This window comes from Citrobacter sp. Cpo089, from assembly GCF_030332695.1.
In the GTDB taxonomy this organism is placed as follows: Bacteria; Pseudomonadota; Gammaproteobacteria; order Enterobacterales; family Enterobacteriaceae; genus Citrobacter; species Citrobacter portucalensis.
In genome coordinates this window covers 1-57,671 of sequence record NZ_JAOWHJ010000020.1, presented here as the reverse complement: position 1 = coordinate 57,671, position 57,671 = coordinate 1, and the positions used below count along the sequence as shown (strand labels likewise).

At 52.6% G+C, this 57,671-nt stretch carries 50 protein-coding genes and 1 pseudogene (1 of these 51 running past the window's edge); 35 read left to right on the top strand and 16 right to left on the bottom strand.

Annotated elements, in window-relative coordinates; all coding sequences use genetic code 11:
• The 4 genes from OGX92_RS02180 to OGX92_RS02165 form a co-directional block, all read left to right on the top strand.
• Nucleotides 1-1,656, top strand: partial view of a type I secretion system permease/ATPase gene (locus tag OGX92_RS02180; protein ID WP_286586192.1) — the 3' portion only. 84 nt of this gene lie to the left of the window's left edge; the window shows 1,656 of its 1,740 coding nt (coding positions 85-1,740); its start codon lies beyond the left edge, outside the window; the stop codon is at nt 1,654-1,656.
• On the top strand, nt 1,656-2,984 hold the full coding sequence (locus tag OGX92_RS02175) for an HlyD family type I secretion periplasmic adaptor subunit (protein WP_185879291.1): 1,329 nt from the start codon (nt 1,656-1,658) through the stop codon (nt 2,982-2,984). Before OGX92_RS02180 ends, OGX92_RS02175 begins: the two co-directional genes overlap by 1 nt.
• A 133-nt stretch (nt 2,985-3,117) precedes the next feature.
• Entirely contained in the window at nt 3,118-3,405 is a 288-nt protein-coding gene (locus OGX92_RS02170; protein WP_032943454.1) for a VF530 family protein, read from the top strand.
• A 12-nt stretch (nt 3,406-3,417) separates the two neighbouring features.
• Nucleotides 3,418-4,785, top strand: coding sequence for a glycoside hydrolase family 10-like protein (locus OGX92_RS02165; protein WP_286586191.1), 1,368 nt, complete (start codon nt 3,418-3,420; stop codon nt 4,783-4,785).
• A 96-nt stretch (nt 4,786-4,881) separates the two neighbouring features.
• Here the strand turns inward: OGX92_RS02165 and OGX92_RS02160 are convergent, their stop codons facing one another.
• From OGX92_RS02160 to hdeB, 4 genes are all read right to left on the bottom strand, one after another.
• Nucleotides 4,882-6,153 carry a type II toxin-antitoxin system HipA family toxin gene (locus OGX92_RS02160; protein WP_286586190.1) on the bottom strand — a complete coding sequence of 424 codons (1,272 nt, stop codon included), beginning with the start codon at nt 6,151-6,153 and terminating at the stop codon, nt 4,882-4,884.
• Nucleotides 6,146-6,460 carry a helix-turn-helix domain-containing protein gene (locus OGX92_RS02155; RefSeq protein ID WP_003832988.1) on the bottom strand — a complete coding sequence of 105 codons (315 nt, stop codon included), beginning with the start codon at nt 6,458-6,460 and terminating at the stop codon, nt 6,146-6,148. Before OGX92_RS02155 ends, OGX92_RS02160 begins: the two co-directional genes overlap by 8 nt.
• Before the next feature lie 179 nt (nt 6,461-6,639).
• Nucleotides 6,640-8,583 carry a methyl-accepting chemotaxis protein gene (locus OGX92_RS02150; protein ID WP_286586189.1) on the bottom strand — a complete coding sequence of 648 codons (1,944 nt, stop codon included), beginning with the start codon at nt 8,581-8,583 and terminating at the stop codon, nt 6,640-6,642.
• A gap of 155 nt (nt 8,584-8,738) precedes the next feature.
• Nucleotides 8,739-9,068: an acid-activated periplasmic chaperone HdeB gene (gene hdeB / locus OGX92_RS02145; protein WP_003019999.1), complete on the bottom strand. Its 330-nt coding sequence runs from the start codon at nt 9,066-9,068 to the stop codon at nt 8,739-8,741.
• 401 nt (nt 9,069-9,469) lie between these two features.
• Between hdeB and OGX92_RS02140 the strand changes: the two genes are divergently transcribed.
• The 7 genes from OGX92_RS02140 to OGX92_RS02110 are packed head-to-tail and all read left to right on the top strand — an operon-like array spanning nt 9,470 to nt 16,387.
• Nucleotides 9,470-10,336 carry a MurR/RpiR family transcriptional regulator gene (locus tag OGX92_RS02140; protein WP_003020002.1) on the top strand — a complete coding sequence of 289 codons (867 nt, stop codon included), beginning with the start codon at nt 9,470-9,472 and terminating at the stop codon, nt 10,334-10,336.
• Between the two features lie 14 nt (nt 10,337-10,350).
• Nucleotides 10,351-10,938, top strand: coding sequence for a D-alanyl-D-alanine dipeptidase (ddpX, locus tag OGX92_RS02135; protein ID WP_003832991.1), 588 nt, complete (start codon nt 10,351-10,353; stop codon nt 10,936-10,938).
• Between the two features lie 15 nt (nt 10,939-10,953).
• Nucleotides 10,954-12,516: an ABC transporter substrate-binding protein gene (locus OGX92_RS02130; RefSeq protein ID WP_003832992.1), complete on the top strand. Its 1,563-nt coding sequence runs from the start codon at nt 10,954-10,956 to the stop codon at nt 12,514-12,516.
• A 44-nt stretch (nt 12,517-12,560) separates the two neighbouring features.
• Nucleotides 12,561-13,583: an ABC transporter permease gene (locus OGX92_RS02125; protein WP_003020008.1), complete on the top strand. Its 1,023-nt coding sequence runs from the start codon at nt 12,561-12,563 to the stop codon at nt 13,581-13,583.
• Nucleotides 13,580-14,476: a D,D-dipeptide ABC transporter permease gene (gene ddpC, locus OGX92_RS02120; protein ID WP_003832993.1), complete on the top strand. Its 897-nt coding sequence runs from the start codon at nt 13,580-13,582 to the stop codon at nt 14,474-14,476. Before OGX92_RS02125 ends, ddpC begins: the two co-directional genes overlap by 4 nt.
• Complete coding sequence (locus OGX92_RS02115) at nt 14,473-15,459, top strand: ABC transporter ATP-binding protein (RefSeq protein WP_286586188.1); 987 nt, start codon at nt 14,473-14,475, stop codon at nt 15,457-15,459. The genes ddpC and OGX92_RS02115 overlap by 4 nt, the downstream gene beginning before the upstream one ends.
• Nucleotides 15,452-16,387 (top strand): ABC transporter ATP-binding protein, encoded by a 936-nt coding sequence (locus OGX92_RS02110; RefSeq protein ID WP_063941978.1) that lies wholly within the window; start codon nt 15,452-15,454, stop codon nt 16,385-16,387. Before OGX92_RS02115 ends, OGX92_RS02110 begins: the two co-directional genes overlap by 8 nt.
• Nucleotides 16,388-16,406: 19 nt before the next feature.
• Here the strand turns inward: OGX92_RS02110 and OGX92_RS02105 are convergent, their stop codons facing one another.
• Nucleotides 16,407-17,297 carry a LysR family transcriptional regulator gene (locus tag OGX92_RS02105; RefSeq protein WP_003020016.1) on the bottom strand — a complete coding sequence of 297 codons (891 nt, stop codon included), beginning with the start codon at nt 17,295-17,297 and terminating at the stop codon, nt 16,407-16,409.
• 142 nt (nt 17,298-17,439) lie between these two features.
• On the opposite strand from OGX92_RS02105, the gene OGX92_RS02100 reads away from it, so the two are divergent.
• Genes OGX92_RS02100 through OGX92_RS02075 form a run of 6 tightly spaced genes read left to right on the top strand, consistent with a single transcriptional unit; the run spans nt 17,440 to nt 23,149 of the window.
• Nucleotides 17,440-18,147, top strand: a complete 708-nt coding sequence (locus OGX92_RS02100; RefSeq protein WP_003020020.1) for a CoA transferase subunit A — start codon at nt 17,440-17,442, stop codon at nt 18,145-18,147.
• A 2-nt stretch (nt 18,148-18,149) separates the two neighbouring features.
• Nucleotides 18,150-18,806, top strand: a complete 657-nt coding sequence (locus OGX92_RS02095) for a CoA transferase subunit B (RefSeq protein ID WP_063941979.1) — start codon at nt 18,150-18,152, stop codon at nt 18,804-18,806.
• A gap of 10 nt (nt 18,807-18,816) precedes the next feature.
• Nucleotides 18,817-20,019 (top strand): acetyl-CoA C-acetyltransferase, encoded by a 1,203-nt coding sequence (locus OGX92_RS02090; protein WP_126957191.1) that lies wholly within the window; start codon nt 18,817-18,819, stop codon nt 20,017-20,019.
• The gene (locus OGX92_RS02085) at nt 20,012-20,935 is read left to right on the top strand and encodes a 3-hydroxyacyl-CoA dehydrogenase family protein (protein WP_286586187.1); all 924 of its coding nucleotides are present in this window, start codon (nt 20,012-20,014) and stop codon (nt 20,933-20,935) included. Before OGX92_RS02090 ends, OGX92_RS02085 begins: the two co-directional genes overlap by 8 nt.
• A 37-nt stretch (nt 20,936-20,972) precedes the next feature.
• The gene (locus OGX92_RS02080; protein ID WP_196776256.1) at nt 20,973-22,367 is read left to right on the top strand and encodes a GntP family permease; all 1,395 of its coding nucleotides are present in this window, start codon (nt 20,973-20,975) and stop codon (nt 22,365-22,367) included.
• A gap of 11 nt (nt 22,368-22,378) precedes the next feature.
• Nucleotides 22,379-23,149, top strand: a complete 771-nt coding sequence (locus OGX92_RS02075) for a 3-hydroxybutyrate dehydrogenase (protein WP_003833005.1) — start codon at nt 22,379-22,381, stop codon at nt 23,147-23,149.
• Between the two features lie 84 nt (nt 23,150-23,233).
• Here OGX92_RS02075 and osmC read toward each other — a convergent pair whose 3' ends face one another.
• Nucleotides 23,234-23,665, bottom strand: coding sequence for a peroxiredoxin OsmC (gene osmC, locus OGX92_RS02070; protein ID WP_003833007.1), 432 nt, complete (start codon nt 23,663-23,665; stop codon nt 23,234-23,236).
• A 227-nt stretch (nt 23,666-23,892) separates the two neighbouring features.
• On the opposite strand from osmC, the gene sra reads away from it, so the two are divergent.
• The 3 genes from sra to OGX92_RS02055 all read left to right on the top strand — a co-directional run bounded on the left by sra (nt 23,893) and on the right by OGX92_RS02055 (nt 27,932).
• Complete coding sequence (sra, locus tag OGX92_RS02065; RefSeq protein ID WP_003833009.1) at nt 23,893-24,033, top strand: stationary-phase-induced ribosome-associated protein; 141 nt, start codon at nt 23,893-23,895, stop codon at nt 24,031-24,033.
• A 179-nt stretch (nt 24,034-24,212) separates the two neighbouring features.
• Nucleotides 24,213-25,910, top strand: a complete 1,698-nt coding sequence (maeA, locus tag OGX92_RS02060) for a malate dehydrogenase (protein ID WP_003833011.1) — start codon at nt 24,213-24,215, stop codon at nt 25,908-25,910.
• A gap of 309 nt (nt 25,911-26,219) precedes the next feature.
• Nucleotides 26,220-27,932 carry an ABC-F family ATP-binding cassette domain-containing protein gene (locus OGX92_RS02055; RefSeq protein ID WP_286586186.1) on the top strand — a complete coding sequence of 571 codons (1,713 nt, stop codon included), beginning with the start codon at nt 26,220-26,222 and terminating at the stop codon, nt 27,930-27,932.
• Nucleotides 27,933-28,012: 80 nt separating this feature from the next.
• Here OGX92_RS02055 and OGX92_RS02050 read toward each other — a convergent pair whose 3' ends face one another.
• From OGX92_RS02050 to fdnG, 4 genes are all read right to left on the bottom strand, one after another.
• A complete protein-coding gene (locus OGX92_RS02050) occupies nt 28,013-28,615 on the bottom strand; it encodes an inorganic diphosphatase (RefSeq protein WP_003833020.1) in 603 nt (200 codons plus the stop codon).
• Nucleotides 28,616-28,744: 129 nt separating this feature from the next.
• The gene (gene fdnI, locus OGX92_RS02045; RefSeq protein WP_003020054.1) at nt 28,745-29,401 is read right to left on the bottom strand and encodes a formate dehydrogenase-N subunit gamma; all 657 of its coding nucleotides are present in this window, start codon (nt 29,399-29,401) and stop codon (nt 28,745-28,747) included.
• Entirely contained in the window at nt 29,394-30,278 is an 885-nt protein-coding gene (gene fdnH, locus OGX92_RS02040; RefSeq protein WP_003833024.1) for a formate dehydrogenase N subunit beta, read from the bottom strand. The genes fdnI and fdnH overlap by 8 nt, the downstream gene beginning before the upstream one ends.
• A 13-nt stretch (nt 30,279-30,291) precedes the next feature.
• Nucleotides 30,292-33,339 (bottom strand): formate dehydrogenase-N subunit alpha, encoded by a 3,048-nt coding sequence (gene fdnG, locus OGX92_RS02035; RefSeq protein WP_286547371.1) that lies wholly within the window; start codon nt 33,337-33,339, stop codon nt 30,292-30,294.
• Nucleotides 33,340-33,627: 288 nt separating this feature from the next.
• Between fdnG and yddG the strand changes: the two genes are divergently transcribed.
• The 3 genes from yddG to OGX92_RS02020 all read left to right on the top strand — a co-directional run bounded on the left by yddG (nt 33,628) and on the right by OGX92_RS02020 (nt 36,575).
• The gene (gene yddG, locus OGX92_RS02030) at nt 33,628-34,509 is read left to right on the top strand and encodes an aromatic amino acid efflux DMT transporter YddG (RefSeq protein ID WP_063941986.1); all 882 of its coding nucleotides are present in this window, start codon (nt 33,628-33,630) and stop codon (nt 34,507-34,509) included.
• 459 nt (nt 34,510-34,968) lie between these two features.
• Nucleotides 34,969-36,051: a porin OmpD gene (gene ompD, locus OGX92_RS02025; RefSeq protein ID WP_008784801.1), complete on the top strand. Its 1,083-nt coding sequence runs from the start codon at nt 34,969-34,971 to the stop codon at nt 36,049-36,051.
• Nucleotides 36,052-36,134: 83 nt separating this feature from the next.
• Nucleotides 36,135-36,575, top strand: coding sequence for a GFA family protein (locus tag OGX92_RS02020; RefSeq protein WP_003833032.1), 441 nt, complete (start codon nt 36,135-36,137; stop codon nt 36,573-36,575).
• 3 nt (nt 36,576-36,578) lie between these two features.
• On the opposite strand, the gene OGX92_RS02015 is transcribed toward OGX92_RS02020, so the two are convergent.
• Nucleotides 36,579-38,063 carry an MFS transporter gene (locus tag OGX92_RS02015; RefSeq protein WP_003833034.1) on the bottom strand — a complete coding sequence of 495 codons (1,485 nt, stop codon included), beginning with the start codon at nt 38,061-38,063 and terminating at the stop codon, nt 36,579-36,581.
• A gap of 117 nt (nt 38,064-38,180) precedes the next feature.
• On the opposite strand from OGX92_RS02015, the gene OGX92_RS02010 reads away from it, so the two are divergent.
• The 7 genes from OGX92_RS02010 (at nt 38,181) to OGX92_RS01980 (ending at nt 48,100) form a co-directional block, all read left to right on the top strand.
• A complete protein-coding gene (locus OGX92_RS02010; protein ID WP_003833036.1) occupies nt 38,181-38,759 on the top strand; it encodes a TetR family transcriptional regulator in 579 nt (192 codons plus the stop codon).
• Between the two features lie 212 nt (nt 38,760-38,971).
• Nucleotides 38,972-40,357 carry a NarK family nitrate/nitrite MFS transporter gene (locus OGX92_RS02005; protein WP_286586185.1) on the top strand — a complete coding sequence of 462 codons (1,386 nt, stop codon included), beginning with the start codon at nt 38,972-38,974 and terminating at the stop codon, nt 40,355-40,357.
• Between the two features lie 96 nt (nt 40,358-40,453).
• A complete protein-coding gene (locus OGX92_RS02000; RefSeq protein WP_267440856.1) occupies nt 40,454-44,194 on the top strand; it encodes a nitrate reductase subunit alpha in 3,741 nt (1,246 codons plus the stop codon).
• On the top strand, nt 44,191-45,735 hold the full coding sequence (gene narH / locus OGX92_RS01995) for a nitrate reductase subunit beta (RefSeq protein WP_008784807.1): 1,545 nt from the start codon (nt 44,191-44,193) through the stop codon (nt 45,733-45,735). Before OGX92_RS02000 ends, narH begins: the two co-directional genes overlap by 4 nt.
• On the top strand, nt 45,735-46,430 hold the full coding sequence (gene narW, locus OGX92_RS01990; RefSeq protein ID WP_003833045.1) for a nitrate reductase molybdenum cofactor assembly chaperone: 696 nt from the start codon (nt 45,735-45,737) through the stop codon (nt 46,428-46,430). The genes narH and narW overlap by 1 nt, the downstream gene beginning before the upstream one ends.
• The gene (gene narI, locus OGX92_RS01985) at nt 46,427-47,107 is read left to right on the top strand and encodes a respiratory nitrate reductase subunit gamma (protein ID WP_003833047.1); all 681 of its coding nucleotides are present in this window, start codon (nt 46,427-46,429) and stop codon (nt 47,105-47,107) included. Before narW ends, narI begins: the two co-directional genes overlap by 4 nt.
• Nucleotides 47,108-47,206: 99 nt before the next feature.
• Nucleotides 47,207-48,100, top strand: a complete 894-nt coding sequence (locus tag OGX92_RS01980) for a PhzF family isomerase (protein WP_286586184.1) — start codon at nt 47,207-47,209, stop codon at nt 48,098-48,100.
• 58 nt (nt 48,101-48,158) lie between these two features.
• On the opposite strand, the gene nhoA is transcribed toward OGX92_RS01980, so the two are convergent.
• Nucleotides 48,159-49,004, bottom strand: a complete 846-nt coding sequence (nhoA, locus tag OGX92_RS01975; protein WP_126318064.1) for an N-hydroxyarylamine O-acetyltransferase — start codon at nt 49,002-49,004, stop codon at nt 48,159-48,161.
• Nucleotides 49,005-49,161: 157 nt separating this feature from the next.
• On the opposite strand from nhoA, the gene OGX92_RS01970 reads away from it, so the two are divergent.
• Entirely contained in the window at nt 49,162-49,734 is a 573-nt protein-coding gene (locus tag OGX92_RS01970; protein WP_003833054.1) for a flavin reductase family protein, read from the top strand.
• Between the two features lie 213 nt (nt 49,735-49,947).
• Nucleotides 49,948-51,924, top strand: coding sequence for an alkyl/aryl-sulfatase (locus tag OGX92_RS01965; RefSeq protein ID WP_286586183.1), 1,977 nt, complete (start codon nt 49,948-49,950; stop codon nt 51,922-51,924).
• Between the two features lie 37 nt (nt 51,925-51,961).
• On the opposite strand, the gene pptA is transcribed toward OGX92_RS01965, so the two are convergent.
• Nucleotides 51,962-52,189, bottom strand: a complete 228-nt coding sequence (gene pptA / locus OGX92_RS01960; protein WP_286586182.1) for a tautomerase PptA — start codon at nt 52,187-52,189, stop codon at nt 51,962-51,964.
• A gap of 34 nt (nt 52,190-52,223) precedes the next feature.
• Complete coding sequence (locus OGX92_RS01955) at nt 52,224-53,228, bottom strand: LacI family DNA-binding transcriptional regulator (RefSeq protein ID WP_286586181.1); 1,005 nt, start codon at nt 53,226-53,228, stop codon at nt 52,224-52,226.
• A gap of 319 nt (nt 53,229-53,547) precedes the next feature.
• On the opposite strand from OGX92_RS01955, the gene OGX92_RS01950 reads away from it, so the two are divergent.
• Nucleotides 53,548-54,744, top strand: coding sequence for an L-talarate/galactarate dehydratase (locus OGX92_RS01950; RefSeq protein ID WP_032943493.1), 1,197 nt, complete (start codon nt 53,548-53,550; stop codon nt 54,742-54,744).
• A gap of 74 nt (nt 54,745-54,818) precedes the next feature.
• The gene (locus OGX92_RS01945; protein WP_286586180.1) at nt 54,819-56,129 is read left to right on the top strand and encodes an MFS transporter; all 1,311 of its coding nucleotides are present in this window, start codon (nt 54,819-54,821) and stop codon (nt 56,127-56,129) included.
• A 69-nt stretch (nt 56,130-56,198) separates the two neighbouring features.
• Here OGX92_RS01945 and OGX92_RS01940 read toward each other — a convergent pair whose 3' ends face one another.
• Nucleotides 56,199-56,816, bottom strand: a complete 618-nt coding sequence (locus OGX92_RS01940; RefSeq protein ID WP_286586179.1) for a glutathione S-transferase family protein — start codon at nt 56,814-56,816, stop codon at nt 56,199-56,201.
• 253 nt (nt 56,817-57,069) lie between these two features.
• Between OGX92_RS01940 and tssD the strand changes: the two are divergent.
• Nucleotides 57,070-57,561, top strand: a pseudogene (tssD, locus tag OGX92_RS01935) (type VI secretion system tube protein TssD).
• Between the two features lie 49 nt (nt 57,562-57,610).
• On the opposite strand, the gene OGX92_RS23420 reads toward tssD, so the two are convergent.
• Nucleotides 57,611-57,671 (bottom strand): IS1 family transposase (locus OGX92_RS23420; protein ID WP_071528444.1); only part of this gene is annotated, 61 nt, incomplete at its 5' end.

Sequence of the window (57,671 nt, the reverse complement as noted above, 5' to 3'; positions counted from 1 at the left end):
TGTGTGATTAATATGCTTATGCTGGCGCCGGCAATTTATATGCTACAGGTTTACGACCGTGTGCTGGTCAGTAAAAATACCACCACGCTGTTAATGTTGACCTTATTGATTGTCGGCTTGTACATCGTTATTGCCATGATTGAATCTGCCCGCGCGCAGGTTATGGTCAGGCTTGGCAACAGGCTGGATATAAAGCTAAGCCAGTTGGTTTTTAACGCAGCCTTTAAAAGAAAGATGGTTACCGGTGATAACAACCCAGCGCAATCTTTAGCCGAATTAGATCAGGTTCGTCAGTTTCTTTCCGGGAATAGCCTGTTCGCCTTACTGGATATTCCCTGGACGCCAATATATCTGTTCATCGCCTTTTTGGTCCATCCCCTGCTGGGATATCTTTCTCTCGGCGGAATAACATTATTATTTATTCTGACGTTGGTATCTGAAATCTCTACCAAGCGCCCGATTCAGCAAGCGCACGCCTTAACCATTAACAATGCCAGCAAACTGAATAAACAGCTGCAAAACGCCGATGCCATTGAAGCGATGGGGATGCTTTCGACCCTGAAGTCCAACTGGCAGGAGCAACATAACAAAGTGCTGGCGCTACAAACGCAGATTGCCGACAAAACGGCCGGGTTAAGCAGTCTCAGCCGCTTTGTGCGGGTGTTGCTGCAATCTATTGCGCTGGGCGCCGGGGCTTTACTGGTGATCGGCGGCCATATTACTCCGGGCCTGATGATCGCCGCCTCGATCATTCTTGGCCGCGTCCTCAACCCGGTAGAACAAGTCATTGGCAGCTGGAAGCAGTTCGTGCAGTTTCGTAGCGCGTGGCATCAGCTCTCAACCTTGCTGAAGGAGTATCCGGCACCGAAAGAGGTACTGACCCTGCCGCGTCCTAACGGCAACATCAGCGTCGAAAGCGTCTTCGCCGCAGCCCCCGGCCAGCCTTCCCCGCTACTGCGTAATATCTCATTCCAGCTGGAGCAAGGTGAAGTTCTGGGGATTATCGGCCCCTCAGCCTCAGGGAAAACCTCGCTGGCAAAGGTTCTGGTTGGCGTCTGGAAACCGCTATCAGGGAAAGTCAGATTAGACGGCGCAGATATTTGTCAGTGGGATAAAGCGCTGCTGGGCCCGTCTATTGGCTATCTGCCGCAGGATGTGGAACTGTTTGACGGTACCATCGCGCAAAACATTGCCCGCTTCGCGCAGAATGACAGTGAGCTTATCGTCGCCGCCGCATTACTGGCAGGCGTTCATGAGATGATCCTGCGCTTGCCACAAGGTCATGACACGCTGTTGGGCGCAGGTGGATATCAGCTCTCCGGCGGGCAGCGGCAGCGCATCGGGCTGGCACGCGCCGTGTATAACAATCCTGCATTCATCGTGCTTGATGAACCGAATGCCAATCTTGACGACGCGGGCGAATTCGCACTCGTTAAAGCCATCAATACCCTGCGTACCCAGGGACAAACCACTGTCATTATCTCACACCGCCCGACGCTGCTCGGCGTGGTCAATAAGGTTTTGCTGCTTAACGATGGCGCTATACAGGAGTTTGGTACCCGCGATCAGGTTTTTGCCCATTTGCGTCAGGCCAACGTACTGAAACCAGTGGCTACGCCTTCTCCATCCACGACTGAACAGCAACGTGAGGCCTGATGATGAAAAAGAAATCTGAGAACGCGGCCTCTGCTGGCGTTGATACTAATATCTGGTCGCCGATTATCCGGGGCGTGATCGTCATTGTGCTTGGTGTCGGTAGTTTTATCCTCTGGGCAGTGCAAGCGCCGTTAGATGCGGGCGTGGTCGCCGATGGTACGGTAACCGTATCGAGTAACCGCAAAACCATTCAGCATCTGAGCGGCGGTCGGGTAACGGATATCTTTATCAAAGAAGGCGACCTGGTGAAGAAAAATCAGGTCCTCGTCCGGTTGGATAAAATGCAGCTTGAAATGCGTTTCAGCGCGTTAAATGCCCAGTATATTTCTGCAAAAAGTATCGAAGATCGCCTGTTGGCAGAACGCGATGGCCTGGATGCGATCGTCTTTAATACGACGCTGACGCAGCAATTATCTGGCAATAAACGGCTGGCAGAAGTCAGAAATCTGCAGGCTAAACTTTTCGATACCCGTCGCAAAACGATTCAGGATGAACTGTCGATGATTCAGGAAACGCTCGATGGTCTGGTAGGACAAACGGATAATCTCAATAAAATAAAAGGCTATCGCGACCACCAGTTTTCTCTGATTAACCGGGAGTTAGGGGCTATTCGCGCGCTGAGCGAAAAAAACTATTATCCCAAAGCGCAATTACTGGTGCTGGAGCGCGAGGCAGCAGAAATATCTGGCAGCGTTTCAGAAGATATTCTTAACATTGCCAAACTGAAATCGCAGCAAAACGAATTAAAAATTAAAGCCTACCAGGTGCGTCATCAATATTTACGTGAAGTTGAGTCTGAACTGACGGAAAACCAAAAAGAAGTGGCAATGCTGGAGGATGAACTGGCGTCCACCCGTCACGAGCTGGATAACACCGAGATTCGCTCACCGATTAACGGTATTGTGCTGGATGTTAAAGTCAGTACCGTGGGCGGCGTCATTCAACCCGGCGAACATCTTATGGATATCGTTGCTGCCGGACAACCGATGCAAATTGATGCCAAAATACCCGTGCATGCCATTGATAAACTGGTCCCCGGCTTAACCGTTGATGTGCTTTTCCCTGCCCTTAACCATGCCCTGTTGCCGTCGGTTCCGGCCCGGGTTCTGACTATCTCGGCGGACCGCTTAATTGATGAAGCCACTCAGCAGCCTTACTACCTTGCGGAAGTACAGGTTTCAGCAGAGGGCGCGCGTTTGCTGGGCGATTACAAAATTAAAGCGGGAATGCCCGCCAGCGTGACGATCAAGACCGGTGAACGAACCCTGATGAGTTACCTGTTTAAACCGTTGATTGCCCGTCTGGAACTGGCTTTTAAAGAGTATTGAGCCATCCATTGCCGGTATGGCGTACGGCTTGTCGCGCCATACCGCTTTCTGCCGTTGCTGGCAGCTTTGCTTTCTTGTAACCTTCTTCCCGTCACACTACTGACAAAACTGGAACCACTGAACTGGACTTCATATGAATGCTCATATTTCTAAAGACCCTTTACATGGCGTAACGCTTGAAATGCAGGTCAATGCCCTGGTTGAACGTTATGGTTGGGCTGAACTGGCGCAACGCATTAATATCAACTGCTTTAAAAATGAACCGAGCGTTAAATCCAGTCTGAAGTTTCTGCGCCGTACGCCGTGGGCGCGGGCAGAAGTTGAAGCGCTGTACCTTGATTCGCTGCATGACCTGGCCTCAAACAACACCCCCGAACCGGCCTTCGATCCCTGGGCTAACAGCCGCAATAAAAAGAAATAAGAGCAAAATCAGATGGCAGCATCCGGTTTCTTTTCAGGAAATCATCAGAAAAAACTGGCGAAGATTCTCGCCCGTTCTCGTGCCAGACTACCGCTGACCAACATGAAATGGTTTGCTGTACTTGTGGGCAGTATGTTGTTACTTGGCAGCTGTTCTTCACAACCACCCGGTTACAAGACCACTCCGCTACCTCCGGTGAGCAAACCCCAGCAGAGCAAGGAGCCAGTGCGCGGGATCTGGCTGGCGACGGTTTCACGTCTTGACTGGCCGCCGATTTCATCCGTGAACATCAGTTCGCCTGCCGTACGCATCAGCCTGCAGCAAAAAGCGCTGACGGATAAGCTGGACAACCTGAAACGGCTTGGTATTAACACCGTTTTTTTCCAGGTTAAGCCCGATGGGACCGCATTGTGGAAGTCAAAAATTCTACCGTGGTCAGATACCCTGACCGGCACGATTGGCCAGGATCCGGGTTACGATCCGCTGCAGTTTATGCTCGATGAAGCGCATAAGCGCGGAATGAAAGTTCATGCCTGGCTTAACCCCTATCGCGTGTCCGTAAACACCAAACCTTCGACGGTTACTGAATTAAACAGCACGCTGTCACAGACGCCGTCCAGCGTATACGTCCTGCATCGGGACTGGATCCGCACTGCGGGCGAGCGTTTTGTGTTAGACCCCGGTATTCCCGACGTGCGCGACTGGATCACCAGCATCGTGGCGGAAGTGGTTGAGAATTACCCGGTTGACGGCGTGCAGTTTGATGATTACTTCTATACCGAGTCTCCCGGCTCTGCGCTCAATGACAGCCAGACCTTCAGAAGATACGGTCAGGGGTTCGCTTCCAAAGCTGACTGGCGGCGCGATAACACGCAAAGGTTGATTGCCCAGGTATCGCGGACCATCAAGAAACTCAAGCCTGAAGTCGAGTTTGGCGTTAGTCCTGCGGGCGTGTGGCGCAACCGTTCGCACGATCCAGCGGGCTCCGACACGCGCGGCGCGGCAGCGTATGATGAGTCGTATGCAGACACGCGCCGTTGGGTGCAACTAGGTTTGCTGGATTACATTGCACCGCAACTCTACTGGCCTTTTGCCCGTGACGCAGCGCGTTACGATGTACTGGCAAAATGGTGGGCAGATGTCGTGAAATCAACCAACACTCGCCTCTACATTGGTGTAGCGCTGTATAAAGTCGGTGAACCATCGAGAAAAGAGCCGGACTGGACGGTAAAAGGCGGTGTGCCGGAACTGAAAAAGCAGCTCGATTTAAACGAATCCGAACCGTACATCAACGGCACGATCCTGTTTCGCGAAGATTATCTTAATCAACCGCAAACGCAGGAAGCTGTGACCTATATTCGCAATCGTTGGGGACGTTAATGGTTGTCCTCTGGTCAGTTTAGCGAGGAAATGTAGCGGGGAAACCTTGCCCCGCTCAGCTTTAATTTTCCGGGAAGTGTTGCGGCCGTATCTGCGTCACCGGGACATTAGCCGGCGGACATTATCATTAATTTGTTTCTGAATCGTCTTCAGCGTGGATTGCGTTATCTGATCGTGGTATTTGTCCCTGGCGATAGCGCTCAATGCCGTGGCAAAGTGACAGACTTTTTCGATTATGCCGTTCACATGGTCAGCAGATAACTCAGCTTCCTGAACGCCAAGCGACTGAAGGTGCTTTCTTTCGATATCCAGCGCCTCTCCCAGCACGTCCATTTGGTGATACCCACCTGGCCCTTCGCACCAGGTGACGTCGTAAGCCGGAGCCAGAGTCCAGTTTCCATCGGCTGACATTAAATAGGCAAAATTCTTCGGATGATCATCGCGGTTGTTAAAAGCCACGTTGAAAACCACGCGTTCGAACGCTTTTGCCTTTTCTCTGACATCATTGGTACAAATCTGCGTGGCGCGCAGAAAATCCCGGTAGTCTAAAGCGCCGGGTATCTGGTAATTTGCCCCGGTAAGTGCAGCCAGGCTCTGCATAGGAATTCGTGTCGACTGGTCACGGTCGAAACGGCGAGTGGCAAATGCCGCCTGTCCGCCGGGTAGATTGAAATATGCCGTATCAGGCGTGGTGATCCCACATTGGCGCAAGCATTCAGCATAAACCGCTTCGATGGCACATACCTCAGCATGCTCATGCCTGGCGGGAAATTTAATCAGCCAGCTTTCGCTCCCGGGTTGCGGCACCGTGGTGAATTTAGACGTGACAGTGTCACGATAAAGTAGCGCCTTAGGCCTTGCTCCTTGTGGCGAACCGCCCATCTGGAGCAGTTTGTGCAAAAATTCCCCGCCTTCGCCGCTCAGGACTTCCTGAACCTCAGCGGCCAGTTGTTCGAGAGGAACATTCTCTTTTGACAGCATCTCGACATCTGACTGAACGGGCTGGAATGTCATGGCGCCCATCGCGTTGTTGCCGACCCAGGTTAAACGCTCTAATGGACCTATGCGTGCTGCGTTGAGTCCGCGGCGTTTAAATAGTCGGTCCATCAACAGCATGCCCCAGCCGTCAGGTAGCGAATCATAAACCGGTCCGGGTAATCCCAACTGATGAGCCGGGAAATCCCTGCGCAAACGGGGACCGTTCAGCGGTAACATCAGACGGGACAGCTCCAGGCCCCTACGTAAGGCGTCTTCACTGTACTCAAAGGCGATCAACGGACGTCCGGTCAGGGCTGTGGAAGACACCAGTTTTCCCCACAGCCATTTTTCACCCCAACCTTCATAGAAGACATCAACTTGTTCAGGCATCAGGTTTTTTCCTTTTGATCCGCTGGCGCGTTGCGCTCTTTTCGTAACGCAAAATATCATCCAGACTATCAATCCTGGGTTTGAATAACCCCTCCAGTGCATCGCCATAGCCTAACACCATTGCGACTTTGACCAGATTCTCAAATCCTACATTCTTACCTGTTTCCAGATTTGAAACGGTATTCACACCGACCCCTGAACGCGCGGCAACATCAGCCTGCGTCATTTGCCGGGCGAGTCGTTCTTTACGCAATCTGTCGCAAAGTAGTTTGACGATATCGGCTGCAGTATTTAGCGTTAAATCCATAATATTGGCTCTTATTGGGATAAAAACGACTTTACACCCAATATTATAGAGTTAAGTGGGGAATGATTCAAAGTCTTATAAGACACAATAAAAAGGAGTTAAACCGGAAAATCTTGCTTAAGGGACATTATACTGGAGTTATCCGGGCACAAGGTCTGCACCCGGAAATGATGCCGTTATCAGGCAACGGAAGGCTCAGGTAGTCTGAATGACGAAACCAGCATTGCCAGTTGTTCCGCCTCCTCTTTCAGCGCCTGCGTCCGTGCTGCGGCATCATCAATTAATGAGGCGTTTTGCTGAACGGTGCTGTCCATCTCGGTAACGGCCAGCGTAACTTCGGAAACGCCCTTACGTTGTTCTTCACCCGCAACGCGTATTTCCCCCATCAACTGGCGCACCTGACGCACATTGCTGACCAGTTCTCCCAGACGTTCGCCGGCAGTGTGGATTTGCTGACTTCCGCTACCTACATGAGAAACAGATTCATCAATCAACGTTTTAATTTCCTGGGCGGCGGTGGCACTGCGCTGAGCCAGCGTGCGCACTTCGGAGGCCACGACGGCAAACCCTCTGCCAGCATCCCCCGCTCTGGCGGCTTCAACCGCGGCATTCAGGGCGAGAATATTGGTCTGGAATGCAATGCTGTCGATGACCGCGACAATTTCCACCATTCTGCCGGATGAGGCGCTGACGTTATCCATTGTTGAGATCACGCCCTGCATCACATCGCCGCAGCGGTTGGCCGTTTGCGCGGTGCTATCGGATAGCTCATCCGCCAGTTGTGTATTACTGGCGTTTTGATGAACGGTCGCATTTAACTGTTCCATCGCCGCCGAACTCTCTTCCAGCGCAGCGGCCTGCTGCGTGACGCGAGATGAAAGCTCCATATTACTGTCAGCCAGGCTAACGGCGTTATTCGCTACCACTGTGCTACTGCTTCTGACGGTGATCAGGATGGCCGAGATTTTATCGACGAACAGGTTAAACGCCTCGGCGATAGCTGAAATCTCGTCTTTGCCACGAACATCCAGACGACGGGTAAGATCGCCTTCGCCCTGCGCAATATCATCAAGTGCCTGGCGAGTATCATCGAGACGCGAAATCAGTCGGCGAACCACCAGCCATGATCCCACCAGCAACAGCGTCATGACAGGGATCAATACTTCCAGAACATCCTGCATCATCACTTTGGCGAGACCGACGATGCGTGATTCAGGTGTCACCAGCCCCACGACCCAGCCGGTATCCGCCATCGGGAACAGCATTACCCGGGATGGCGTATTCAACACGTTGTCGTTCGCAAGCGTAATCGTCTTCACTCCATCCGCCGGGCGCAAGGATTTCAGACCGTTTTGCACCGGGATAAGCCACTGCGCGCTTTGCGCCAAATCGTTAATGGTTTTATATTTTGCCAGGTCGGCCTGCGGGAAATAGAGAATTTGTCCCTGCTTGTCTACCACAAACGCGTAACCACCGGTGCTGTTTCCCTGCTGCTGCATAAAAGTGGCGACGTTATCCAGACGGATATCGGTGGTAGCGACACCGGCAAACTTGCCCGCCTGTTGATAAGGCACGCTGCATGTCACCATGTTGACGCCTGAACTGGCATCCTGGTAAACGTCAGACCATAAACAGCTGTTTTGTGAATGGCCTTTGGCCAGTTGATACCAGCTTTCATTGTGGTATCCACTCGATCCTTCGACGTTATAATCATTGGAATACACCAGCTTTCCTTCAGCATTACGCGCCCAGAAAAAGCTTCTTTTCTCCACACCTGCGGTGAAGGCGTCTGGTTCTGGCCAGATGCCGCCGCCGGTAATAATCGAGTCTTTACCTTCACCAATAAGATGCGGAACAACGCTTTGGTACAGTGATTCATCGTTAGGCAACACTTCAGCCAGTCGCGACAGGCTGACGGTCTCACCTTCAATTCGGGACAATACGGTACTCAACTGACGGGTTAAACCTTGCCCTGTTTCTTCGATCAGAGCGGTGTTGATTTCAACGACGCGCGGCTGACCGCGCCAGAGCATAATCACCACGATAACAAGGCTCGTTACTGCAAGCAGCAGAATGCCGCCGATGGTTAAACGCGTTGAAATACGAGTAGGATACCAGGCCATACAAACTCCTTCTGCAAAAGGCTAACTTTTATCCAGTATCGGCACAGGCGTTTATATCTTTATAAAGTTTTCTTAAGTATTGCAAAACAAATTAGTGACAGTGTCACAAATAACAAAACCCAGCACTTTGGCTGGGCTTTAATAACAGTTAAATCTTATTTGGATAATTCTTTTTTGATTTCGTCTTTTATTTTACTTAATTCACTCTGCGGATGTTTCTTGCAAAGTTCAACGGTCAGAGGAACTGCAGTCGTAACGGTTTCGTTATAGTCGACGTAGTCACCACCTTTGAAGTCTTCGTCTTCATTGAGCACCCAGAAGGCCACTGGAGCCATAGTTTGTGGGTTTAAATCAATAAACTCCTGGCAGTTCATGCCTTTTGGAGTCACTTCAGTTTTAGCGTTATCTGTTGCTGCATTGACGCTGACACTGGTTAACAGCGCTGCGACCAGAATACCTGCTGTAGAAAGGGAGAATTTATTCATTGTAGTACTCCATTTATAATATAAATAATATCTACACTTGCGCTTAACACCGTTAATGTAGCTCGCGAAAAATAATACCCCTACCATCATAAGAATAAAGATTACTGTTATTGATATGGCTGAAATTTATATTTCCCATTACTGATTCTTATGTCTGAGGGGTAAATGTTGCCCACAATGTGATCGTTCCGACGAAATCAGCAGATTCATACCCCTCTTCCTCTGCCGTTGCACCAAAACTGAACTACGCTGCACAAATGTTGATCATTGGTTAATGAATATCGGTTTATTTTTAACAAAAACAGCCGACGTGCCGCTGTTACGCACATGGCATGCGTCCTGCATTGTTAATTCGCTAACAGGAATACGGTATCTGACAGGCAACTAACAGCGAGAAGGTAATGACAGCCAAACCAGAGTTATTTACCCGCATAGAGCAAACCTTTAGCCAGCTGACGCCCAGCGAAAAGCGCGTGGCCGGGTGGCTGTTAGCCCATGCTGTGCAGATCCCATTTGAAACCGCAGATGGCATCGCCAAAGCAACCGGCACCAGCGGCATTACCGTCGGACGTTATCTGCGTAAACTGGGCTTTCGTAACCTGGAGGATGCAAAAGCCAGTCTGCGTGAGCTTCCCGTTGTTCCCTATCAGCCCTGGGGAATGAACGAACGACTGGACTCCTGGCACCAGCAACAAAGCCTGCCGGATCGGGCGCATCAGTCGCTGTTGCTGGAGATCGACGCTATTACCCACGTCTACCAGCTCGCACAAGGCGAAACGTTTTTACGCATTGCACAGCAACTGGCGCATGCGGAAGCCGTGTACATCCTCGGGATCCAGTCCACCCGCGGGATCGCCAACGCCTTTTTTAGTCACCTGGAATACCTGCGACCTAAAGTCAGCTACTCCGAAGGCCTTTCCGGCAGTTGGGTAGAGTCGCTGAACTCGGGATTCAGCCAGCCTTACGTGGTTATTACCGATATGCGCGCCTACTCCGCTATTTCGCGACAATATTGCCGTGTCGCCACAGAGCGCTGCATTCCGCTGGCGCTAATTACCGATGTGTGGTGCCCATGGGCCAGGGATTATTCCATTGATTTACTACAGGTAAAAACTGACACCGGGCATTTCTGGGACTCACTGGCACCGGTGAGCTGTCTGTTCAACTTATTACTTTCTGCGGTGGTGGCGCAACTGGGTGACGCCCTCGCAGGACGCCTGCAAACCAATCGCCAGTTACAACAACAATTTGGTCAATTCGAACAATAAACAGGAAACGTGCTATGTCAGAACTCCCAGAACTGGTCGATCTGTCGGTGATATTTCCGTCGCTGCATATCGATCTTAAATACGCTACTGCCGACAACATTACCGGCGCACCTATCTACCGGGAAGCGCGTTGTCTGTTGCACACTGAGGCGGTAACCGCGCTGGCTAAAAGCATCAGCATTGCGCAACTGGCCGGCCTGCAGCTTGTGGTGTACGACGCGTATCGCCCCCAGCAGGCGCAGGCGATACTGTGGAATGCCTGTCCCGACCCGCAGTATGTTGTCGATGTCGCAATTGGTTCCAATCACAGTCGCGGAACGGCCATTGACGTCACGTTGATGGACGATCGCGGCCATCTCCTTGATATGGGGGCCGGTTTTGATGAAATGCACGACCGTTCCCATGCCTGGCATCCGTCTGTACCTCCGGCAGCGCAGCGTAACCGCCTGCTGCTCAATGCCATTATGTTTGGCGGTGGTTTTGTCGGTATTAACAGTGAATGGTGGCATTTTGAATTACCTGATGCCGCTCGCTATCCGCTGCTTGACGATCAAATAGATTGTTACACTGTCACGCCTATAACAACACAACATCCCCTTTAATTCTGGAGCCTGGTTATGAAGACTACACCTGCGTTAAACGCGTTTTTCCGCCCCGCTCTGATAGCCGTTGCGTTAGCATTTGCCCTGCCCGCCGCTCAGGCTGCCGTTCCCAAAGATATGTTAGTGATTGGTAAAGCCGCCGATCCGCAGACGCTCGACCCCGCCGTGACCATCGATAACAATGACTGGACAGTCACCTATCCCTCCTACCAGCGGTTGGTTCAATACAAAACCGATGGTGGCAAAGGCTCCACGGAAGTTGAAGGTGATTTAGCCAGCGGCTGGAAAGCCTCTGACGATCAGAAAGAGTGGACGTTTACCCTGAAAAACGATGCCAAATTCGCCGACGGAACGCCGGTAACGGCAGATGCGGTAAAGCAATCCTTTGAACGTTTGCTCAAAATTGGTCAGGGACCTGCGGAGGCTTTCCCAAAAGATCTGAAGGTCGACGTCATTGATAACAATACGGTGAAATTTACCCTCAGCCAGCCGTTTGCCCCGTTTCTGTATACGCTGGCAAATGACGGTGCCTCAATCATTAACCCGGCCATCTTAAAAGAGCATGCCGCAGACGATGCCCGCGGATTCCTCGCGCAGAACACGGCAGGCTCTGGTCCCTTTATGCTGAAGAGCTGGCAAAAGGGACAACAACTGGTACTGGTGCCGAATCCGCATTATGCTGGGGCGAAACCGACATTTAAGCGTGTCTCAGTCAAAATCATTGGTGAAAGCGCCTCCCGTCGCCTGCAACTGTCACGTGGCGATATCGACATTGCCGATGCGCTTCCTGTTGACCAGCTTGCCGCTTTAAAACAGGAAGGCAAAGTGAACGTGGCGGATTATCCCTCATTGCGCGTGACCTATCTGTATCTCAACAACAGTAAGGCCCCGCTTAATCAGGTGGATTTACGCCGCGCCATCTCGTGGGCCACCGATTATAAGGGCATGGTCAACGGGATCCTGAGCGGCAACGGAAAGCAAATGCGTGGCCCGATCCCTGAAGGCATGTGGGGTTTTGACGATAAAGCCATGCAGTACAGTTTCGATGAAGCCAAAGCCAAAGCCGCGTGGGACAAAGTTGCCACCAAACCTGAAAGCCTGAGCTTCCTGTACTCCGATAATGACCCTAACTGGGAACCTATCGCGCTCGCCACCCAGGCAAGCCTTGGCAAACTGGGTATTAAGGTGAAACTGGAAAAACTGGCAAACGCCACCATGCGTGACCGCGTGGGCAAAGGCGATTACGACATTGCCATTGGCAACTGGAGTCCGGATTTTGCCGACCCGTACATGTTTATGAACTACTGGTTTGAGTCAGATAAGAAAGGCTTGCCGGGTAACCGTTCGTTCTATGAAAACGGTGAGGTCGATAAACTGCTGCGCAGCGCGCTGGCCACGACCGATCAGGTGGCCAGAACCAATGACTACCAGCAGGCTCAAACCATCGTGATTGATGAAGCAGCCTACGTCTATTTATTCCAGAAAAACTATCAGCTGGCGATGAACAAAGACGTCAAAGGATTTGTATTCAACCCCATGCTGGAACAGGTCTTCAATATCTCCACCATGAGTAAATAAGCCACGTTTATGCGGAGCCGTTCTGGCTCCGCAAGGGGAAGCTAATGACGTTCTGGAGTATTTTACGCCAGCGATGCTGGGGACTTATTCTGGTGGTTATCGGTGTTTGCGTAATCACCTTTATTATTTCACACCTGATACCTGGCGACCCCGCGCGGCTGCTGGCGGGTGACCGTGCCAGCGATGAAATTGTCGAAAATATTCGCCAACAGCTGGGGCTGAATCAACCGCTGTATGTCCAGTTTTTTCGCTATGTCAGCGATATTTTTCACGGCGATTTAGGCACCTCCATTCGCACCGGGCGTCCGGTACTGGATGAGCTGCGCATTTTCTTCCCCGCGACCCTTGAATTGGCTTTCTGTTCTTTGTTGCTGGCGCTGGTGATAGGTATCCCGCTGGGTATTTTATCTGCGGTCTGGCGTAACCGCTGGCTTGATCACCTTGTTCGGCTAATGGCAATTACCGGTATCTCCACGCCTGCATTCTGGCTGGGGCTGGGGGTTATCGTGCTGTTTTACGGTCATCTGCAAATTTTACCAGGCGGTGGGCGTTTAGACGACTGGCTGGATCCACCTGCTCACGTCACCGGTTTCTACCTGATTGATGCTCTGCTGGAAGGCAACGGCGAAGTCTTTTTCAATGCGCTTCAGCACCTGATTTTGCCATCACTGACATTGGCTTTTGTACATCTTGGGATCGTTGCCCGTCAGATTCGTTCCGCCATGCTGGAGCAACTGAGTGAAGATTACATACGTACCGCCCGCGCCAGCGGGCTCCCGGGCTGGTACATCGTGCTGTGCTATGCATTGCCTAACGCACTTATCCCATCAATCACCGTCCTCGGCCTGGCGCTAGGCGATCTGCTCTACGGTGCGGTATTGACCGAAACGGTCTTTGCCTGGCCTGGCATGGGCGCCTGGGTGGTGACCTCAATTCAGGCACTCGACTTCCCGGCGGTAATGGGATTTGCGGTGGTGGTCTCGTTTGCCTATGTGCTGGTCAACCTGGTGGTGGATTTACTCTATCTGTGGGTAGACCCTCGAATTGGACGTGGAGGTGCTGAATGATGCTCACTCAAGAAACACCGACCGCCCCTCAGACTGCACGCCGCCGCACGGACTGGGCCAAACTGTTCTGGATGATGAAAAGTAGCCCGCTGACGCTGGTTGGCGGGGTCATTATCGTATTGATACTGCTGCTGATGGTGCTGTCGCCGTGGATAACACCCCACGATCCGAATGCCATCAATTTGAGTGCGCGCCTGCTGCCCCCGTCAGCCGCTCACTGGTTTGGAACCGATGAAGTCGGTCGCGATCTGTTCAGCCGCGTCCTGGTAGGAAGTCAGCAATCTGTCGTTGCGGGTCTGGTGGTAGTGGGTATCGCCGGGGGATTGGGCTCACTGCTGGGTTGCTTATCGGGTGTCATGGGCGGACGTGCCGACGCGATAATTATGCGGATGATGGACATTATGCTGTCCATCCCTTCGCTGGTGCTGACGATGGCGTTGGCCGCCGCGCTGGGCCCCAGCCTGTTTAACGCCATGCTGGCGATTGCAATCGTCCGTATCCCTTTCTATGTACGCCTCGCCCGTGGCCAGACGTTAGTGGTGCGCCAGTTTACTTATGTACAGGCTGCCCGGACCTACGGCGCTTCACGCTGGCATCTGATTAGCTGGCACATTTTACGCAATTCTCTGCCGCCGCTCATTGTGCAGGCATCACTGGATATCGGCAGTGCGATCCTGATGGCCGCCACGCTCGGGTTTATCGGTCTGGGCGCACAGCAGCCCAGCGCTGAATGGGGTGCGATGGTCGCAATTGGCCGCAATTACGTGCTTGATCAGTGGTGGTATTGTGCTTTTCCCGGCGCCGCCATTCTGATTACCGCCGTGGGCTTTAATCTCTTTGGCGATGGTATTCGCGATCTGCTGGATCCGAAAGCCGGAGGAAAACAGTCATGACACAACCCGTACTGGAAATCGAAGATTTGCATCTGAGTTTCCCCGGCTATAAAGCTGACGTGCATGCGCTGAACCATGTATCACTGCACATCAACCGCGGAGAAATTGTTGGTGTGGTGGGTGAATCCGGTTCCGGTAAGTCCGTGACCGCCATGCTCACCATGCGTCTGCTACCGGAGGGAAGCTATCGTATTCGCCAGGGACGCGTTTCGCTGCTGGGTGAAGATGTGCTCAACGCCAGTGAGAAACAAATGCGCCAATGGCGCGGCGCACGCGTCGCGATGATCTTTCAGGAGCCCATGACGGCACTGAATCCGACCCGCCGTATCGGCCAGCAAATGGTGGAGGTGATCCGCCATCATCAGGCGTTAAGCCGAACGGATGCCCGCCAGAAAGCTGTTGCTCTACTCGAAGAGATGCAAATCCCGGACGCGCCGGAGGTCATGAAACGATTTCCGTTTGAGCTTTCCGGCGGTATGCGCCAACGCGTGATGATTGCGCTGGCCTTTTCGTGCGAGCCGGAGCTTATCATTGCCGATGAACCGACCACTGCTCTGGACGTCACGGTGCAACTGCAGGTGCTGCGTTTGCTGAAGTTAAAAGCGCGCGCCAGCGGAACAGCGGTGTTATTTATCAGCCATGATATGGCGGTGGTTTCACAGTTATGCGACCGGTTGTATGTCATGTATGCCGGGAGCGTGATTGAGAGTGGCCCGACGCAAACCGTTATTCAACGTCCGACGCACCCCTATTCCATTGGCTTGCTGAAATGTGCACCGGAACACGGCGAACCGCGCGCATTGCTGCCCGCCATTCCCGGCACCGTGCCGAACCTAACCTGCTTACCTGCCGGATGCGCGTTTCGCGAACGCTGCTTTGCCGCTGGTCCTCGTTGTGAAGAGATGCCTGCGTTAAGTAGTCAGGGAGGCGCGGATCAACAATCTGCCTGCTGGTATCCGCAACTGGAGACAACACATGTCTGATTTTTTACTGACGCTGCAGGATGTTCATGTCAACTTTCCTGCGCGTAAAAACTGGCTTGGCAAGGTTACGGAACGGGTGCATGCGCTCAACGGTCTGGATTTACAGATTCGCCAGGGTGAAACGCTGGGGATTGTTGGCGAATCCGGCTGTGGAAAAAGTACGCTGGCGCAACTGCTGATGGGCATGTTGAAACCCAGCCAGGGAAGCTATTCTCGCCGTGGTGAAAAACAGCATAACGGTATGCAAATGGTCTTTCAGGACCCTCTTTCATCGCTGGATCCGCGCTTACCGGTGTGGCGGATAATTACCGAACCGGTGTGGATCCAAAAACGGAGCCCGGAGCGTGAACGACGCATGCTTGCCGAGGATTTGGCACGGCAGGTGGGGATTCGTCCTGAATATCTCGACCGCTTGCCGCACGCGTTTTCCGGTGGACAGCGCCAACGTATTGCTATTGCCCGGGCGCTATCGTCAGAGCCGGATGTTATCGTCCTTGATGAGCCAACTTCAGCACTGGATATCTCCGTGCAGGCGCAAATTCTCAACCTGCTGGTGTCGCTACAGGCGCGTAGAAACCTGACCTACGTATTGATATCGCATAACGTGTCGGTGGTCCGCCATATGAGCGACCGTGTGGCGGTGATGTATCTCGGGCAAATTGTTGAGCTGGGCGATGCCCAACAGGTTCTCACTCACCCCGCCCATCCGTACACACGATTATTGCTGGACTCGGTCCCTAAAACGGGCGCACCGCTGGCGGAAGATTTGGTGTTACGTAAGACTGAGCTACCGGGAAACCGAACGTTGCCCCAGGGCTGCTTTTTCCGTGACAGATGTCCATTGGCAACCCACGGTTGTGAGAAAAAACAGGCATTGCTGAAGAGTGATACCGGCTGTGACGTTCGCTGCTGGCGGGCGGTTACATGACCAGAGCCGTTGAGAAAAGTCAGGTGCGATACGCCTTTTTCAGTGAATCCACCAGCACCTCGGAAGCGGTAGATAATTTATGATGCGCCGAACGCAAAACCCCGATCCGACGCTGGATCACCGGCGTATCCAGATCGATACAGGTTGCGCCTAACTCTGTCATTTGCGTGCGGCATAGTGCAGGTACGGCGCTACCGCCCAGACCGTTAGCCACCAGGCGGCCAACGGTCACCAGCTGATGGCTCTCCAGCGCTACTTCCAGAGTATGTCCGCTTTGCACCAATTGTTCTTCCAGCATCAGCCGCACGGCGGACGGGCGTTGCAGGGTGATAAAATCCAGCGTCAGCAGTTCGCGCCACGCAATACGATCCCTGTCTGCCAGTCGACAGGTTGGCGGCACAATCGCGATAAAACGATCCACACCGAGCGGCGTGAAATGCAGATGTCCCGAATAGTCCGGCTCGAAGGCTATGCCCATCTCGACCCGCCCTTCACTGACCATTTCAATCACGTGTTCATTGATCACATCATGAACCGTTACGTTGATACCGGAATAAGAATCACGAAATGTTTTCAGTACCGATGGCAGGACGTTAGCGGCAAATGAGGGCATGGCGGCGATCGATATTTTACCGCGCTGCAGCGTAAAGCGCTGGCGCATGGCTTCTTCCGTATTCTCCCAGTCCGCCAGCAGCTGTCGCCCCATATTCAGCAGCGTTTCTCCCTCCTGCGTCAGGGTCACTTTGCGGGTCGTTCTTAACAGTAACGCCCCACCCAGCGAATCCTCCAGTCCTTTAATCGCCAGGCTTAACGCGGGTTGCGACATATTCAGTCTTTCGCTGGCATGAGCAAAATTCAGAGTGTGAGCTACCGCTAAAAACGCGCGTAACTGTTTGATGCTCATTCCCATTTCGCATTCCTTTAACTTGTTGAATACCTTTAATTAACATTAAATTGATAAAAAAACCCAATGAGTGAGTCACAAATTTAAAATTAACAAATCATTTTTCACCCCCAATGATGTCGGCAAGGACAACTTGGGAGGCAAGTGTATGGCTGGACTGGATAAACGTGTTGCCACTTATCAAGAGGCGCTGGAAGGACTGACCGACAACATGACGCTGCTGGCGGGCGGTTTTGGTTTATGTGGGATCCCTGAAAACCTGATTACCGAAGTCCGCCGTCGGGAGGTTCAGGGACTTACCGTTGTGTCTAACAACTGTGGTGTGGATGGCTTTGGTCTTGGCGTGCTGCTGGAAACGCGTCAGGTGCGCAAAGTGGTCGCGTCCTATGTAGGGGAAAACGCCCTGTTTGAGAAACAGGTGCTTAGCGGCGAACTGGAAGCCATCCTGACGCCGCAGGGTACGCTGGCAGAGCAGTTGCGCGCGGGCGGCGCGGGGATCCCTGCATTTTTTACCGCGACCGGATATGGAACTCCCGTGGCGGAAGGTAAAGAGGTTCGCGAGTTTGCCGGACGCCCTTACATTCTTGAGCAGGCGATAACCGGCGATTTTGCATTGGTTAAAGGCTGGAAAGCCGACTGGTACGGCAACGTCATCTATCGCCACACCGCACAGAACTTTAATCCGCTGATGGCCGCCGCCGGGCGCATTACCGTCGTGGAAGTTGAAGAGATTGTCCCTCCCGGAGAACTGGACCCTGCGGCGATTCACACTCCCGGAATTTTCGTTAACCGCATTATTCAGGGGCAGTTTGAAAAACGTATTGAACAACGCACCCTGCGCCAGAAAGGAGCCTGACCATGTTAACGCGTGAACAAATGGCGATGCGCGTCGCCCGCGAGCTGCGCGACGGTTATTACGTCAACCTTGGGATCGGTATTCCCACGCTGGTGGCAAATTACATCCCTGATGGCATGGACGTGATGCTGCAATCAGAAAACGGTTTGCTGGGTATGGGCCCGTTTCCCACAGAAGACGAAATTGATGCCGACATGATCAACGCCGGGAAACAGACCGTGACGGCGCGCAAAGGCGCGGCGATTTTCGACTCAGCGCAATCCTTCGCCATGATCCGCGGCGGCCACGTTGATCTGACGGTGCTCGGTGCGTTTGAAGTCGATGTTAACGGCAATATCGCCTCTTGGATGATCCCCGGAAAAATGGTGAAAGGCATGGGCGGCGCGATGGACCTGGTTGCCGGAGCCGACAATATCATCGTGGTAATGACCCATGCTTCCAAAAGCGGTGAGTCGAAACTGCTTCCCGCCTGCACCCTGCCGCTGACCGGCGTGGCCTGCATCAAACGCGTGCTTACCGACCTGGCTCTGCTGGAAATTGCCAACGGTGCATTCATTCTGCGTGAACGTGCACCGGGCATCAGCGTGGATGAGATTGTCGCCAGAACCGCCGGTAATCTCATCGTTCCCGAAAATGTCCCAGAAATGCAATTTAGCTGAGGAGCTGACCATGCAGGATGTTGTCATTGTCGCGGCAACGCGCACCCCGATTGGCAGTTTTCATGGCGCGCTGGCACCACTTTCCGCGGTTGAGCTTGGTTCAGTGGTGATCCGTTCGCTGCTGGAAAAAACGGCTGTGGAACCCGAGCAAATTGATGAGGTGATCTTAGGTCAGGTTCTGGCCGCGGGCTGCGGTCAGAATCCGGCCAGACAAACGGCGTTACGCGCAGGTCTGCCAGTCACCACGCCCGCGCTAACCATTAATCTGGTGTGTGGTTCGGGTCTGAAGGCGGTGCATCAGGCGGTACAGGCGATTCGCTGTGGCGATGCGCAAATCGTGATTGCCGGAGGCCAGGAGAGCATGAGTAATGCGCCCTATTTTCTCGACGGGGCGCGGGCCGGTCTGCGGTTGGGTCATGCCAGCATGAAAGACAGCGTGGTGCATGACGGTCTGTGGGATGCGTTCAACGACTATCACATGGGAATTACTGCCGAAAATCTGGCGGATAAGTTTGTTATCAGCCGTGAGCAGCAGGATGCTTTTGCCCTGCGCTCCCAGCAAAAAGCCGCCGCCGCCATTGAAGCGGGTCGTTTTAGCGCGGAAATCACGCCGGTTAGCGTCCCGCAGGGCAAAAAACCGCCACGTGTGGTGGATCGTGACGAACAGCCTCGCCCGGATACTCAGGCCGACAAGCTGGCGCAACTTAAACCAGCATTTCGTCCAGGTAACGGTACGGTGACCGCCGGAAATGCCTCATCCATCAATGATGGTGCCGCCGCGGTGATGTTGATGAGCGCAGCCAAAGCCGCAGAACTCAATTTGCCGGTGCTTGCCCGGGTGGCAGGCTACGCGGTTTCTGGCGTCGATCCCGCCATTATGGGGATTGGGCCGGTAGAAGCATCACTCCAGTGCCTGAAACGTGCTGGCTGGACGCTGAATGACGTGGATCTTATCGAAGCCAACGAAGCATTTGCCGCACAAGCGCTGGCGGTTGGCGAATCCCTGAACTGGGACAGCAACCGGGTGAACGTGAACGGCGGCGCAATTGCTCTAGGGCACCCGATTGGCGCATCAGGTTGCCGGATTCTGGTAACACTGCTGCACGAAATGGCTCGCAGCAACGCCGCAAAAGGGCTGGCTACGTTGTGCGTGGGCGGCGGTCAAGGTGTGGCGCTGGCAGTAGAGCGTTCACAGGAGGTATCTCATGCATAGTAAACCTATCTGCGTCCTGGGGGCGGGTTTAATGGGCGTCGGCATTGCTACCCACTTCGCCCGTTATGGTCACGATGTCTGGTTATACGATACCGATAGCAGCCGAATTGCAGAAATAAGCGGAGTTGCCGGCGGTATCCTGGATGAGCTGATAGCCACCGACCAATTTGCCATTGGTGAAAAAACGACGGTCGTGTCTCGCCTGCACGGCACGACCTCGCTACAGGATATTGCCGCATGCCGGTTACTGATTGAAGCGATCCCGGAGCGGCTCGAACTCAAATATGCACTGTATGCCCAACTGGAAGAGCTGATCGCGCCGGAGGCCGTTATTGCCAGTAACACCAGCGGCCTGCCGCCGGATGCACTGGCGGAAAAGCTCGCCCATCCTGAACGGTTGCTGATAGCCCATTTCTGGCACCCGCCTCATTTTATTCCGCTGGTCGAAATTGTACCTGGCACCGCAACGAAGCCGAAATATCTCCATGAATTACAACAAATGCTGATCGCGATGCAACTTGAGGCGGTGGTGCTCGACCGCGCTGCCCCAGGGTTTGTCGGCAACCGACTACAGTTTGCCCTGCTACGCGAAGCGCTACATATCGTTAAAAGCGGCATCGCCAGCGCAGAAGTGGTTGATCAGGTGATGCGCGCCTCGCTCGGACGTCGCTATGCAATGGTCGGTCCGCTGGAGGCTGCTGATATGACCGGGCTTTCTACGGTGCAGGACATTTGTCGGCATCTGCTTCCGGAACTGGCAACCGGCAGCGACATGATGTCGCTGGTCGCTGACAAGGTTGCCAACGGTGATACCGGTTTACGCAGCGGTCAGGGATTTTATCGCTGGGATGGTTCGCGCAAGGAGTACATCCAGCAACGCAGAGAGCATCAGCTGCGTTTTGCCCTGAAACCATAACGTCTCTTTCTGTACCCCAATATAATAATAAGGAGTCATGATGAGTGTATTAATCGCCCTGGCAGCGCTGGGTCTGCTGATGCTGGCAGCCTATCGCGGATACAGCGTCATTCTGTTTGCCCCCATCGCGGCATTAGGTGCTGTATTGCTTACCGAACCCAGCGCCGTCGGCCCTGCCTTCACCGGCCTGTTTATGGAAAAAATGGTCGGTTTTGTGAAGCTGTACTTCCCGGTGTTCCTGCTGGGGGCAGTGTTTGGCAAGTTAATCGAGTTATCTGGATTTTCACGTTCCATTGTTGCCGCCGCTATCAACATCCTCGGTCGTCGTCATGCCATCCCGGTGATTGTGCTGGTATGTGCGCTGTTGACCTACGGCGGCGTATCGCTGTTTGTGGTGGCCTTTGCGGTGTATCCGTTCGCGGCTGAACTGTTCCGTCAGAGCAATATTCCTAAACGCCTGATCCCGGCAACCGTTGCGCTGGGTGCCTTCTCCTTCACCATGGATGCCCTGCCAGGCACACCGCAGATCCAGAACATTATTCCGACCAGTTTCTTCGGTACCAACGCCTGGGCCGCGCCGTGGCTGGGTTTGATAGGTTCCGTATTTATCATCGTTGTTGGTCTGGTTTATCTCGAACGTCAGCGTCGTAAAGCACAGGCTAAGAATGAGGGTTATGGCACTGAACTGTTAAACGAGCCGGAAACGCCGGATAACATTAATCTGCCGAACCCGATCATCGCGATCTCTCCGCTGATCCTGGTTGGGGTATTTAACCTGCTGTTTACTCGCTGGATCCCACAATGGTATGGCGCCACGCATCAGCTTGAACTTCCGGGCCTTGCCAAGCCGATTACCACCGAAGTCGGTAAAATCACCGCTATCTGGGCAGTGGAAGCGGCGCTGATTTCTGGGATCCTGCTGGTGGTGCTCTTCGGCTACCGCAACATAAAAGGTCGCCTGGCGGAAGGCAGCAGAACGGCGGTTGGCGGCGCGATCCTCGCGGCGATGAACACCGCGTCAGAGTACGGTTTTGGCGCAGTGATCGCCGCCCTGCCAGGTTTCCTTGTACTGTCAAAAGCACTGGCGGCTATTCCTGACCCGCTGCTCAATGAAGCTATCAGTATCACTACTCTCGCCGGGATCACCGGTTCGGCGTCTGGCGGGATGAGTATTGCCCTTGCCGCCATGTCTGACACCTTTATCGCGGCCGCTCACGCTGCCAATATCCCACTTGAAGTCTTCCACCGCGTGGCGTCTATGGCCAGCGGCGGTATGGACACCCTGCCGCATAACGGCGCGGTCATTACCTTATTGGCTATCACCGGTCTCAGCCATCGTCAGGCGTATGGCGGAATTTTCGCTATTACCGTCATTAAAAGTCTGGCCGTACTGTTTGTCATCGGCGTCTTCTACACTACCGGAATTGTTTAAGGAGAATCATCATGAACTTAACGGGAAAAACCGCTCTGGTTACCGGCTCGACCAGCGGTATCGGATTAGGTATCGCACAGGTGCTGGCGCAAGCGGGCGCTACCCTGATCCTTAACGGGTTTGGTGATGTGGATGCCGCCAAAGACGCTGTTGCGCAATATGGCAAAACACCAGGCTATCATGGCGCGGATCTGAGCGATGAAGCGCAAATTGCCGACATGATGCGCTATGCCGAGAGCGAATTCGGCGGTGTTGATATTCTGGTCAACAACGCGGGGATCCAGCATGTATCCCCGGTGGAAACCTTCCCGGTTGATAAATGGAACGCGATTATCGCCATTAATCTCTCTTCCGTTTTTCACACCACGCGTCTGGCGCTTCCTGGTATGCGCGCGCGAAACTGGGGGCGCATCATTAATATCGCTTCTGTTCACGGCCTGGTGGCTTCAAAAGAGAAATCTGCCTACGTAGCGGCGAAGCACGGCGTGGTGGGATTCACCAAGACCATTGCGCTGGAAACCGCGCAGACGGGGGTAACCTGCAATGCGCTGTGTCCCGGCTGGGTGCTCACGCCGCTGGTTCAGCAACAGATCGATAAGCGTATTGCCGAAGGCGCAGAGCCTGAGGCTGCGCGTGACGCCCTGCTGTCGGAAAAGCAGCCGTCGCGCGAATTCGTCACGCCGGAACAGTTAGGTGAGCTGGCACTATTTCTGTGTTCAGACGGTGCGGCGCAGGTGCGTGGCGTGGCGTGGAATATGGATGGCGGTTGGGTAGCGCAATAACATCATCAGGTGCCGGATAAGACTGACTTACATCCGGCACAGTCGTAGGCCGGATAAGACGCAGTCGCATCCGGCACGTCACGATTAAGACTTCAGCTGATAATCCAGCGTAATTTCCGCGTTCAGTACCTGCGATACCGGGCATCCGGCTTTTGCTTTCTGGATGATGCCGTCAAACGTGGCGGCGTCTATCCCCGGCACGCTCACCTGGCTATGCAACGCGACTTTAGTGATCGCAAACCCGGCATCTACTTTATCCAGAGAAACATCGGCAGTGGTATCAATGGCATCTGGGGTAAACCCCGCTTCGCCCAGCATCAGCGAAAGCGCCATCGAGAAACAGGCTGCATGGGCCGCGCCAATCAATTCTTCAGGATTGGTGCCTTTCTCACCTTCAAACCGTGTATTAAACCCATACGGTTGCTGATTCAACACGCCACTTTCGGTCGACACAGTGCCTTTGCCGCGCTTAATGTCGCCTTCCCAGTGTGCCTGACCTTTCTTATGGATAGTCATTACCGCTCTCCTGTGTTGTCGTCGGAGTTACTAGTATAGGACGCCCGGGAAAAAGCATGTTACATACGGGATAGTTCTCATTTGCCGCTTAAGCATTGACCTTTCAGATAAAATGACCGACCATCCAGAAAGCCGTTATGTTGAACATCGGCTTTATATCAGGTTGTATTTCGTCCGTTCTCATACGGGCTCGCCCTTGAAACCAGTAACAGGATTAAGGAGTTAGAATGAAATCGAACCGTCAGGCCCGTCATATTCTCGGACTGGACCACAAAATCTCAAATCAACGTAAAATCGTGACCGAAGGTGACAAAACCAACGTGGTCAATAATCCTACTGGAAGAAAGCGCCGCACTGACGGCAAGTAGCCTTTCGCACGTCTGACTGAGTAACGAGATAAACACCATTGCAACCGCAGTGGTGTTTTTGCTTATAAAACCCCTTAACCCATTCACAATGCTTTATACTTCGCCCGTTTCCCTGGCGGACAGGCTACATACGATCATAAAGAGCGCCAGGGACGGTTATTCAAAAAAGAGTGAGTGACATGGAAAACGAAACCAAAAAACTGCGTTCCCTTTACATCCCCTACGCTGGCCCGGTACTGCTGGAATTCCCTTTACTGAATAAAGGGAGCGCCTTCAGTGTGGAAGAACGCCGTAACTTCAACCTGCTGGGGTTACTGCCGGAAGTGGTCGAGACGATTGAGGAACAGGCTGAACGCGCCTGGATCCAATATCAGGGATTCAAAACCGAAATCGACAAACATATTTACCTGCGCAACATCCAGGACACCAACGAAACCCTGTTTTACCGACTGGTGCATAATCACCTGGATGAGATGATGCCAGTTATCTATACCCCAACGGTCGGCGCGGCCTGTGAGCGTTTCTCTGAGATTTATCGTCGTGCGCGCGGCGTGTTTATCTCTTATCAGAACCGCCACAATATGGACGATATCCTGCAAAACGTCCCTAACCACAACATCAAGGTCATCGTTGTCACCGATGGCGAACGTATTTTAGGTCTTGGCGATCAGGGGATCGGCGGGATGGGCATTCCAATCGGTAAACTGTCGCTGTATACCGCATGTGGCGGAATTAGCCCGGCCTATACTCTTCCGGTGGTACTGGACGTGGGGACCAACAACCAGCAACTGCTGAACGATCCGCTGTATATGGGCTGGCGCAATCCGCGTATCACTGATGATGAATACTACGAATTCGTTGATGAATTCATCCAGGCCGTGAAGCATCGCTGGCCGGACGTGCTGTTGCAGTTTGAAGATTTCGCCCAGAAAAACGCCATGCCGCTGCTGACCCGTTATCGTGATGAAATTTGCTCGTTTAACGACGATATTCAGGGCACCGCGGCGGTTACCGTCGGTACGCTGATTGCGGCTAGCCGCGCGGCCGGTAGCCAGTTGAGCGAACAGAACATCGTCTTCCTCGGTGCGGGTTCCGCCGGTTGCGGGATTGCCGAGCAGATCATTGCGCAGATCCAGCGTGAAGGTTTAAGCGAAGAAGCGGCGCGTCAACGCGTATTCATGGTCGATCGCTTCGGCCTGTTAACAGACAAAATGCCGAACCTGCTCTCCTTCCAGACCAAACTGGTGCAAAAACGCGAAAATCTCCAGCACTGGGATACACAAGAAGATGTGCTGTCGTTGCTCGACGTGGTCCGCAACGTTAAACCTGACATCCTGATCGGCGTTTCCGGACAAACCGGCCTGTTTACCGAAGAGATCATCCGCGAAATGCACAAGCATTGTCCGCGTCCGATCGTCATGCCGTTGTCTAACCCCACTTCCCGTGTTGAAGCTACGCCACAGGATATTATCGCCTGGACCGAAGGTAACGCGCTGGTTGCGACCGGTAGTCCGTTCGCACCGGTACTGTGGAAAGATAAAATTTACCCAATCGCCCAGTGTAACAACGCCTATATCTTCCCGGGTATTGGTCTGGGTGTGATTGCGTCTGGCGCGTCGCGCATCACTGATGAAATGCTGATGTCGGCGAGTGAAACGCTGGCACAGTATTCACCGTTGGTGCTCAACGGCGAAGGCCTGGTGCTACCGGAACTGAAAGATATTCAGACCGTTTCTCGCGCCATTGCCTTTGCCGTCGGTAAAATGGCTCAGCAGCAAGGTGTGGCAGTGAAAACCTCCGCCGAAGCGCTGCAACAGGCGATTGACGATAATTTCTGGCAAGCAGAATATCGCGACTACCGTCGTACCTCTATCTGACGCTTTGCCCGGCGGCAAACTGCTGCCGGGCGTTCAACACTTGCGCTTTTGCGCAACTTACGATTACACTTTCACCACCGATTAACATTCTGAAAAACAAAAGGAGGATACTTATGCTGTACTGTGAACGTTTTATCGTTTCACATGCTTTTGGCGATCGCCAGTGCTCAAGCGTTATCGGTATCGTGCTGCGATAACTTCTGCTTGAGCGAAGCTAACTTCTAAATCCCCTTCTCTCGGGCTTACCGGGTTATCGTCAGCGATGTTTGACGAGGCGTTTTTACGCCTGTAACTCTTGAGTAAGCAACAATGAGCACATTACTAACCGCACAATCCTTACACGTTGATACGGCATTCGGCACGCTATTCGACGATCTTTCCTTTACCCTGAAAAAAGGCGACCGCATCGGGCTTATCGGTTACAACGGCTGCGGCAAAAGCACGCTGTTAAAACTGCTCGATGGCACGATCTCGCCCACCAGTGGGGCAATCGCGCAGGCGAATCACTGCCATCTCGCGCGTGTAGAACAACATCTACCTGACGATATACTGCCTCTTACGCTGCAGGAAGCCGTTCTCGCTCAACTTCCCGAGCATGAACGCGCAGCTCAGCAGTGGCGAGTTGAAGCACTGCTTGCCGAAATGGGTTTTACGCCAGAGAATTTATCTCTTACAGCGCAAACGTTGAGCGGTGGCCAGCACACGCGCTTGCTATTAGCGCGGGCACTGATGCGTAATCCTGACCTGCTGCTGCTGGATGAGCCGGGTAACCACCTGGATTTGCCTACATTACTGTGGCTTGAGCAGTTCTTACAGAACTGGTCTGGCAGTTTTGTGGTGGTCTCCCACGACCCGCAACTGCTGGATGCGGTGACTCACGGAACCTGGATCTTGCGCGATCGCACCCTCCATGCGTTTGATCTACCCTGTAGTGCAGCGCGTCAGGCTCTGGCAGAAAGAGATGTCAGCGATGCTCTGCGCCACAAGGCTGAGCAAAAAGAAATAGACCGGGTGACTGCCAGCGCCAAACGGCTGGCAACCTGGGGGCGGGTCTACGACAACGAAGATCTCTCCCGCAAGGCCAAGCAGATGGAAAAACAGGTACAGCGCCTGAAAGAGGTACAAACAGAAGTGACGTCAGGAAGTCAGTGGACACTAACATTGCAGGGTGATGCCCTGCGTGCAGATCGTTTGCTGGAGATGACCAATCTGTCTGTAGCCCCTGCTCCTGGTGCAGATACACTGTTTTCCATTGCCGGTATCCGGTTAAAAAGCGGCGATCGCGTGGCGATTGTCGGGCGTAACGGTTGCGGGAAATCATCGCTGTTAAGGCTTATCTGGCAACAGTTCCAGGCACAGATAGCATCAACTTCACTGGTGTTACACCCGCGCGTTACGCTGGGTTATTACGATCAGACGCTGCATCAGCTTGCCGATAACGATTCATTGTTTGACGCGCTGGAAGCGTTTGCCCCGCAGCCAGAGATTCGCAAGATGGCGCTGATTAGCGCGGGATTTCCGTGGGTTCGTCATGCGCAGCGGGTCAGTACATTAAGCGGCGGTGAGCGCTCCCGGCTACTGTTTGTTGGGCTGACGCTTGCGCGCTACAGTCTGCTGATGCTTGATGAACCGACCAACCATCTGGATATGGAAGGCAAAGAGGCGCTGGCAGAAACGCTACAAAGATATAACGGCGGCGTGTTGCTGGTCAGTCACGACCGGCAGCTTATCAGCCAAAGCTGTAATCGGTTCTGGTTAATCGACAATGGCGAACTCAGTGAATGGCACGATCTGGAGGCGGTCAATGCGCGTATTCGGGAAACGTCCGCGGAGATAACCGTTCCCAAAACGGTGGTCGTAGAGAAAACTGAAATAAGCAGTGACAGCGATAGATTGCTGGAACAACTTCTCGATCTTGAGCAGCGTCTGGCCGACGATCTCGCCCGCAAGCCGAAACATCAAAAACCGTTGTTACAGGCGCAATGGCGCAAGGAGATAGAGGAGATAACGGCGAAACTCTGATAGCAACGCCCGGTGGCGCGACGCTTACCGGGCCTACAAAAACGTAGGCCGGATAAGCGCAAGCGCCATCCGGCAATGCGTTATTGCTGCGGTTTTTTCTCTTTCCAGGCATCCCAGGCCTGTTTGATCTCTTGCTTTGCCGTAGCGGCATCATTGAAACCGTTTAATTCGACCTTCTTGCGCCCTTCCGGCAGATCTTTGTACACGCGGAAGAAAGATTCCAGACGTTGAACTTCAATCTTGGGCAGATCGCTTAACTCTTTGATGTCGTCATAAGTGGGGTCAATTTTACTGGCCGGAACAGCGACAATTTTGTCGTCCTTTTCACCGCCGTCGATCATCTTCAGTACGCCAATAGCGCGCAGCTTAATCAACGTTCCCGGAGCAAGCGGCGCACGGGTATAAAAAATGACGTCCAGCGGGTCACCGTCACCGGCTAAAGACTGGGTGAGTGAACCGTAGTTGGCGGGATAGGCAACCGGCATTGACTGGAAGCGATCGGCAACGATAAAACCGGTTTTGGCGTCGGTTTCATATTTAATCATTCCGCCTGCCGGGATTTCGGTTACGGCATAAAACTCTTCCGGGTTGTTCTCCGGCTGAGGAAATTCGAGGATGTTCTGCGCCTGAGCTGAAGCACAAAGAAACACGCTGACAGCGAGTAATTTTTTCACCAGATGCATTGTCTTGTAACTCTTCTATTATCGGAAAGACAATACCTTACGTTCAGCAGATGACAGAAACATGACGTTTTTTTGGCAAAAAAATGGCGCTACCGATGTAGCGCCATTGCGTAGAGGGAACATCAGGGATTAGTTAACCCCCTCCTCACTCTCTTTTTTCGCTTCTTGTCTTTCAACTTCGCGATACCAACGCGGGTGATGTTTCTTCGCCCAGCGACGGCTCACTTTCCCTTCAACCATGCCTTTAATCGATCCTTTCACCCAGAATGCCATATACATATGGATGAGGATGGCGTGCATCAGGATAATCCCCGCAGCCGCATGGATCAGCAGGCTATAGCGCACGACCTGCATCGGGAAGAACTGCGCAAAGTACGGACGCCAGATAATGATACCGGTAATCAGCAGCACGAAAATCATGCTCATAATCGACCAGAACATCATTTTCTGCCCGGCGTTGTATTTGCCCACATCCGCCACTTTGTGTTCATTGCCTTTCAGTACTTCCACAATGTTTTTCAGCCACGGAATATCTTTCTTATCCGGGATGTTGTGGTGCACAAAGCGTACAAACATGAACATCAGCGCCACGAAGATCAGTATGCCGAAGAACGGATGCAAAATGCGTCCCATCTGCGGCGTACCGAAGGTTTGCGTCAGCCATTGCAGAGTCGGGAAGAAAAATGAAATCCCCGACAGCGCTACCAGGAAGAAGCAGATCACCACCGTCCAGTGACAGGCGCGGTCGATAAATTTCGTGCGCACAATCATTTTCGACTTACTCATGATGATCCTCCTCGTCGTCGTCCACTTCCTTATTCGGACCAATACCAATGTAGTGGTAAATCAGTCCGGCGAAGGTGGCGATAAATCCGGCAGCGGCCAGCGGCTTCAGCGCCCCTTTCCACAGATTGATAGAGGTATCTATCTGCGGGTCTTTTGGCAGACCGTGATACAGTTCAGGCTGGTTGGCATGATGCAGAACGTACATGACGTGCGTGCCGCCCACACCTTCCGGGTTGTAAAGACCGGCATGTTCAAAACCGCGTGCTTTCAGTTTTGCCACACGCTGTTCGCCCATTTCCAGCATTTCCTGCTTGGTGCCGAAATGTATTGCCCCGGTCGGACACGTTTTCACGCAGGCAGGTTCCTGCCCGACGCTGACTCGGTCCACACACAGCGTACATTTATACACGCGGTTATCCTCTTTATTGAGGCGCGGAATATTAAATGGACACCCGGCAATACAGTAGCCGCAGCCGATGCAGTGCTCTGACTGGAAATCGACAATCCCGTTGGCGTACTGGATGATGGCCCCGGCAGACGGGCACGCCTTCAGGCAGCCCGGATCTTCACAGTGCATACAGCCGTCTTTACGAATCAACCACTCCAGCTTGCCGTTCTGTTCGGTTTCGGTAAACCGCATCACCGTCCAGGACTTGGCGCTGAGATCGGCGGGGTTGTCATACACCCCGACGCAGTGGCCAACTTCATCGCGGATATCGTTCCACTCTGAGCATGCCACCTGACAGGCCTTACAACCTATACAGGTGGAAACGTCGATCAGCTTCGCGACTTCTGCTTTGTAATCACGGGCCTGAGGCGGCGGCGTGATGGAGTTTGTTGCGGACCGTTTGATGATGTCCTGCGTTTCCATAGACATATGTTCGCCTCCCTTACGCCTTCTCGATGTTAACTAAAAACGCTTTGTATTCCGGCGTTTGCGAGTTTGCATCACCGACATTCGGCGTCAGGGTGTTGGCGATAAAGCCTTTACGCGCGACTCCTTCAAAGCCCCAGTGGATTGGGATCCCAACCGTTTCAACCTGCTGACCGTTGACGTTCAGGGTACGCAGACGACGAGTGACCACGGCAACTGCGCGAATAAATCCACGCTTGCTGCTAACTTTGACGTGATCGCCGTTGTTGATCCCTTTCGCTGCCGCCAGCGTTTCGCTGATTTCCACAAACTGCTCTGGCTGGGCAATCGCATTCAGTAATGCGTGCTTGGTCCAGGTATGGAAATGTTCGGTTAGACGATAGGTCGTCCCGACGTACGGGAAGTCCTGTTTCGTGCCCATACGGAGTTTATCCGCTTCGTACAGACGTGCTGCCGGGTTGGAGATCACATTCGGGTGCAGCGGGTTAGTACCCAGCGGCGTTTCCATCGGCTCGTAGTGTTCCGGGAACGGACCTTCCGCCATCTTATCGATAGCAAACAGACGCCCCAGCCCTTCCGGCTGCATGATAAACGGATTGGTGCCACTGCCCGGTGCCGCGGTGTTGAAGTCCGGGATATCGTTCCCCGTCCACTTCGTACCGTTCCACTGGATAAGCATGCGTTTTGGATCCCACGGTTTACCCTGCGGATCCGCCGAAGCGCGGTTATACAGTACGCGACGGTTCAGCGGCCATGCCCAGGCCCAGCCCAGCGTATTACCGAGACCTGACGGGTCGGCGTTATCGCGGTTGGCCATCTGGTTGCCCTGCTCGGTCCAGCTACCGGTATAAATCCAGCAGGACGATGACGTAGAACCATCATCGCGCAGCAACGCAAAGCTGTTGAGCAACTGACCTTTTTTCGCAACCAGCACGCCGTTGGCATCATAGAGATCTTCCAGCGCATAGCCGTTGTTCTCTTTTGCCACTTCCTCGGAATGCGGTTCGTCCGGCTGCTTATAGTTCCAGCTCATTTTCAGAACGGGCTCTACAGCTTTACCGCCTTCAGTGCGATACATGTCGCGCAGACGATGGTAAATACCGGCCAGAATTTCGCCGTCGTTGCGGGCTTCACCCGGTGCGTCCTGACCTTTCCAGTGCCACTGTAGCCAGCGGCCGGAGTTGGCAATGGAGCCGTCCTCTTCTGCAAAGCAGGTCGATGGCAAACGGAAGACTTCGGTCTGAATCGATGCCGGATCGACGTCGTTTGATTCACCGTGGTTCTGCCAGAACGTTGAGGTTTCGGTCACCAGCGGATCGATAACCACCAGATACTTCAGTTTGCTCAGGCACTGCACCACTTTGTTTTTGTCCGGGAAGGACGCAACCGGGTTAAAGCCCTGACAGATGTAGCCGGTGACTTTTCCGCTATCCATCATGTTGAAGTATTTGATGACGTCGTAGGACTGATCCCACTTCGGCAGCCACTCAAAGCCCCAGTCGTTCTCTTTCTGCGCCGCATTGCCGTAGAAAGATTTCATTAGACTGACGAAGAACTTCGGATAGTTACCCCAGTAGTTAACCTGGTCGGCCAACGTCGCTTTTGGCGTATTAGCAGCCAGATAGGTTTGCAGATCCGCCTGTTTCTCTGACGGCAGCGTCAGGTAACCTGGCAGACTGGTAGAGAGCAGACCTAAGTCGGTTAATCCCTGAATGTTGGAGTGACCACGTAAGGCGTTAACCCCGCCACCTGCCATCCCCATGTTGCCGAGCAGCAACTGGATCATCGCCATGGTTCGGATGTTCTGTGCCCCGACGGTATGCTGAGTCCAACCCAGCGCGTACAGGAACGTAGTGGTGCGATCGGCTGCGCTGGTGGAAGCCAGCACTTCGCAGACTTTCAGGAAGTCTTCTTTCGGCGTACCACAAATGTTTTCCACCACATCCGGCGTGTAGCGGGAAACGTGCTGTTTTAACAGGTTCCAGACACAGCGAGGATGGCTTAACGTTTCATCGCGTTTCGCGTAGCCGTTTTCATCGAACTGGTAGTTCCAGGACGATTTATCGTATTGGCGTTTTTTCGCGTCATACCCGCTGAACAGACCGTCTTCAAAAGCATAGTCATCCCGCACCAGCAGGCTGGCGTTGGTGTAATGCTTAACGTATTCAGCGTTAATTTTGTTATTTTCAATCAGGTACAGCAAGACGCCGGACAGGAACGTAATGTCCGTGCCGGAACGAATTGGCGCATAGATATCCGCCACCGAAGCTGTACGTGTAAAACGAGGGTCAACAACAATCAGCGTGGCATCATTGTTGTTTTTGGCTTCCATCGCCCAGCGGAATCCCACCGGATGTGCTTCAGCGGCATTACCGCCCATCACCATCACGACGTTAGCATTTTTGATATCAACCCAGTGGTTGGTCATCGCACCGCGACCAAATGTTGGAGCAAGACTTGCTACCGTTGGTCCGTGTCAGACGCGCGCCTGGTTGTCTACTGCCAGCATGCCGAGTGAGCGCACAAATTTTTGCGTCAGCATGCCGGTTTCATTACTTGCCGCAGATGCACACAACATCCCGGTTGAAAGCCAGCGGTTTACCGTTACGCCCTGCTCATTCTTCTCAATAAAGTTGGCGTCACGGTCAGTTTTCATCAGCTTCGCGATACGGGTGAATGCTTCATCCCAGCTGATACGCTGCCATTTGTCGGAACCAGGAGCGCGATATTCCGGGTAACGCAGACGGTTTTCACTGTGCACGTAATCCAGTAATCCTGCGCCCTTAGGACATAATGCCCCGCGGCTCACCGGATGATCCGGATCCCCTTCAATATGGTAAATCGACTCTTTGGCGTTTTTTGCTCCATCTCCCAGGCTATACATTAATAGCCCGCAACCTACGGAACAGTATGTGCAGGTGTTTCGGATCTCTTTGGCGCGTAACAGCTTATAGTTTCGCGCCTGAGCCAGTGCCATTTTGGGTGCAAAACCCAAAGCGGCTACTGTTGTTCCCGCCATACCGCCCGCGCAGATTTTAAAAAATTGTCTGCGGCTGACGTCCATTGCTTTCCTCTTTTTTGCAGGGATTCGTACAGGACATCTCTCAAATCGCGCCAGCGCGGCATAATTGAAAGATGACATGTACAACTTCGCGACGAAACTATCAGCTATATCCATATTTTTTTTGCGTCAAATCAATAACGAAACGGTTCCGCTACTAAATAGTGCACTTTGTTTAACCTTTGTACCCATAAGGGAGTATGTGAAAAGCAATTAATTAGCGCGCTACGGTGTAAAGGTGCTATAAATTTCAGCTTAAATTTTTGCCAGTACCATGGACAGACAATCAGAATGACAAAACAAAAAGCAACGTTAATTGGGCTCATTGCCATTGTGCTCTGGAGTACGATGGTCGGACTCATGCGTGGGGTAAGTGAAGGACTGGGTCCTGCGGGCGGCGCAGCAATGATTTTTTCGTTAAGTGGCCTGTTACTGATTTTTACCGTCGGCTTTCCGAATATAAGAAAGATTCCTGTGCGTTATTTAATCGCGGGTAGCGTGCTTTTTGTTACCTATGAAATATGTTTAGCGCTGGCTCTCGGTTATGCGGCTACTCGTCACCAGGCTATTGAAGTCGGTATGGTCAATTATCTCTGGCCGAGTTTAACGATATTGTTTGCTATTTTATTTAATGGTCAAAAAACAACCTGGCTGGTGATCCCTGGATTAATTATCGCATTGACCGGGGTTTGTTGGGTATTGGGTGGTGAAAACGGCCTTAATCCTGGTGAAATTATAAACAACGTTGCCAGCAGTCCGCTGAGCTATTTCCTCGCCTTTTTGGGCGCATTTATCTGGGCAACGTATTGCACGGTGACCAATAAATATGCAAAAGGCTTTAACGGCATTACGGTATTCGTTTTACTGACGGCCGCAAGTTTGTGGGTTTACTATTTTATGACTCCGCAACCAGAAATGATTTTCAGCACTTCGGTGACTATTAAAATGTTCTCAGCGGCATTAACGTTAGGATTTGCCTATGCGGCGTGGAATATTGGCATTTTGCATGGCAACGTGACCATCATGGCCGTAGGTTCCTATTTTACCCCAGTGCTCTCCTCCGCCCTGGCTGCTGTGTTACTCAGCGCCCCGTTGTCGCTATCTTTCTGGCAGGGGGCATTGATGGTTTGTGCGGGTTCGCTACTTTGCTGGTTGGCAACACGCCGCGCCTGAAAAAAATCCGGGTTTTATCGCGCAAATCTAAAACCCGGCTACACTGTAATCAAATTAATGAATAATAAATGTTCATTCCACTTGTGGATTATGTTTATTTTTGTTTAATTAAATGTTAATAATTGGTAATTAATTAACTCAAGAAAATATTTCATGCTTATCTATAATCCTCGATATGTATATATTACACCTGCGTGACTAACGTCATTTAAACCATAGGCGGCACAATAGTCCCCTACGTAAATATACCCATTCAGATTTGTCACATATAAAGATTAATACAATCAGCTATATTATGTAGATCTGGATCACACAAACTCAAATATTTCGCAATATTATGAAACTTATTATTGAACTTATACCACTGCGTCATTTAAAAATAGTTTGCCATTGACGAACCCCTTCGTTTAGCAATGGTTTAGGAAACACACCAAGAAAAAATTATAAGGATTATTTAGAATGAAACTTAAATTAGTTGCAGTGGCAGTGACTAGCCTGTTGGCGGCAGGTGCGGTAAACGCAGCTGAGGTATATAACAAAGACGCAAACAAACTGGATATCTACGGTAAAGTTCACGCTCAGCATTACTTCTCTGACGACACCAGCAGCGATGGCGACAAAACCTACGCACGTCTGGGCTTCAAAGGCGAAACTCAGATCAACGACCAACTGGTTGGTTTTGGTCAGTGGGAATATGAATTCAAAGGCAACCGTTCCGAAAGCCAGGGTTCCGAAGCAGACAAAACCCGTCTGGCATTCGCTGGCCTGAAATTCGCTGAATACGGTTCTTTCGACTACGGTCGTAACTACGGCGTAGCTTACGACATCGGCGCATGGACCGACGTCCTGCCTGAGTTCGGTGGTGATACCTGGACCCAGACCGACGTATTCATGACCCAGCGTGCTACCGGCGTTGCAACCTATCGTAACACCGACTTCTTCGGTCTGGTTGAAGGTCTGAACTTTGCCGCTCAGTACCAGGGCAAAAACGATCGTACCGATGAAGTTGAAGCGAACGGTGATGGCTTCGGTCTGTCTACTACCTATGAATACGAAGGTTTCGGCGTTGGTGCTACCTATGCGAAATCTGACCGTACCGATCGTCAGGTGCGCAACGGCACCAACGGTCTTTACGCTTCAGGTCAGAATGCGGAAGTGTGGGCTGCTGGTCTGAAGTATGATGCGAACAACATCTACCTGGCGACCACCTACTCCGAAACCCGCAATATGACCACATTCGGTAAAATCGACGGTATTGCTAACAAAACTCAGAACTTTGAAGCTGTTGCACAGTACCAGTTCGACTTCGGCCTGCGTCCGTCCATCGCTTACCTGAAATCCAAAGGTAAAGATCTGGGTGCATACGGCGACCAGGATCTGGTTGAATACGTAGACCTGGGTGCTACCTACTACTTCAACAAAAACATGTCTACCTTCGTTGATTACAAAATCAACCTGCTGGATGACACTAACTTCACTAAAAATGTTGCGCAGATCAGCACTGACAACATCGTGGCTGTTGGTCTGAACTACCAGTTCTAATTTTGTTGTAGTCTGAATACAAAGCCAGTCCTTCCAGGGCTGGCTTTTTCTCTTAATGTAGACTCGGTCATAAGGAGTATGCCGTGCAGACATTCACTGGTCGTTGTCTTTGCGGACAGAGTCATTTTACCGTTGACGTCGAAATGCTGGATGTCTATGCCTGCCACTGTACGCTGTGTCAGAAATGGTCAGGCGGCATCGCCATGTATCTGGAAGCCAGCGCTCACCCGCTGATGTCGCCAGAATCGGCAGAACCTTCGCACTTCCCTTCTTCAAATCGTGGTGAACGGTTCTTCTGTTCCGGCTGCGGATGCCCACTGTGGTTTACGTTGACGGACAGCGATCGCTACTTTATTCCGTGGACACTTCTGGAACTTAATGAGGTAGATCGCCGCCGCCTGATATTAGCGGCAGAAATCTATACGGAAACACAGCCTGCGTTCTGGAGATTGACGGGGCAATACGCTCGACTGAGTGGGAAAGAAGTCGAAGAGATGGATTACCCCTGTCATTTAGCTCACTAGTTATTAACGTTGTACCTTTGCCAGACTGAACCACATTCCTATCGCTAATACGATAAGCATGCTGCCGGCGCTGCTTAATGCCACGCTATGTGACCAGGTGAACGCTTCTCTGGCAGCCGTCAGCAATGCTTCACTCAGTGACGGCGGGAGCGAGTGCGCCAGTTGTACCGCCTCCCCCATTGACGATGAGGCACGTTCCATTTCCTGCGCATTAAGTCCGGCTGGCGGCAGAATCGATGCAGAAAAGCTACGGCTCAACAGCAAACCAAAGATAGCGATCCCAAGTCCTGCCCCCAGTTCATAAGCCATTGTCTCAATGGCGCCCGCGGCCGCGGCTTTTTCCGCCGGCGCTGCTGCCATGATAGCCGCTGTTGAAGCCAGGAGCGCACTGGCGGCGCTGAAACCGAGCAAAGCCATCAAAATCCAGGCTTGTACCTGTTGGCTACTGAAATCCGTCATCGCCAGGCCGTAAAAACTAACGGCGCTCAGCGCCATGCCCGCCGTTGCCACACAACGTAATCCCAGGCGTGAAACCAGCATACCGGCAATCGGTCCGCTGAAACCACTGGCCAGCATCACCGGCAGCATGAACAACCCTGCCTGATACGGTGTTAAACCGTGAACAAACTGTAGTTCCTGTGCCATCAGCAACTCGAAACCCACCAGCGTTATCATCGCGGTCATCGCCATCACTACGCCACTTAAGATAATGCGATGCGTGAACAGACGCATATCAATCATCGGGCGGGCTGCCGCAAGCTGGATACGGACAAACTGCCACAACAGTAAAGCGCCGGTTAACAGCGTCAGGGCGATGGCAACGGTCGCCGTATGCCCTTTTAGCGCGGTTTTGGCGCTGTAAACCAACAGCAGAATGGCAACAATCAGCATGATCGCATGACCAAAATTTAACGATTGATCGCGACGTCCGGCCTGGCGTGGCACTAAGCGTGCGGTTAAGGCCATTACCACCAGGACAATTGGCACATTAATTAAGAATACGGACCCCCAGTAGAAGTGCTCCAGCAGCATCCCGCCAACCAGTGGGCCAAACGCCGCACCGCCGGAACCGACCGCTGCCCAGACGCCGAGCGCCATATTTCGATGCCGTTGCTCAGAGAACGTGGCGCGAATACCCGCTAGCGTTGCCGGAACAATCATCGCCGCGCCAATCGCCAATACCGCCCGGGTGGCAATCAGCCAGCTTGCGCTATGAGCAAAAGCGGCCGCCAGCGATGCGAGACCAAATAATCCACCGCCTAACAGCAGCAGACGTTTAAAGCCGATGCGATCCCCTAGCGCGCCCATTGGCAATACCATACCGGCCATTACCAGGGAATAAATATCAATGATCCACAGCAGCTCGTTACCACTGGCACCCAGCGTCATACTCAGCGTGGGCGCGGCAACGTGCAGCACCGTTGCATCAATCGCAACAGGGATGTAGACCAGCACAATAATGACTAACGTTAACCACTGACGAAACATAAAACTCCCTAACGAAACCAAAACTGGACACATGTCCAGCTTTAGCGATCCTACGGAAAATTGAACATATGTCCAACTTTTTGTTAGACTGCGATCTATACGGATACAGGAGGAATGATGAGCTATCTAAATCGGGATGAACGTCGGGAAGTGATTCTGCAAGCGGCAATGCGTGTCGCACTTGAAGAAGGATTTTCCGCCATGACGGTTCGACGCATTGCTGCTGAAGCTCACGTCGCGACGGGCCAGCTACATCACCATTTCGCCTCTGCCGGTGAGCTCAAATCCCAGGCATTTGTGCGCCTTATCCGCACCCTACTTGATGCCGAACTGGTCAGCGAAGACGCCAGTTTCCGTGAGCGACTGCATGCGATGCTAGGCAGTGAAGATGGTGGTCTGGAACCCTATATTAAGCTATGGCGTGAAGCACAGGTTGTTGCGGGTAAAGATCCGGAAATTAAAAGCGCCTATCTGTTGACCATGCGAATGTGGCACGAAGAAACCGCCAACATTATTACCCAAGGACAGAAAGCCGGTGAGTTCTCATCCACGCCTGATGCCGCCGACGTCGCATGGCGTTTAATCGCATTAGTCTGCGGCCTGGATGGTATGTACATATTAGGTATTGAGGAAATGGCCGATCCTGCATTCGATCGTCATCTTGATCGTATGATTACGCAGGAGTTATTTATTTGATGTAATAGATGAATTAACAATACATCTTTTATGCTTACAATTAGTAACACTTAAGCAACGTGTAATTCTCCTATCACGCCGCGTTATTGCACTTTTTTATCTATTCTTTCAGTCAATATTCCTAAAACTTTTCAATAGTTTCTAAAAAGAAGCCGCGCGGCGCTGCATGCGTTTATTTCTTTTTCATGAACGGCATGTGCATGGAGAATAATATGTCATCATCAAATGAGAAAAATAATCGTTATCTTTTAACGGACTGGAAACCAGAGAACCCCGGCTTTTGGGAAAATAAAGGCAAGCACATTGCGCGCAGAAATCTCTGGATATCAGTAAGTTGCCTGCTGCTTGCGTTCTGCGTCTGGATGTTGTTCAGCGCCGTTGCCGTAAATCTGAATAAAATTGGCTTTAATTTCACCACCGACCAACTGTTTTTATTAACGGCACTGCCTTCTCTTTCTGGTGCAATATTGCGCGTTCCCTACTCCTTTATGGTACCTATATTTGGTGGGCGTCGTTGGACCATTTTTAGTACGATTATTCTGGTTATTCCCTGTGTCTGGCTCGGATTTGCCGTGCAAAATACCACTACTCCGTTCGGTGTATTTATTATCATTGCGCTGATGTGTGGTTTTGCTGGCGCTAACTTTGCCTCCAGCATGGGCAATATCAGCTTTTTCTTCCCCAAAGCGAAGCAAGGTAGCGCATTAGGCGTTAACGGTGGTCTCGGCAACCTCGGCGTCAGCGTGATGCAGTTGATCGCGCCACTGGTTATCTTTCTGCCCATATTTACCTTTTTGGGCGTACAGGGCGTACCACAAGTTGATGGCTCGTTATTGTCGCTGGCCAATGCCGCATGGATTTGGGTGCCGTTACTGCTGATAGCCACCGTGGCAGCGGGCATGGGAATGAACGACATTGCCAGCTCGAAGGCCTCAATTGCCTCCCAGTTACCGGTCCTCAAGCGTTTTCATCTGTGGTTATTAAGTCTGCTGTATCTCGCCACCTTCGGTTCATTTATCGGTTTTTCGGCAGGCTTTGCCATGCTGGCGAAAACCCAGTTCCCCGACGTGAATATCCTGCAACTGGCGTTCTTCGGCCCCTTCATCGGCGCGCTTGCACGATCGGCGGGCGGTGTTATCTCTGACAAGTTTGGTGGTGTACGTGTCACCTTAATTAACTTCATCTTTATGGCACTGTTCAGCGCCCTGCTGTTTCTCACTTTGCCCGGCTCGGGCGAAGGTAGCTTTATCGCGTTTTACCTGGTGTTTATGGGCTTGTTCCTGACCGCGGGTCTGGGTAGCGGTTCAACCTTCCAGATGATTGCGGTGATCTTTCGCAAAATCACAATTTATCGGGTGAAGCTGCATGGCGGTACTGAAGAGCAAGCTCAGCGGGAAGCGGTAACCGATACCGCAGCCGCCCTGGGATTTATCTCCGCCATTGGCGCTGTGGGGGGCTTCTTCATTCCTAAAGCGTTTGGCTCATCGCTGGCATTGACCGGCTCTCCTGTGGGTGCCATGAAAATATTCCTCGTGTTTTACATCGTCTGCGTGCTGGTGACCTGGTTGGTCTATGGCCGTAAATCACAAAAAAAATAACAAAATGGATACCGCAGGATCGGACATTTAGGTAGGCCGGATCAGGCCTGGCGTTCGATTCACCGTCGGCAATATTATCTAAGCAGGAGTTATGTCATGAGTAAACTGTTAGACCGCTTTCGCTACTTTAAACAAAAGGGCGATACGTTTGCCGAGGGGCATGGGCAAGTAATGCACACCAACCGGGACTGGGAAGACAGCTATCGTCAGCGCTGGCAGTTCGACAAAATTGTGCGTTCTACCCACGGCGTTAACTGTACCGGCTCATGCAGCTGGAAGATCTACGTTAAAAACGGGCTGGTGACCTGGGAAACGCAGCAAACCGACTACCCGCGTACCCGTCCTGACCTGCCAAATCATGAGCCCCGTGGCTGTCCACGCGGCGCCAGTTACTCGTGGTATCTCTATAGCGCGAACCGCCTGAAATATCCGCTGGTGCGTAAACGCTTAATCGAATTGTGGCGCGACGCCCTCTCCCGCCAGCCCGATCCGGTGCTGGCCTGGGAATCCATTATGAACGACCCGCAAAAATGCCAGAGCTACAAGCAGGTACGCGGGCGCGGTGGGTTTATCCGTTCTAACTGGAAAGAGCTTAATCAGCTGATTGCTGCCGCCAACGTCTGGACGGTGAAAACCTACGGCCCGGATCGCGTGGTCGGCTTCTCCCCGATCCCTGCGATGTCGATGGTTTCCTATGCCGCCGGCACACGCTATCTCTCGCTAATCGGCGGAACCTGTCTGAGCTTCTATGACTGGTACTGCGACTTACCGCCCGCGTCACCGATGACCTGGGGCGAGCAGACCGACGTTCCTGAATCCGCCGACTGGTATAACTCCAGCTATATCATCGCCTGGGGCTCTAACGTGCCGCAGACCCGTACCCCGGATGCGCACTTTTTCACAGAAGTACGCTACAAAGGCACCAAGACGATTGCCATTACGCCGGACTACTCGGAAGTCGCTAAACTATGCGACCAGTGGCTGGCACCTAAACAAGGGACCGACAGCGCGCTGGCAATGGCGATGGGCCACGTCATCCTGAAAGAGTTCCACCTCGACAATCCCAGCGATTATTTCCTCAATTACTGCCGTCGCTATACCGACATGCCGATGCTGGTTTTACTGGATGCCCGGGAAGATGGCAGCTACGTGCCTGGACGCATGATGCGTGCTTCAGACCTTGTCGATGGTCTGGGCGAAAGCAACAATCCAGAGTGGAAAACGGTAGCCTTTAACAGCGCAGGTGAACTGGTTGTCCCGAACGGATCTATCGGTTTTCGCTGGGGGGAGAAAGGCAAATGGAACCTGGAACCACTGGCGGCTGGCGCTGAAACTGAACTTTCTCTTTCGCTGCTCGGTCAGCATGATGAAGTGACCGGCGTCGCATTCCCCTATTTTGGCGGCAACGAAAACCCACATTTTCGCAGTGTAAAACAAGAACCGGTGCTGATCCGTCAACTGCCGGTAAAACATCTTACCCTCGCTGACGGTAGCCGTTGCCCGGTAGTGAGCGTCTATGATCTGGTGCTGGCGAATTATGGCCTCGAACGTGGTCTGGATGACGTTCATAGCGCACAAGATTACAGCGAAGTGAAAGCCTACACCCCGGCCTGGGGCGAGCAAATTACCGGTGTGCCACGCCGTCATATCGAACAGATCGCCCGTGAGTTTGCCGATACTGCGCACAAAACGCATGGCCGTTCGATGATCATTCTCGGGGCTGGCGTCAACCACTGGTATCACATGGATATGAACTACCGTGGCATGATTAACATCCTGGTGTTCTGTGGTTGCGTGGGACAAAGCGGCGGCGGCTGGGCGCACTATGTGGGTCAGGAGAAACTGCGTCCGCAAACCGGTTGGTTGCCGCTGGCCTTTGCGCTGGACTGGAACCGTCCGCCGCGTCAGATGAACAGCACTTCGTTTTTCTACAACCACTCCAGCCAGTGGCGTTATGAAAAACTCACCGCGCAGGAACTCCTCTCTCCGCTGGCCGATGCGTCGAAGTTTAGCGGACATTTGATTGACTTTAACGTGCGGGCTGAACGAATGGGCTGGCTGCCGTCTGCGCCGCAGCTTAACCTCAACCCTCTGACCGTTAAAGCAAAAGCCGAACATGCAGGACTATCTCCTGCGCAATACACCGCACAGGCGCTGAAGTCGGGTGATATTCGTTTTGCCTGCGAACAGCCTGATAACGGCAAAAACCATCCGCGCAACCTCTTCGTCTGGCGCTCTAACCTGCTCGGCTCCTCCGGTAAAGGGCATGAATACATGCTCAAATATTTGCTGGGTACCGAAAGCGGGCTCCAGGGGGAAGCGCTCGGTTCAAGCGAGGGTATTAAACCTGAAGAGGTTGAATGGCAGTCGGCGGCGATAGAGGGCAAGCTCGATCTGCTGGTCACGCTCGATTTCCGTATGTCCAGCACCTGTTTGTTCTCCGATATCGTTCTGCCAACCGCTACCTGGTATGAAAAAGACGATATGAATACCTCGGATATGCATCCGTTTATTCACCCGTTGTCTGCGGCGGTCGACCCGGCATGGGAATCGAAGAGCGACTGGGAAATTTATAAAGGCATCGCCAAAGTATTTTCTGAGGTTTGCGTCGGACACCTTGGACAAGAAACGGATGTCGTGTTGCAACCGCTGCAACACGACTCTCCGGCAGAGCTGGCGCAGCCGTTTGACATTCAGGACTGGCGCAAAGGCGAATGCGATCTCCTCCCGGGCAAAACGGCACCGAATATCGCCGTTGTGGAGCGTGACTACCCCGCCACCTACGAACGCTTTACTTCACTTGGCCCGCTCATGGACAAACTCGGTAATGGCGGGAAAGGCATTGCGTGGAATACCCAGGCGGAAGTCGATTTCCTCGGCAAGCTGAACTACACCAAGCGCGAAGGCCCGGCAAAAGGACGCCCGCTGATTGACACCGCGCTGGATGCCTCTGAGGTGATCCTTGCCCTGGCACCGGAAACAAACGGTCAGGTGGCGGTGAAAGCCTGGGAAGCGCTGGGGGCGATGACCGGACGCGACCATACGCATCTGGCGTTGAACAAAGAAGACGAGAAGATCCGTTTTCGCGATATCCAGGCGCAGCCGCGCAAAATCATCTCCAGCCCCACCTGGTCCGGGTTGGAAAGTGAACATGTTTCCTATAACGCAGGCTATACCAACGTCCACGAGCTGATCCCATGGCGTACCCTGTCCGGTCGCCAGCAGCTGTATCAGGATCATGCGTGGATGCGTGCGTTTGGTGAAAGTCTGGTGGCGTATCGTCCACCTATCGATACCCGCAGCGTCAGTGAAATGCGCGAGGTTCCGCCTAACGGCTTCCCGGAAAAAGCGCTCAACTTCCTGACGCCGCACCAGAAATGGGGGATCCACTCCACCTATAGCGAAAACCTGCTGATGCTGACGCTGTCGCGCGGCGGGCCGATTGTCTGGATCAGTGAAACCGATGCCAAAGAGCTGGGTATTGAGGATAACGACTGGATTGAAGCCTTCAACGCCAACGGTGCGCTCACCGCGCGTGCAGTGGTGAGTCAACGCGTGCCACCGGGAATGACCATGATGTATCACGCTCAGGAGCGAATCATGAATATCCCTGGCTCAGAGGTGACCGGGATGCGCGGCGGGATCCATAACTCGGTGACCCGCGTCTGCCCGAAACCCACGCACATGATAGGTGGCTATGCGCAGCTGGCATACAGCTTCAACTATTACGGTACGGTCGGCTCTAACCGCGATGAGTTCATCATGATTAGAAAAATGAAAAATATTAACTGGCTGGATGATGAAGGTCGCGATCAGGTACAGGAGGCGAAAAAATGAAAATACGCTCACAGGTAGGCATGGTTCTTAATCTGGATAAGTGCATCGGCTGCCACACCTGCTCCGTCACCTGTAAAAACGTCTGGACCGGACGTGAAGGGATGGAATATGCGTGGTTTAACAACGTCGAGACTAAACCGGGGATTGGGTATCCAAAAAACTGGGAAGATCAGGAAGAGTGGCAAGGCGGCTGGGTTCGCGATGTTAACGGCAAGATAAGACCGCGTCTGGGCGGTAAGATGGGCGTCATCACCAAAATTTTCGCCAACCCGGTGATCCCGCAAATCGATGATTACTATGAGCCGTTTACCTACGATTATCAGCATCTGCATAGCGCGCCGGAAAGCAAGAATCAGCCCACCGCGCGTCCGCGTTCGCTGATTGATGGAAAGCGGATGGACAAGATTATCTGGGGTCCAAACTGGGAAGAACTGCTTGGCGGCGAATTTTCAAAACGTGCCCGCGACCGTAACTTCGAGAAGATGCAAAAGGAGATGTACGGCCAGTTCGAAAACACCTTCATGATGTATTTACCGCGCCTGTGCGAGCACTGCCTGAACCCAAGCTGTGTCGCCACCTGCCCAAGCGGTGCTATCTATAAGCGTGAAGAAGACGGCATTGTGCTGATCGACCAGGACAAATGTCGCGGCTGGCGCTTGTGCATCAGCGGCTGTCCGTACAAAAAAATCTACTTTAACTGGAAGAGCGGTAAGTCTGAGAAGTGCATTTTCTGCTACCCGCGTATTGAGTCCGGCCAGCCGACGGTATGTTCGGAAACCTGCGTTGGGCGTATCCGTTATCTCGGCGTATTGCTCTACGACGCCGACCGCATCGAAGAAGCGGCCAGCACCGAGCATGAGACCGATCTCTATGAGCGTCAGTGCGATGTATTCCTCAATCCGCACGATCCGGCGGTCATTGAAGAGGCGTTAAAACAAGGTATTCCGCACAACGTCATCGAAGCGGCCCAACGTTCGCCAGTCTACAAAATGGCGATGGACTGGAAGCTGGCGCTGCCGCTGCACCCGGAATATCGCACCCTGCCGATGGTCTGGTATGTACCGCCATTGTCACCGATTCAGTCGGTCGCCGACGCGGGCGGACTGCCGCACAATGGCAACATTTTGCCGGCGGTTGAGTCGCTGCGAATTCCGGTTCAGTACCTCGCTAACATGCTCAGTGCGGGTGATACCGGTCCGGTGCTGCGCGCGCTGAAACGTATGATGGCCATGCGTCACTATATGCGTGCGCAAACAGTGGAAGGTGTGACGGACACCCGCGCGATTGAGGAAGTGGGTTTGACCGTTGAGCAGGTTGAGGAGATGTATCGCTATCTGGCCATCGCCAACTATGAGGACCGCTTTGTGATCCCGACCAGCCACCGTGAAATGGCGCGCGATGCCTTCCCGGAGAAAAACGGCTGCGGATTTACCTTCGGTGACGGCTGCCATGGCTCAGATACCAAATTCAACCTGTTTAACAGTAGCCGTATTGATGCCATCGACATCACCGAAGTGCGCGATAAAGCGGAGGGTGAATAATGCAAATCCTGAAGGTTATCGGCCTGCTGATGGAATATCCCGACGAGCTGCTGTGGGAGTGTAAAGACGACGCGCTGGCGCTTGTGGCCAGCGATGCCCCCATGCTTACCGAATTTAGCCAGGGATTGCTCAATGCGCCACTGCTGGATAAACAAGCGGAATGGTGCGAAATCTTTGACCGGGGCCGGGCCACCTCTCTGCTGCTGTTTGAGCACGTGCACGCCGAGTCCCGTGACCGTGGTCAGGCGATGGTGGATCTGTTGGCGCAGTATGAAAAGGTCGGGCTACAGCTCGACTGCCGCGAACTGCCTGATCATCTGCCGTTGTATCTGGAGTATTTGAGCGTGTTGCCGGAGGACCAGGCCAAAGAAGGACTGCAGAACGTTGCACCGATTCTGGCTCTGCTGGGCGGGCGCTTAAAACAGCGCGATACGCCGTGGTATCAACTGTTTGACGCCCTGCTGCTGCTTGCCGGAAGCCCTCTTTCGAGTGACAGTGTCACTAAGCAGGTTGGTGCTGAAACCCGCGATGATACCCGTCAGGCGCTGGATGCGGTGTGGGAAGAGGAACAGGTGAAGTTTATCGAGGATAACGCCACCGCCTGCGACAGTTCACCGTTACAAAACTATCAACGACGCTTTAGCCAGGACGTGGCGCCGCAGTATGTCGACGTCAGCGCGGGAGGCCCGAAATGATACAGTACCTGAACGTCTTTTTTTACGATATCTACCCGTACCTGTGCGGTACGGTGTTTATCCTCGGCAGCTGGCTACGCTATGACTACGGGCAATATACCTGGCGCGCCTCTTCCAGCCAGATGCTGGACAAACGCGGCATGGTGCTGTGGTCAAACCTGTTCCACATCGGCATTCTGGGGATCTTTTTCGGTCACCTGTTCGGCATGCTAACGCCGCACTGGATGTATGCCTGGTTCCTGCCGATTGCGGTAAAGCAACAGATGGCAATGATTGCCGGTGGGCTATGCGGCGTGCTAACGCTGGTTGGTGGCGCAGGTTTACTGGTGCGCCGTCTGACCAACCCGCGTATTCGTGCGACATCTTCCACCGCCGATATTCTGATCCTCTGCGTTCTGTTGATTCAGTGTATCCTCGGCTTAACCACCATCCCGTTCTCCGCACAACATCCAGACGGCAGTGAAATGCTGAAACTGGTCGGTTGGGCGCAGTCGGTGGTGACTTTCCAGGGCGGCGCATCTGCGCATCTGGATGGCGTGGCGTTGATTTTCCGTGTGCATCTGGTTCTTGGGATGACTATCTTCCTGCTGTTCCCGTTCACTCGCCTGGTCCACGTCTGGAGTGCGCCGTTTGAGTACTTTACCCGTCGCTACCAAATAGTGCGTTCCCGCCGATAATTGAACTCTGATGCCCGGTAGCGCTTACGCTTACCGGGCCTGCATCGCTATCCCGCTTTTTGTGCGTTATGATGCTTCTCCATTTCAGGGAGAACGCTAATGAAACCACAGGTTTACCACGTCGATGCCTTTACCTCGGTCCCTTTTCGCGGCAACTCAGCAGGTGTGGTTTTACATGCTGATGGACTGAGCGACGCGCAGATGCAGCTCATCGCTCGCGAGCTGCGTCATTCAGAAACCGCATTTCTGCTGACCAGTGACGACAGCGATGTTCGCATCCGCTATTTCACCCCGACGGTCGAAGTTCCTATCTGTGGGCATGCTACCGTCGCCGCGCATTACGTGCGGGCCAGGGTGCTGAGTCTGGGTAACTGCACGGTCTGGCAAACCTCGTTGGCCGGACGTCATCGCGTGGATATTGACGCTACCGGGAACGACTATCGCATTAGCCTTGAGCAAGGTGAACCGGGTTTTGAACCTCCGCTGGAGGGCGCTGTTCGTACTGCGATTCTCGATGCGCTGCACCTGAGCGAAGACGATATGCTGGCAGGCTTACCCATTCAGGTTGCCACGACCGGGCATTCGAAAGTGATGATTCCACTGAAACCCGAGGTGGATCTCGACGCCCTTTCCCCTGATTTACCGGCTTTGACCGCCATCAGCCAACAAATTGGCTGTAACGGTTTCTTCCCTTTTCAAATCCGCGAGGGCGAAAACGCCACTGATGGCCGCATGTTTTCACCTGCTATTGGTATTGTGGAAGACCCGGTTACCGGCAATGCCAACGGTCCAATGGGCGCATGGTTGGTCCACCATGGGCTGATGGCGCATGATGGGAAAACGTTACGTGTTCAGGGGCATCAGGGCCGTGCGCTCAGGCGCGACGGGATTGTTGATGTGACGGTGACTATCTGTGAAAACCAGCCGAAAAAAGTCACCATTACCGGTTCGGCGGTGATCCTGTTTCACGCAGAATGGGCGATAGATTTTTAATTGTTCCCGAAAGCCGGATTAGGCGATGACGCCGCATCCGGCATGACTTCCGATGCCCCTATTTCCCCGCCTCCGGATGCGTATCAAACGCCGCCATTACCGTCGCTAACTCATCTTCGGTAAACCCATGCTTCACGTCATCCACACCCAGTCCAAATCGTTCTTGCAACAACGCATACAAACTGGCGACGTCAGGCAAATTAATCTGCTCTACCGCATGTCCATCCTGATAATGGGTAAAGTGAAAATTGGTTAACGTTAATTTCCCGCCGTCGGGCAGATGACGGCACATCAGCAGATGATGGCGAAAATGTGATTGCGGCCAGTGTGCGGACCAGAAGTTGCCCATCAGATAATCGCTCTGATGCTGCACGACCAGATCGAAACGATACATTGACTGCCAGTGTTCGTGATGACGGAACTGGAGGATCCAATCTTCACCTTCCTGAATCAGCCGATATTCGCCGTGTGGCGTCTTCTGCTCAGTGTTAGCCTGCAGACGAATCGGCGCCGTCAGCGTTTGTCCGCCGAAACCAACGTCGGCGATCCACTGCTCTCCCTGCAATTCAACCAGCAACAGACGATGCGTGCGCGGCGGCAGGCTTGACGGATTTGCCAGTACCACGCGACCGAGAAGGCTACGTACGTTAAAACCGATTTCGCGTAGCGCGCGTTCAAACACGCCGTTCTGTTCAAAGCAATAACCGCCACGACGCGCCGTTACCAGCTTCTCTTCCAGCGACAAATCGTCAAGCTGCATCTCTCTTGGCAGTAATACGTCCAGGTTTTCAAATGGAATCGCGGCGTTATGCAGTAAATGCAGCGCTTGCAAGGTTTCAATGTTGACGTTGGCCGAATCTGACCAGCCAATACGGGCAAAGTAAGCGGTTAAAAAAGGCGTCATACGGAGTTCCTGTTCGATTAATGCAGTACTTATAGCGTATTTTTCGTTTTACGCTGTCGATTTTGTGCGTTGTTAATTCCTGTGAGGCGACAAAATCGCTAATACCGTTAATATCTATGTTTATTGTGGTGTGTTATCTCTCAGCCAAGGAGCATCCATGAGCCATTTTCGTCCGATCGAATTAAAACATGCCAGTCGGCTACTCAATCATGGCCCAACGATATTGATAACCAGCCGGGATGAGCATACCGAGCGGCGAAATGTGATGGCTGCGGCGTGGTCAATGCCCGTGGAATTTGAGCCGCCGCGGGTAGCAATTGTTGTTGATAAGACCGCCTGGTCGCGGGATCTCATTGAACGTAGCGGTAAATTCGGCATCGTTATTCCGGGTATCGCCGCCGTCAACTGGACCTGGGCCGTAGGCAGCGTTTCCGGTCGCGTGGAAGATAAATTCAACTGTTACGGCATTCCCGTGGTGCAAGGACCAGTGCTAGGTTTACCGCTGATAGAAGCGAAATGTCTGGCCTGGATGGAGTGTCGCCTGTTGCCAGCCACGGCGGCACAGGAAAAATATGACACTCTGTTTGGGGAAGTGGTCTCCGCTGCCGCTGATGAGCGAGCCTTCGTGGAAGGACGCTGGCAGTTTGATGATGGCAAGCTCAATACTCTGCATCACCTTGGGGCAGGAACGTTTATCTCCAGCGGGAAACGCATTATCGCAGGTGAATGATAGTATGCTAACGGATGGCAGTTCTGCTCTGTCATCCGCAACTGTTTTCTTAAAACTTCTGAAAAACCAGTTAGATAAATTACTCGCCCTTCCTTGCTGAATCATTCATGTGAATTATAGTTAATCTTGCACTAACGCAAATACCTAATCAAAACGCTATCCGTCAAAGCAGCATCCCCAACTGGACTTTTGAAGTGTCAGAGAGGTTTTACGATGCAACTTAATAGAATCGCACAAAGTTTTATACTTGCTGGGTTACTCACATCGTTTTCTGTTCCCGTTATGGCCGCTGAAGCCCCTAAAGACGCAACTGCCGCCACGCAACAAGCCAACAACGCGCTTTACAACCAACTGCCCTTCTCCGATAACACCGACTTTACCGACGCCCACAAAGGTTTTATCGCTCCACTCCCGCAGGACGTGATCAAAGGCGAACAGGGAAATGTTATCTGGAATCCGCAGCAATATGCGTTCATCAAAGAAGGCGACAAAGCCCCGGATACGGTAAACCCGAGCCTGTGGCGTCAATCTCAGTTGATCAACATCAGCGGGCTGTTTGAAGTAACGGATGGCGTTTACCAGATTCGTAACCTCGATCTGTCAAACATGACCATTATTGAAGGTAAAGAAGGCATCACCGTTGTTGACCCGCTGGTCTCGGCAGAAACAGCCAAAGTCGGGATGGATCTTTACTTTAAAAACCGCGGTCAAAAACCGGTTGTCGCAGTGATTTACACCCACAGCCACGTTGACCATTACGGCGGCGTACGCGGCGTTGTCGATGAAGCCGACGTTAAAGCGGGCAAAGTGAAAGTTTATGCGCCAGCTGGCTTTATGGAAGCTGCGGTCGCTGAGAATATCATGGACGGTAACGTCATGAGCCGCCGCGCGAGCTACATGTACGGCAACCTGCTAAAACCTGATGCCAAAGGCCAGGTCGGCGCGGGACTGGGAACCACGACCTCAGCGGGAACCGTTACCCTGATTGCGCCAACAAATATCATTGAGAAAGATGGACAAAAAGAGGTCATCGACGGCCTGACCTATGACTTCATGCTGGCCCCGGGTTCAGAAGCACCGTCGGAAATGCTGTGGTACATCGAAGAGAAGAAACTGATTGAATCCGCTGAAGATGTCACCCACACCCTGCACAATACCTACTCCCTGCGCGGGGCCAAAATTCGTGAGCCGCTGCCGTGGTCCAAATACATCAACGAAGCGATTGTGCGCTGGGGTGATAAAGCCGAAGTGCTGATGGCGCAGCACCACTGGCCAACCTGGGGTAATGACAAGGTGGTCAGCCTGCTGAAAAGCCAGCGCGATCTGTATCGTTACATCAACGACCAGACGTTACGCATGGCTAACGAAGGTCTGACCCGCGATGAAATCGCCGCCAACTTTAAGCTGCCGGACTCACTGGCCCATACCTGGGCTAACCGCGGTTACTATGGTTCCGTGAGCCATGACGTAAAAGCGACCTATGTGCTCTACCTCGGCTGGTTTGACGGCAACCCGGCAACGCTGGATGAGCTGCCGCCGGAAGAGTCTGCGAAGAAATTTGTCGACTACATGGGCGGCGCTGACGCCATTTTGCAGAAAGCCAAAACCGACTATGACCAGGGTAACTATCGCTGGGTGGCTCAGGTGGTGAGCAAAGTGGTATTTGCCGATCCAAATAACCAGGCCGCGCGTAATCTGGAAGCGGATGCGCTGGAGCAACTGGGTTATCAGGCTGAATCCGGCCCGTGGCGTAACTTCTATCTGACCGGGGCGCAAGAGCTGCGAAACGGCGTAGTCAAAGGTCCAACCCCGAATACCGCCAGCCCGGATACCGTTCGTGCTATGACACCGGAAATGTTCTTCGATTATCTGGCAGTGCATATTAACGGACAAAAAGCGGGTGATGCGAAGTCTGTATTTAACATCGATCTTGGCAGTGATGGCGGTAAATATAAGCTTGAACTGGAGAATGGCGTCCTGAACCATACCGCCAATGCCGAAGCGAAAGATGCCGACGCCACTGTCACGCTTAATCGCGATACGCTGAACAAAATCATCCTCAAAGAAGTGACGCTGAAACAGGCACAAGACAGTGGTGATGTGAAGATTACCGGTGACGGCGCCAAGCTTGATGCCATGCTCGGCTATATGGATAAATTCGAATTCTGGTTCAACATCGTTACACCATAAGCACAACGAAAACGGGCGGAAATCCGCCCGTTTTTTCTTACATGCTGTAGCCAGGTTTTTTAATTAATCTCGCCATCTGCGGCGCAACTTCCGTATCCCACACGCCCTGCCACGCCTCTGGCTCAACTTCATTGAGCGCCACGCTGACTGAACTGTCTTTGCTTTGCAAATGGCGAATAATAACCTCGGAAATATCCGCCGCCAGGGCGGTTTTTTGTTCGTCGGTAAGAGCGCGAGGAAAACATTTAATATCAACGTGCGGCATAGCAGATTCCTTATAGTTTTGGATTGCAGGTAACTTATGCGGACTCTCGTTCTACCAGATGAAAACCGACATCAATAATATCGTCTTCACGCGGAATTTTTTCGATACGATCGGCAAGCAGTGAGGCGGCGCGTTGCCCGATGGCCCGTCTGTCGACGCTGACGGTGGTGATGGCGGGCCGGTTGCTGGCAGCAAAATCCAGATCGCCAAAACCGATTACCGCTAACTCTTGCGGCACGCGTATACCGCGGCTCTCGGCTTCCATGATCGCCCCCTGAGCTAACGTATCTGAGCTACAGACAATGACATCAAACTCGCGATCCGCCAATAGCTGCGTCAATCCTGCGCGCCCCAATGCCAGAGAGGCCGGAAGCGGGACATCCACCTGTGCGTCAGCCGCAATACCATGACGACTCAACGCATCGCACAGTCCTTGTTTACGCTGGCCTGCCCGGCGATCGGCTGTCCATAACAACCCCGGACGTCGATAACCTTTTTCCAACAGATAGTCTGCCACCGCCTGCCCGACCTTTTCATGCGAAAAGCCGACCAGCATATCGATGGGTGTTGGGGTTAAATCCCAGATTTCCACGACCGGGATGGCCGCATTAAGAATCACCTTTTTCAGCTCGGCGGTATGATGAATACCGGTAAGTACTACGCCATCCGGGCGACGAGAAAGCAGCGTCGCCACCAGCTCCGCCTCTGTTTGCGGCGTATAACCCGACACGCAGAGCAAAATGTGGTATCCGCGTTCTGCCAGTTCATCACTTAATGACTGGATGGTATCGACAAACATATTGTTGTTAATTTGCGGAATAACCACGGCGATAAGCTTGCTGCGACGTGATGCCAGTCCCCCAGCCAGTGCGTTGGGAATATAGCCGGTGGCGCGCACCGCCTGCATCACTTTTTCAACCGTTTTCGGGCGCACCATCTGCGGGGTATTCAACGCCCTGCTCACCGTCATGGGTGACAATCCCGCGGTACGGGCAACATCTTCCAGCGTGGGGGCGCGCGGAGGTTTGGGATTTTTCACTGTCGATGCCCTTGTCAAAAATCGCTGATTTATGCTGGCATTATTCATCATGATTTGGGCTATTGCCAGCGACTCTCGGCGATAACGCTGAGAAAACAGCAGCTTAGTTAATTATCGTTAATTAAAATGATAGCGCAATCACAACGGTTTGTGCATTTCTCCATAAAGTACTGGAATGTGACGTCGTTTATAATTTACCACCCTTTTCTCTCTGTATTTGTGAGCAATTGTTCAAATCGCAGTCAATTCGCTGGCGCAGTGATTGCGCTAACATTAAAAATGATAGCGCAATCATTTGTTATCACCAGGAGAGAACAATATGTCTTTAAGTGCCAATTCCGATGCCGTGACCTATGCCAAATCGGCCAACGCCAAAACCGCAGCAGAAACCGGTGACCGTATTGAATGGGTAAAACTGTCTCTGGCTTTCCTTCCGCTGGCAACCCCCGTGAGCGATGCCAAAGTGCTCACCGGTCGCCAGAAACCGCTAACCGAAGTCGCCATAATCATTGCCGAGATCCGCAGCCGCGACGGGTTTGAAGGTGTGGGATTTAGTTACTCCAAGCGGGCTGGCGGCCAGGGGATCTATGCGCATGCCAAAGAAATTGCCGATAACCTGTTAGGCGAAGATCCAAACGATATTGACAAGATCTACACCAAGTTGCTCTGGGCTGGCGCTTCCGTGGGACGCAGCGGCATGGCGGTACAAGCCATCTCCCCTATTGATATCGCATTATGGGATATGAAAGCCAAGCGTGCAGGATTGCCGCTGGCAAAACTGCTTGGCGCACATCGGGACTCTGTGCAGTGCTACAACACCTCCGGGGGATTCCTGCATACTCCGCTGGATCAGGTGCTAAAAAACGTGGTTATTTCCCGTGAAAATGGCATTGGTGGTATCAAACTCAAGGTTGGTCAGCCAAACTGCGCTGAGGATATTCGCCGCTTGACCGCGGTTCGTGAAGCGCTGGGGGATGACTTCCCGCTAATGGTCGATGCCAATCAGCAGTGGGATCGGGAAACCGCCATCCGTATGGGACGCAAAATGGAGCAGTTCAATCTAATCTGGATTGAAGAGCCGCTGGACGCCTACGATGTTGAAGGCCACGCCCAACTGGCCGCCGCGCTTGATACCCCGATTGCCACCGGTGAAATGCTGACCAGCTTCCGCGAACATGAACAGCTGATCCTCGGCAATGCCAGCGATTTTGTGCAGCCCGATGCACCGCGTGTGGGAGGGATTTCACCGTTCCTGAAAATTATGGACCTGGCGGCTAAACATGGTCGCAAACTGGCTCCGCACTTCGCTATGGAAGTTCACCTGCATCTGTCCGCCGCTTATCCACTCGAACCATGGCTGGAGCATTTCGAATGGCTGAACCCGTTATTTAATGAACAACTTGAGCTGCGTGATGGCCGGATGTGGGTTTCCGATCGTCACGGTCTGGGCTTCAGCATTAGCGAGCAGGCGCGCCGCTGGACGCAATTAACCTGCGAGTTTGGCAAACGACCTTAATGTATTTGGCGGGTAAGCAATACCCGCCCTCCTCCCCTACAAAAACGCTCTCAACCTTATGAAAGGAGTGGGTGATGAACACAATAATAAAGCGCACAAAAGTGCGTTACGGCATTCTGATATTTCTGTTTCTTGCGACCGTATTAAATTATGCCGATCGCGCGACGTTATCCGTCGTGGCGCCGATTATGAGCAAAGAATTAGGTTTTGATCCTGAAGCTATGGGGCTGGCCTTTTCTGCCTTCGGTATTTCTTATGTCATTATGCAACTACCCGGCGGCTGGCTGCTGGATCGCTATGGCTCGCGTCTGGTATACGGCTGCGCACTGATTGGCTGGTCGCTGGTGACTATGTTTCAGGGTACCATTTATCTGTACGCCAGCCCGCTTGTCGTATTGATTATCTTACGATTACTGATGGGTGCGATTGAAGCTCCGGCCTTTCCGGCCAATAGCCGATTAAGCGTGCAGTGGTTTCCTAATAACGAACGGGGCTTTGTTACCTCAGTCTATCAGGCCGCGCAATATATCTCGTTAGGGATTATTACGCCGTTAATGACGATTATTTTGCATAATCTCAGTTGGCACTTTGTGTTTTATTACATTGGGGCAATAGGCGTTCTTCTTGGCATCTTCTGGTTGGTCAAAGTCAGAGATCCCATGCATCATCCAAAGGTGAACCAGCAGGAAATTGACTATATCCGGGAAGGTGGTGGTGAACCGTCGCTGGGTAATAAAAAAGAACCACAGAAGATTACCTTTGCGCAAATTAAAAGCGTCTGCGTCAACCGCATGATGATTGGCGTTTACATCGGACAGTTCTGCGTAACGTCAATTACCTGGTTCTTCCTGACCTGGTTCCCTACCTATCTGTATCAGGCGAAAGGCATGTCGATCCTCAAAGTGGGGTTTGTCGCCAGTATCCCTGCCATTGCCGGTTTTATCGGTGGATTATTAGGCGGCGTTTTCTCCGACTGGCTTTTAAAACGCGGCTACAGCCTGACGATTGCCCGTAAGCTGCCGGTTATCTGCGGGATGTTACTTTCCTGCGTCATCGTTATCGCCAACTACACTTCGTCAGAATTTGTGGTGATCGCGGCGATGAGTCTGGCGTTTTTCGCCAAAGGCTTTGGCAATCTGGGATGGTGCGTACTTAGCGATACCTCGCCAAAAGAAGTGCTCGGTATTGCAGGCGGCGTATTCAATATGTGCGGCAATATGGCCAGTATCATCACGCCACTGGTAATTGGCGTCATTCTGGCGAATACCCAGTCTTTTGATTACGCCATTCTGTACGTCGGTTCGATGGGGCTGATTGGCCTGATTTCTTATCTGTTTATCGTGGGTCCATTGGATCGTATTACGCTGACCCCTTCTGTCGCGTAATTTAAACTTATGGCGATAGTTCGCCCGCTGTTCCGGGATTTGCACTCCTGCGGAACAGCGTTTTTTTATTCAAATAATCTTATTGCTTTTCAGTACAGTACGCAGTCTCGGATGCTGACAAACCGCATCGGCGATGGCGCTAATATTCGGCGTGTTGTCCTGAAACCACTCATGCCCTGGTCCCCAGGTGCGCATAACGGCAATGTAAATGTCCAGCAGTGTTAGCTGATCCCCAAATGCGTACGGCTCGGCGCTTAGCTGGTTGTTCAGCCACATATAGAGGGATTTACGGTACTCGATACAGTTCTTTTTCAACTGAGCCGGGGCGTCCGGTACCCATCGATCAGGATAATCGGCATAGGTAAACGTGGGATAGACATTTGCCACCAACCATATCAGCAGACGCTGAAACTGCTGGCGTTCGGCGTGTCCAACGGGTGGTGAAAGTTCGGAGCGACGATCGAGGATCATCAGCGCGATCGCCGCCGTTTCCGTCATCACGCTGCCATTTTCCAGTACCAGCGTGGGCACCTGACACAGTGGATTCATTGTTTTAAGCAACTCTCGTGCAGGGCCATCGCAGTCAAAACCGTCCACATCAATAAAGCTGTAAGGGATATCCGCCAGTGTGAGCATCACTTCACTGATGGCCGATCCCCAGCCCGGCACCCCATAGACCTTAATCATGCTGCAACCCCAAAGTTAAAACCCTAAGTGTAGAGCATGTGGGGAGGTGATCAATTCTGGACCAACTTTTCAGAAATAGGGAGCGGACTATTCCGGCCTTTTTTTATTTGTATCAAAGAAAATTTAGATCGCTTTGTATCCTCATCGCACAAGATTGACGGGTGATTTTATAGGCGATAGCGTGGGTGCGGCGCGTAATTGATTAACACTACAGGACTTTAAATAGAATTTTCTTAAATGGAGTTTTAAACAAATGGCAATTCCCACGTATTTGTGGCTAAAAGACGACGGCGGCGCTGATATCAAAGGCTCTGTCGACATTCATGGCCGTTAAGGAAGTATCGAAATTATTGGCCTGAATCATGGCGTCATGCAGCCCACCGATAAACACAATGGCAAGGCAACCAGTCTCCGCGTCCATTCTCCTTATTCGTTCGACAAGGAGATCGACTCCTCTAGCCTGTATCTCTACAAGGCCGTTAGCTCTGGCCAGAAACTCAAATCCGCCGAGGTGAAATTTTACCGTATTAATAATGCCGGTCAGGAGGTTGAATACTTTTCCACCCTGATGGAAGGCGTGACGATTGTCAGCGTCTGCCCGATGATGCTGGACATCAAAGACCCGTGCTATGAGAAACATAATCACATTGAGCTGGTCGAGCTGTTGTACGAAAAAATCACTTGGCGTTATGCCGACGGTAACATCATGCACTCAGATAGCTGGAACGAACGCGCGACCGCATAAGGAGAAATACTATGGGATGGAAGTATGAGCAGTCGGTAATGACTCCAACTTATTGATAGTGTTTTATGTTCAGATAATGCCCGATGACTTTGTCATGCAGCTCCACCGAT

Excerpts from the sequence above, each read along its gene's own strand:
- OGX92_RS02175 (WP_185879291.1), top strand. The coding sequence starts at position 1,656 with ATGATGAAAAAGAAATCTGAGAACGCGGCCTCTGCTGGCGTTGATACT.
- OGX92_RS02170 (WP_032943454.1), top strand. The coding sequence starts at position 3,118 with ATGAATGCTCATATTTCTAAAGACCCTTTACATGGCGTAACGCTTGAA.
- OGX92_RS02165 (WP_286586191.1), top strand. The coding sequence starts at position 3,418 with ATGGCAGCATCCGGTTTCTTTTCAGGAAATCATCAGAAAAAACTGGCG.
- OGX92_RS02160 (WP_286586190.1), bottom strand. The coding sequence starts at position 6,153 with ATGCCTGAACAAGTTGATGTCTTCTATGAAGGTTGGGGTGAAAAATGG.
- OGX92_RS02155 (WP_003832988.1), bottom strand. The coding sequence starts at position 6,460 with ATGGATTTAACGCTAAATACTGCAGCCGATATCGTCAAACTACTTTGC.
- OGX92_RS02150 (WP_286586189.1), bottom strand. The coding sequence starts at position 8,583 with ATGGCCTGGTATCCTACTCGTATTTCAACGCGTTTAACCATCGGCGGC.
- hdeB (WP_003019999.1), bottom strand. The coding sequence starts at position 9,068 with ATGAATAAATTCTCCCTTTCTACAGCAGGTATTCTGGTCGCAGCGCTG.
- OGX92_RS02140 (WP_003020002.1), top strand. The coding sequence starts at position 9,470 with ATGACAGCCAAACCAGAGTTATTTACCCGCATAGAGCAAACCTTTAGC.
- ddpX (WP_003832991.1), top strand. The coding sequence starts at position 10,351 with ATGTCAGAACTCCCAGAACTGGTCGATCTGTCGGTGATATTTCCGTCG.
- OGX92_RS02130 (WP_003832992.1), top strand. The coding sequence starts at position 10,954 with ATGAAGACTACACCTGCGTTAAACGCGTTTTTCCGCCCCGCTCTGATA.
- OGX92_RS02125 (WP_003020008.1), top strand. The coding sequence starts at position 12,561 with ATGACGTTCTGGAGTATTTTACGCCAGCGATGCTGGGGACTTATTCTG.
- ddpC (WP_003832993.1), top strand. The coding sequence starts at position 13,580 with ATGATGCTCACTCAAGAAACACCGACCGCCCCTCAGACTGCACGCCGC.
- OGX92_RS02115 (WP_286586188.1), top strand. The coding sequence starts at position 14,473 with ATGACACAACCCGTACTGGAAATCGAAGATTTGCATCTGAGTTTCCCC.
- OGX92_RS02110 (WP_063941978.1), top strand. The coding sequence starts at position 15,452 with ATGTCTGATTTTTTACTGACGCTGCAGGATGTTCATGTCAACTTTCCT.
- OGX92_RS02105 (WP_003020016.1), bottom strand. The coding sequence starts at position 17,297 with ATGGGAATGAGCATCAAACAGTTACGCGCGTTTTTAGCGGTAGCTCAC.
- OGX92_RS02100 (WP_003020020.1), top strand. The coding sequence starts at position 17,440 with ATGGCTGGACTGGATAAACGTGTTGCCACTTATCAAGAGGCGCTGGAA.
- OGX92_RS02095 (WP_063941979.1), top strand. The coding sequence starts at position 18,150 with ATGTTAACGCGTGAACAAATGGCGATGCGCGTCGCCCGCGAGCTGCGC.
- OGX92_RS02090 (WP_126957191.1), top strand. The coding sequence starts at position 18,817 with ATGCAGGATGTTGTCATTGTCGCGGCAACGCGCACCCCGATTGGCAGT.
- OGX92_RS02085 (WP_286586187.1), top strand. The coding sequence starts at position 20,012 with ATGCATAGTAAACCTATCTGCGTCCTGGGGGCGGGTTTAATGGGCGTC.
- OGX92_RS02080 (WP_196776256.1), top strand. The coding sequence starts at position 20,973 with ATGATGAGTGTATTAATCGCCCTGGCAGCGCTGGGTCTGCTGATGCTG.
- OGX92_RS02075 (WP_003833005.1), top strand. The coding sequence starts at position 22,379 with ATGAACTTAACGGGAAAAACCGCTCTGGTTACCGGCTCGACCAGCGGT.
- osmC (WP_003833007.1), bottom strand. The coding sequence starts at position 23,665 with ATGACTATCCATAAGAAAGGTCAGGCACACTGGGAAGGCGACATTAAG.
- sra (WP_003833009.1), top strand. The coding sequence starts at position 23,893 with ATGAAATCGAACCGTCAGGCCCGTCATATTCTCGGACTGGACCACAAA.
- maeA (WP_003833011.1), top strand. The coding sequence starts at position 24,213 with ATGGAAAACGAAACCAAAAAACTGCGTTCCCTTTACATCCCCTACGCT.
- OGX92_RS02055 (WP_286586186.1), top strand. The coding sequence starts at position 26,220 with ATGAGCACATTACTAACCGCACAATCCTTACACGTTGATACGGCATTC.
- OGX92_RS02050 (WP_003833020.1), bottom strand. The coding sequence starts at position 28,615 with ATGCATCTGGTGAAAAAATTACTCGCTGTCAGCGTGTTTCTTTGTGCT.
- fdnI (WP_003020054.1), bottom strand. The coding sequence starts at position 29,401 with ATGAGTAAGTCGAAAATGATTGTGCGCACGAAATTTATCGACCGCGCC.
- fdnH (WP_003833024.1), bottom strand. The coding sequence starts at position 30,278 with ATGTCTATGGAAACGCAGGACATCATCAAACGGTCCGCAACAAACTCC.
- yddG (WP_063941986.1), top strand. The coding sequence starts at position 33,628 with ATGACAAAACAAAAAGCAACGTTAATTGGGCTCATTGCCATTGTGCTC.
- ompD (WP_008784801.1), top strand. The coding sequence starts at position 34,969 with ATGAAACTTAAATTAGTTGCAGTGGCAGTGACTAGCCTGTTGGCGGCA.
- OGX92_RS02015 (WP_003833034.1), bottom strand. The coding sequence starts at position 38,063 with ATGTTTCGTCAGTGGTTAACGTTAGTCATTATTGTGCTGGTCTACATC.
- OGX92_RS02010 (WP_003833036.1), top strand. The coding sequence starts at position 38,181 with ATGAGCTATCTAAATCGGGATGAACGTCGGGAAGTGATTCTGCAAGCG.
- OGX92_RS02005 (WP_286586185.1), top strand. The coding sequence starts at position 38,972 with ATGTCATCATCAAATGAGAAAAATAATCGTTATCTTTTAACGGACTGG.
- OGX92_RS02000 (WP_267440856.1), top strand. The coding sequence starts at position 40,454 with ATGAGTAAACTGTTAGACCGCTTTCGCTACTTTAAACAAAAGGGCGAT.
- narH (WP_008784807.1), top strand. The coding sequence starts at position 44,191 with ATGAAAATACGCTCACAGGTAGGCATGGTTCTTAATCTGGATAAGTGC.
- narW (WP_003833045.1), top strand. The coding sequence starts at position 45,735 with ATGCAAATCCTGAAGGTTATCGGCCTGCTGATGGAATATCCCGACGAG.
- narI (WP_003833047.1), top strand. The coding sequence starts at position 46,427 with ATGATACAGTACCTGAACGTCTTTTTTTACGATATCTACCCGTACCTG.
- OGX92_RS01980 (WP_286586184.1), top strand. The coding sequence starts at position 47,207 with ATGAAACCACAGGTTTACCACGTCGATGCCTTTACCTCGGTCCCTTTT.
- nhoA (WP_126318064.1), bottom strand. The coding sequence starts at position 49,004 with ATGACGCCTTTTTTAACCGCTTACTTTGCCCGTATTGGCTGGTCAGAT.
- OGX92_RS01970 (WP_003833054.1), top strand. The coding sequence starts at position 49,162 with ATGAGCCATTTTCGTCCGATCGAATTAAAACATGCCAGTCGGCTACTC.
- OGX92_RS01965 (WP_286586183.1), top strand. The coding sequence starts at position 49,948 with ATGCAACTTAATAGAATCGCACAAAGTTTTATACTTGCTGGGTTACTC.
- pptA (WP_286586182.1), bottom strand. The coding sequence starts at position 52,189 with ATGCCGCACGTTGATATTAAATGTTTTCCTCGCGCTCTTACCGACGAA.
- OGX92_RS01950 (WP_032943493.1), top strand. The coding sequence starts at position 53,548 with ATGTCTTTAAGTGCCAATTCCGATGCCGTGACCTATGCCAAATCGGCC.
- OGX92_RS01945 (WP_286586180.1), top strand. The coding sequence starts at position 54,819 with ATGAACACAATAATAAAGCGCACAAAAGTGCGTTACGGCATTCTGATA.
- OGX92_RS01940 (WP_286586179.1), bottom strand. The coding sequence starts at position 56,816 with ATGATTAAGGTCTATGGGGTGCCGGGCTGGGGATCGGCCATCAGTGAA.